General features: G+C 72.8%; 52 protein-coding genes and 2 pseudogenes (1 of these 54 cut by a window edge). 29 read left to right on the top strand and 25 right to left on the bottom strand.

Annotation, left to right across the window (positions count from 1 at the left end):
* The 9 genes in view from ACWC94_RS19700 to ACWC94_RS19660 are tightly spaced (at most 36 nt apart) and all read left to right on the top strand, a layout consistent with a single transcriptional unit that may run on beyond the window.
* Positions 1 to 550, top strand: partial view of a sugar ABC transporter substrate-binding protein gene (locus ACWC94_RS19700; protein WP_450798005.1) — the 3' portion only. 515 nt of this gene lie to the left of the window's left edge; only the last 550 of its 1,065 coding nucleotides appear in the window; its start codon lies off the left edge, out of view; the stop codon is at positions 548 to 550.
* Complete coding sequence (locus ACWC94_RS19695) at positions 547 to 2,037, top strand: sugar ABC transporter ATP-binding protein (protein ID WP_450798003.1); 1,491 nt, start codon at positions 547 to 549, stop codon at positions 2,035 to 2,037. The genes ACWC94_RS19700 and ACWC94_RS19695 overlap by 4 nt, the downstream gene beginning before the upstream one ends.
* Entirely contained in the window at positions 2,030 to 3,058 is a 1,029-nt protein-coding gene (locus tag ACWC94_RS19690; protein WP_450798001.1) for an ABC transporter permease, read from the top strand. The genes ACWC94_RS19695 and ACWC94_RS19690 overlap by 8 nt, the downstream gene beginning before the upstream one ends.
* A 36-nt stretch (positions 3,059 to 3,094) precedes the next feature.
* Positions 3,095 to 4,435 carry an L-fuconate dehydratase gene (locus tag ACWC94_RS19685; protein ID WP_450797999.1) on the top strand — a complete coding sequence of 447 codons (1,341 nt, stop codon included), beginning with the start codon at positions 3,095 to 3,097 and terminating at the stop codon, positions 4,433 to 4,435.
* Positions 4,432 to 5,187: an SDR family NAD(P)-dependent oxidoreductase gene (locus tag ACWC94_RS19680; protein WP_450797997.1), complete on the top strand. Its 756-nt coding sequence runs from the start codon at positions 4,432 to 4,434 to the stop codon at positions 5,185 to 5,187. The genes ACWC94_RS19685 and ACWC94_RS19680 overlap by 4 nt, the downstream gene beginning before the upstream one ends.
* On the top strand, positions 5,184 to 6,155 hold the full coding sequence (locus ACWC94_RS19675; protein ID WP_450797995.1) for an aldo/keto reductase: 972 nt from the start codon (positions 5,184 to 5,186) through the stop codon (positions 6,153 to 6,155). Before ACWC94_RS19680 ends, ACWC94_RS19675 begins: the two co-directional genes overlap by 4 nt.
* Positions 6,152 to 6,466, top strand: coding sequence for an L-rhamnose mutarotase (locus tag ACWC94_RS19670; RefSeq protein ID WP_450797993.1), 315 nt, complete (start codon positions 6,152 to 6,154; stop codon positions 6,464 to 6,466). The genes ACWC94_RS19675 and ACWC94_RS19670 overlap by 4 nt, the downstream gene beginning before the upstream one ends.
* Positions 6,463 to 7,296, top strand: a complete 834-nt coding sequence (locus ACWC94_RS19665) for an amidohydrolase family protein (RefSeq protein WP_450797991.1) — start codon at positions 6,463 to 6,465, stop codon at positions 7,294 to 7,296. Before ACWC94_RS19670 ends, ACWC94_RS19665 begins: the two co-directional genes overlap by 4 nt.
* Before the next feature lie 15 nt (positions 7,297 to 7,311).
* Positions 7,312 to 7,782, top strand: a complete 471-nt coding sequence (locus ACWC94_RS19660; RefSeq protein ID WP_450797989.1) for a cupin domain-containing protein — start codon at positions 7,312 to 7,314, stop codon at positions 7,780 to 7,782.
* 3 nt (positions 7,783 to 7,785) lie between these two features.
* Here the strand turns inward: ACWC94_RS19660 and ACWC94_RS19655 are convergent, their stop codons facing one another.
* On the bottom strand, positions 7,786 to 9,207 hold the full coding sequence (locus ACWC94_RS19655) for a lipase maturation factor family protein (RefSeq protein ID WP_450797987.1): 1,422 nt from the start codon (positions 9,205 to 9,207) through the stop codon (positions 7,786 to 7,788).
* A gap of 199 nt (positions 9,208 to 9,406) precedes the next feature.
* On the opposite strand from ACWC94_RS19655, the gene ACWC94_RS19650 reads away from it, so the two are divergent.
* Positions 9,407 to 11,488, top strand: a complete 2,082-nt coding sequence (locus ACWC94_RS19650) for a SpoIIE family protein phosphatase (protein ID WP_450797985.1) — start codon at positions 9,407 to 9,409, stop codon at positions 11,486 to 11,488.
* Positions 11,489 to 11,523: 35 nt separating this feature from the next.
* Positions 11,524 to 12,387, top strand: a complete 864-nt coding sequence (locus tag ACWC94_RS19645) for an Fpg/Nei family DNA glycosylase (RefSeq protein ID WP_450797983.1) — start codon at positions 11,524 to 11,526, stop codon at positions 12,385 to 12,387.
* Positions 12,388 to 12,396: 9 nt separating this feature from the next.
* On the opposite strand, the gene ACWC94_RS19640 is transcribed toward ACWC94_RS19645, so the two are convergent.
* From ACWC94_RS19640 to ACWC94_RS19630, 3 genes are all read right to left on the bottom strand, one after another.
* Positions 12,397 to 13,053 (bottom strand): zf-HC2 domain-containing protein, encoded by a 657-nt coding sequence (locus ACWC94_RS19640; protein WP_450797981.1) that lies wholly within the window; start codon positions 13,051 to 13,053, stop codon positions 12,397 to 12,399.
* A gap of 185 nt (positions 13,054 to 13,238) precedes the next feature.
* On the bottom strand, positions 13,239 to 13,754 hold the full coding sequence (locus ACWC94_RS19635) for a hypothetical protein (RefSeq protein WP_450797979.1): 516 nt from the start codon (positions 13,752 to 13,754) through the stop codon (positions 13,239 to 13,241).
* A gap of 148 nt (positions 13,755 to 13,902) precedes the next feature.
* Complete coding sequence (locus ACWC94_RS19630; protein ID WP_450797977.1) at positions 13,903 to 14,472, bottom strand: sigma-70 family RNA polymerase sigma factor; 570 nt, start codon at positions 14,470 to 14,472, stop codon at positions 13,903 to 13,905.
* A 217-nt stretch (positions 14,473 to 14,689) separates the two neighbouring features.
* Between ACWC94_RS19630 and ACWC94_RS19625 the strand changes: the two genes are divergently transcribed.
* Positions 14,690 to 15,835: a CapA family protein gene (locus tag ACWC94_RS19625; RefSeq protein ID WP_450797975.1), complete on the top strand. Its 1,146-nt coding sequence runs from the start codon at positions 14,690 to 14,692 to the stop codon at positions 15,833 to 15,835.
* A gap of 11 nt (positions 15,836 to 15,846) precedes the next feature.
* Here ACWC94_RS19625 and ACWC94_RS19620 read toward each other — a convergent pair whose 3' ends face one another.
* Positions 15,847 to 17,271, bottom strand: coding sequence for an amino acid permease (locus ACWC94_RS19620; RefSeq protein WP_450797973.1), 1,425 nt, complete (start codon positions 17,269 to 17,271; stop codon positions 15,847 to 15,849).
* A gap of 346 nt (positions 17,272 to 17,617) precedes the next feature.
* The gene (locus ACWC94_RS19615) at positions 17,618 to 18,094 is read right to left on the bottom strand and encodes a universal stress protein (protein ID WP_450797971.1); all 477 of its coding nucleotides are present in this window, start codon (positions 18,092 to 18,094) and stop codon (positions 17,618 to 17,620) included.
* A 211-nt stretch (positions 18,095 to 18,305) separates the two neighbouring features.
* Between ACWC94_RS19615 and lysX the strand changes: the two genes are divergently transcribed.
* Positions 18,306 to 21,584, top strand: a complete 3,279-nt coding sequence (lysX, locus tag ACWC94_RS19610) for a bifunctional lysylphosphatidylglycerol synthetase/lysine--tRNA ligase LysX (protein ID WP_450797969.1) — start codon at positions 18,306 to 18,308, stop codon at positions 21,582 to 21,584.
* On the opposite strand, the gene ACWC94_RS19605 is transcribed toward lysX, so the two are convergent.
* Positions 21,538 to 21,870 carry a hypothetical protein gene (locus ACWC94_RS19605; protein ID WP_450797967.1) on the bottom strand — a complete coding sequence of 111 codons (333 nt, stop codon included), beginning with the start codon at positions 21,868 to 21,870 and terminating at the stop codon, positions 21,538 to 21,540. The genes lysX and ACWC94_RS19605 overlap by 47 nt on opposite strands.
* A gap of 28 nt (positions 21,871 to 21,898) precedes the next feature.
* The gene (locus ACWC94_RS19600) at positions 21,899 to 22,351 is read right to left on the bottom strand and encodes a hypothetical protein (RefSeq protein ID WP_450797965.1); all 453 of its coding nucleotides are present in this window, start codon (positions 22,349 to 22,351) and stop codon (positions 21,899 to 21,901) included.
* Positions 22,352 to 22,732: 381 nt separating this feature from the next.
* Between ACWC94_RS19600 and ACWC94_RS19595 the strand changes: the two genes are divergently transcribed.
* Positions 22,733 to 23,569, top strand: coding sequence for a polysaccharide deacetylase family protein (locus tag ACWC94_RS19595; protein ID WP_450797963.1), 837 nt, complete (start codon positions 22,733 to 22,735; stop codon positions 23,567 to 23,569).
* Between the two features lie 31 nt (positions 23,570 to 23,600).
* Here the strand turns inward: ACWC94_RS19595 and ACWC94_RS19590 are convergent, their stop codons facing one another.
* A complete protein-coding gene (locus ACWC94_RS19590; RefSeq protein WP_450797961.1) occupies positions 23,601 to 24,272 on the bottom strand; it encodes a class F sortase in 672 nt (223 codons plus the stop codon).
* A gap of 662 nt (positions 24,273 to 24,934) precedes the next feature.
* Between ACWC94_RS19590 and ACWC94_RS19585 the strand changes: the two are divergent.
* Positions 24,935 to 25,434 (top strand): annotated as a pseudogene (locus ACWC94_RS19585) (hypothetical protein).
* A gap of 137 nt (positions 25,435 to 25,571) precedes the next feature.
* On the opposite strand, the gene ACWC94_RS19580 reads toward ACWC94_RS19585, so the two are convergent.
* Together ACWC94_RS19580 and ACWC94_RS19575 are read right to left on the bottom strand one after the other, a co-directional pair.
* Complete coding sequence (locus tag ACWC94_RS19580; RefSeq protein WP_450797959.1) at positions 25,572 to 26,336, bottom strand: bestrophin-like domain; 765 nt, start codon at positions 26,334 to 26,336, stop codon at positions 25,572 to 25,574.
* Positions 26,337 to 26,367: 31 nt separating this feature from the next.
* Complete coding sequence (locus ACWC94_RS19575) at positions 26,368 to 26,955, bottom strand: hypothetical protein (protein WP_450797957.1); 588 nt, start codon at positions 26,953 to 26,955, stop codon at positions 26,368 to 26,370.
* 298 nt (positions 26,956 to 27,253) lie between these two features.
* On the opposite strand from ACWC94_RS19575, the gene ACWC94_RS19570 reads away from it, so the two are divergent.
* The 3 genes from ACWC94_RS19570 to ACWC94_RS19560 all read left to right on the top strand — a co-directional run bounded on the left by ACWC94_RS19570 (position 27,254) and on the right by ACWC94_RS19560 (position 31,500).
* Positions 27,254 to 28,216, top strand: coding sequence for an SCO0930 family lipoprotein (locus tag ACWC94_RS19570; RefSeq protein ID WP_450797955.1), 963 nt, complete (start codon positions 27,254 to 27,256; stop codon positions 28,214 to 28,216).
* 330 nt (positions 28,217 to 28,546) lie between these two features.
* Complete coding sequence (locus tag ACWC94_RS19565; protein ID WP_450797953.1) at positions 28,547 to 29,359, top strand: SAM-dependent methyltransferase; 813 nt, start codon at positions 28,547 to 28,549, stop codon at positions 29,357 to 29,359.
* The gene (locus ACWC94_RS19560; protein ID WP_450797951.1) at positions 29,356 to 31,500 is read left to right on the top strand and encodes a putative bifunctional diguanylate cyclase/phosphodiesterase; all 2,145 of its coding nucleotides are present in this window, start codon (positions 29,356 to 29,358) and stop codon (positions 31,498 to 31,500) included. Before ACWC94_RS19565 ends, ACWC94_RS19560 begins: the two co-directional genes overlap by 4 nt.
* A gap of 118 nt (positions 31,501 to 31,618) precedes the next feature.
* Here the strand turns inward: ACWC94_RS19560 and ACWC94_RS19555 are convergent, their stop codons facing one another.
* On the bottom strand, positions 31,619 to 32,503 hold the full coding sequence (locus ACWC94_RS19555; protein ID WP_450797949.1) for a LysR family transcriptional regulator: 885 nt from the start codon (positions 32,501 to 32,503) through the stop codon (positions 31,619 to 31,621).
* Between the two features lie 120 nt (positions 32,504 to 32,623).
* On the opposite strand from ACWC94_RS19555, the gene ACWC94_RS19550 reads away from it, so the two are divergent.
* The 5 genes from ACWC94_RS19550 (at position 32,624) to ACWC94_RS19530 (ending at position 37,925) form a co-directional block, all read left to right on the top strand.
* On the top strand, positions 32,624 to 33,295 hold the full coding sequence (locus tag ACWC94_RS19550) for a succinate dehydrogenase (protein WP_450798146.1): 672 nt from the start codon (positions 32,624 to 32,626) through the stop codon (positions 33,293 to 33,295).
* A 1-nt stretch (position 33,296) separates the two neighbouring features.
* Positions 33,297 to 35,246 (top strand): fumarate reductase/succinate dehydrogenase flavoprotein subunit, encoded by a 1,950-nt coding sequence (locus tag ACWC94_RS19545; RefSeq protein WP_450797947.1) that lies wholly within the window; start codon positions 33,297 to 33,299, stop codon positions 35,244 to 35,246.
* Positions 35,243 to 35,992, top strand: coding sequence for a succinate dehydrogenase/fumarate reductase iron-sulfur subunit (locus ACWC94_RS19540; protein WP_450797945.1), 750 nt, complete (start codon positions 35,243 to 35,245; stop codon positions 35,990 to 35,992). The genes ACWC94_RS19545 and ACWC94_RS19540 overlap by 4 nt, the downstream gene beginning before the upstream one ends.
* Before the next feature lie 236 nt (positions 35,993 to 36,228).
* Positions 36,229 to 36,999, top strand: coding sequence for a GNAT family N-acetyltransferase (locus tag ACWC94_RS19535; protein WP_450797943.1), 771 nt, complete (start codon positions 36,229 to 36,231; stop codon positions 36,997 to 36,999).
* Positions 36,999 to 37,925, top strand: a complete 927-nt coding sequence (locus ACWC94_RS19530; RefSeq protein WP_450797941.1) for a lysophospholipid acyltransferase family protein — start codon at positions 36,999 to 37,001, stop codon at positions 37,923 to 37,925. Before ACWC94_RS19535 ends, ACWC94_RS19530 begins: the two co-directional genes overlap by 1 nt.
* Here ACWC94_RS19530 and ACWC94_RS19525 read toward each other — a convergent pair.
* From ACWC94_RS19525 to ACWC94_RS19515, 3 genes are all read right to left on the bottom strand, one after another.
* A complete protein-coding gene (locus ACWC94_RS19525) occupies positions 37,901 to 40,252 on the bottom strand; it encodes an ATP-binding cassette domain-containing protein (RefSeq protein ID WP_450797939.1) in 2,352 nt (783 codons plus the stop codon). The genes ACWC94_RS19530 and ACWC94_RS19525 overlap by 25 nt on opposite strands.
* A 26-nt stretch (positions 40,253 to 40,278) precedes the next feature.
* Positions 40,279 to 40,473, bottom strand: coding sequence for an antitoxin (locus ACWC94_RS19520; protein ID WP_450797937.1), 195 nt, complete (start codon positions 40,471 to 40,473; stop codon positions 40,279 to 40,281).
* Positions 40,474 to 40,554: 81 nt separating this feature from the next.
* A complete protein-coding gene (locus ACWC94_RS19515) occupies positions 40,555 to 41,562 on the bottom strand; it encodes an LLM class flavin-dependent oxidoreductase (protein ID WP_450797935.1) in 1,008 nt (335 codons plus the stop codon).
* Between the two features lie 79 nt (positions 41,563 to 41,641).
* On the opposite strand from ACWC94_RS19515, the gene ACWC94_RS19510 reads away from it, so the two are divergent.
* Positions 41,642 to 42,133, top strand: coding sequence for a phosphatase domain-containing protein (locus tag ACWC94_RS19510; RefSeq protein WP_450797933.1), 492 nt, complete (start codon positions 41,642 to 41,644; stop codon positions 42,131 to 42,133).
* Positions 42,134 to 42,150: 17 nt separating this feature from the next.
* Here the strand turns inward: ACWC94_RS19510 and ACWC94_RS19505 are convergent, their stop codons facing one another.
* On the bottom strand, positions 42,151 to 42,366 hold the full coding sequence (locus tag ACWC94_RS19505) for a dodecin (protein WP_184966812.1): 216 nt from the start codon (positions 42,364 to 42,366) through the stop codon (positions 42,151 to 42,153).
* Between the two features lie 214 nt (positions 42,367 to 42,580).
* Here ACWC94_RS19505 and ACWC94_RS19500 point away from each other — a divergent pair, with 214 nt between their 5' ends.
* Entirely contained in the window at positions 42,581 to 43,834 is a 1,254-nt protein-coding gene (locus ACWC94_RS19500; RefSeq protein ID WP_450797931.1) for an extracellular solute-binding protein, read from the top strand.
* Position 43,835: 1 nt separating this feature from the next.
* On the opposite strand, the gene egtD is transcribed toward ACWC94_RS19500, so the two are convergent.
* Genes egtD through egtA form a run of 4 tightly spaced genes read right to left on the bottom strand, consistent with a single transcriptional unit; the run spans position 43,836 to position 48,308 of the window.
* Complete coding sequence (gene egtD, locus ACWC94_RS19495; protein WP_450797929.1) at positions 43,836 to 44,795, bottom strand: L-histidine N(alpha)-methyltransferase; 960 nt, start codon at positions 44,793 to 44,795, stop codon at positions 43,836 to 43,838.
* Positions 44,792 to 45,607, bottom strand: a complete 816-nt coding sequence (gene egtC, locus ACWC94_RS19490; RefSeq protein ID WP_450797927.1) for an ergothioneine biosynthesis protein EgtC — start codon at positions 45,605 to 45,607, stop codon at positions 44,792 to 44,794. Before egtC ends, egtD begins: the two co-directional genes overlap by 4 nt.
* On the bottom strand, positions 45,607 to 46,962 hold the full coding sequence (egtB, locus tag ACWC94_RS19485; RefSeq protein WP_450797925.1) for an ergothioneine biosynthesis protein EgtB: 1,356 nt from the start codon (positions 46,960 to 46,962) through the stop codon (positions 45,607 to 45,609). The genes egtC and egtB overlap by 1 nt, the downstream gene beginning before the upstream one ends.
* A complete protein-coding gene (egtA, locus tag ACWC94_RS19480) occupies positions 46,959 to 48,308 on the bottom strand; it encodes an ergothioneine biosynthesis glutamate--cysteine ligase EgtA (protein WP_450797923.1) in 1,350 nt (449 codons plus the stop codon). The genes egtB and egtA overlap by 4 nt, the downstream gene beginning before the upstream one ends.
* 277 nt (positions 48,309 to 48,585) lie before the next feature.
* Here egtA and ACWC94_RS19475 point away from each other — a divergent pair, with 277 nt between their 5' ends.
* Entirely contained in the window at positions 48,586 to 49,425 is an 840-nt protein-coding gene (locus tag ACWC94_RS19475; RefSeq protein WP_450797921.1) for a TIGR02452 family protein, read from the top strand.
* 27 nt (positions 49,426 to 49,452) lie between these two features.
* Here ACWC94_RS19475 and ACWC94_RS19470 read toward each other — a convergent pair whose 3' ends face one another.
* On the bottom strand, positions 49,453 to 49,899 hold the full coding sequence (locus tag ACWC94_RS19470; RefSeq protein WP_450797919.1) for a type II toxin-antitoxin system PemK/MazF family toxin: 447 nt from the start codon (positions 49,897 to 49,899) through the stop codon (positions 49,453 to 49,455).
* 222 nt (positions 49,900 to 50,121) lie between these two features.
* Positions 50,122 to 50,535 (bottom strand): cupin domain-containing protein, encoded by a 414-nt coding sequence (locus tag ACWC94_RS19465; RefSeq protein ID WP_450797917.1) that lies wholly within the window; start codon positions 50,533 to 50,535, stop codon positions 50,122 to 50,124.
* 150 nt (positions 50,536 to 50,685) lie between these two features.
* Between ACWC94_RS19465 and ACWC94_RS19460 the strand changes: the two genes are divergently transcribed.
* The 3 genes and pseudogenes from ACWC94_RS19460 to ACWC94_RS19450 all read left to right on the top strand — a co-directional run.
* The gene (locus ACWC94_RS19460) at positions 50,686 to 51,477 is read left to right on the top strand and encodes a helix-turn-helix transcriptional regulator (protein ID WP_450797915.1); all 792 of its coding nucleotides are present in this window, start codon (positions 50,686 to 50,688) and stop codon (positions 51,475 to 51,477) included.
* Positions 51,474 to 51,902, top strand: a complete 429-nt coding sequence (locus ACWC94_RS19455; protein WP_450797913.1) for a hypothetical protein — start codon at positions 51,474 to 51,476, stop codon at positions 51,900 to 51,902. The genes ACWC94_RS19460 and ACWC94_RS19455 overlap by 4 nt, the downstream gene beginning before the upstream one ends.
* Positions 51,903 to 51,937: 35 nt before the next feature.
* Positions 51,938 to 52,113, top strand: a pseudogene (locus tag ACWC94_RS19450) (MFS transporter); the annotation flags it as partial.
* 186 nt (positions 52,114 to 52,299) lie between these two features.
* Here the strand turns inward: ACWC94_RS19450 and ACWC94_RS19445 are convergent.
* The 3 genes from ACWC94_RS19445 to ACWC94_RS19435 all read right to left on the bottom strand — a co-directional run bounded on the left by ACWC94_RS19445 (position 52,300) and on the right by ACWC94_RS19435 (position 55,881).
* The gene (locus ACWC94_RS19445; RefSeq protein WP_450797911.1) at positions 52,300 to 53,724 is read right to left on the bottom strand and encodes an amidase; all 1,425 of its coding nucleotides are present in this window, start codon (positions 53,722 to 53,724) and stop codon (positions 52,300 to 52,302) included.
* A 127-nt stretch (positions 53,725 to 53,851) separates the two neighbouring features.
* On the bottom strand, positions 53,852 to 54,826 hold the full coding sequence (locus ACWC94_RS19440; RefSeq protein WP_450797909.1) for an alpha/beta hydrolase: 975 nt from the start codon (positions 54,824 to 54,826) through the stop codon (positions 53,852 to 53,854).
* Between the two features lie 164 nt (positions 54,827 to 54,990).
* Positions 54,991 to 55,881, bottom strand: coding sequence for an MFS transporter (locus ACWC94_RS19435; RefSeq protein WP_450797907.1), 891 nt, complete (start codon positions 55,879 to 55,881; stop codon positions 54,991 to 54,993).
* Between the last annotated feature and the right edge of the window lie 73 nt (positions 55,882 to 55,954).

Here is a 55,954-nt window from a genome sequence, read left to right as displayed (position 1 = left end):
GATCATGGGCGACCTGGCCTCGGTCAACGGCCGCGACCGCTCCGAGGCCTTCCGCTCCTGCGTGAAGAAGAAGTACCCGGAGCTGAAGGTGCTGGAGATCCCCGCCAAGTGGGAGTCCGACACCGCCGCCGCCAGGCTGGACACACTCCTCAACGCCAACCCCGACATCAAGGGCATCTACCTGCAGGCCGGCGGCGTCTATCTCGCCCCCACCCTGCAGACCCTGAAATCCAAGCACCTGCTGAAACCGGCCGGACACCAGGGACACATCGCCATCGTCTCCAACGACGGCATCCCGCAGGAGTTCGACGCCATCCGCAAGGGCCAGATCGACGCCACGGTCTCCCAGCCCGCCGACGCCTACGCCAAGTACGGCCTGTACTACATCAAGGCGGCGATGGCCGGGAAGACGTTCGAGCCCGGCCCGACCGACCACGGCTCCACGATCGTCAGGCTGCCCGGCGGGATCCTGGAGGACCAGTTGCCCGCGCCGCTGGTCACCCGGGCCAACGTCGACGACCCCGAGCTGTGGGGCAACACGGTCAAATGAGCACACCGCTTGTGGAAGCCGAGGGCATCGTCAAACGGTACGGCCCCACCCTCGCCCTCGCCGACGGCCGGCTCACCGTCCGGCCCGGCGAGTCGCACGCCCTGGTCGGCCGCAACGGCGCCGGCAAGTCCACCCTGGTCCACGTGCTCACCGGGCTCCAGGCCCCGGACGCGGGCACCGTCCGCTTCGACGGCGAGCCCGCGCCGCCGCTCGCCGACCGGAACGCCTGGCGCCGCAAGGTCGCCTGCGTGTACCAGAAACCGACCGTCGTGCCGGAGCTGACGGTCGCCGAGAACCTGTTCCTCAACCGGCAGCCGACCGGCCGTGGCGTCATCAGCTGGCGCCGGCTGCGCCGCGAGGCCGCCGAACTCCTCGGCACCTGGGACGTGCGCGTCGAACCCGAGGCGCGCACGGCCGACCTCAGGGTCGAGGACCGGCACATGGTGGAGATCGCACGGGCGTTGAGCTTCGGCGCCCGGTTCATCGTGCTGGACGAACCCACCGCCCAGCTCGACAACCGGGAGATCGAGCGGCTGTTCACCCGCATGCGTTCCCTGCAGGACTCCGGGGTCACCTTCCTCTTCATCTCCCACCATCTCCAGGAGGTGTACGAGGTCTGCCAGACGGTCACCGTGCTGCGCGACGCCCGCTGGATCACCACGGCCCCCGTCGCCGACCTGCCGAAGGCGGCGCTGGTGGAGGCCATGGCAGGGGAGTCCGTCGCCGAGCAGGCCGCACACGGCAGGGGAACCGACACCGGTGCGCCCCTGCTCCTGGAGGCGCACGGGCTCACCTCACCGGCGTACGAGAACGTCGACCTCACCGTCCGCCGCGGCGAGGTCGTCGGCCTCGCCGGTTCCAGCGGCAGCGGCAAGACCGAACTGGCCGAGTCCTTCGCCGGACTGCACACCCCGACCGCGGGCACCGCCCGACTGGACGGAGTACGGCTGCCGTTCGGTGACGTACGGGCCGCCCTGCGGGCCGGGGTCGGCTGTGTGCCGCGCGACCGGCACCAGCAGGGACTGGTGGCCGGCATGAGCATCGGCGACAACGCCACGCTGAGCGTGCTGGACCGGCTCGGCCGGGCCGGTTTCGTCGCCACCGGGACACGGCGCCGCTTCGCCGCCGAACTGATCGACCGCCTCGGCATCCACGCCGAGGGCCCCGACCAGCCCGTGTCCGACCTGTCCGGCGGCAACGCCCAGAAGGTGGTCATGGCCCGCGCCCTCGCCGCCGGCCCCCGCCTGCTGGTGCTGATCAACCCCACCGCCGGCGTCGACGTGAAGTCCAAGGAGTCACTGCTCGCGCGCATGGACAGCGCCCGCGACGACGGCACCGCCGTCCTCGTCGTCTCCGACGAACTCGACGACCTGCGCCGCTGCGACCGCGTCCTCGTCCTCTTCCACGGCCGTGTCGTCGCCGAGCACCCGGCCGGCTGGCGCGACCACGAGCTGATCGCCTCCATCGAAGGAGTTGACCATGGCTGACACCCGGGCCGCCCCTCCGCTCGCACCCGCGAAGACCCCGGACGCCCGCTCGCCCCGGACCGTCCTGCTCCGCCGCGCCCGTGAACTCGCCCTGGTCCCCGCCCTGTTGCTGCTCATGGTGCTCGGCGCGGCGGTCAACGACTCGTTCCTCACGGAGCGGAACCTGATCTCGATCCTCGGCGCCTCCGCCGCGCTCGCGATGGTCGTGCTCGCCGAGTCCCTCGTGCTGATCACCGGCAGGTTCGACCTGTCCCTGGAGTCGGTGGTCGGCATCGCACCCGCCATCGGCGCCCTGCTGGTGCTGCCCGCGAGCCAGTCCGGGTGGGGCACCGGCTTCCCGGCCGCGCTCGCCCTGCTCGTGATCCCCGTGGCCGGCGCGGTCATCGGCGCCTTCAACGGCGTCCTCGTCGTGAAGTTCCGGCTCAACGCCTTCATCGTCACGCTCGCGATGCTCATCGTGCTGCGCGGCCTGCTGGTCGGCGCCACCAAGGGCAAGACGCTGTTCGGCATGCCCGACAGCTTCTACTCCCTGGCCACCACCACCTTCCTGAACGTCCCCCTGTCGGTGTGGCTCGCCGCGGTCGCCTTCGCGGTCGCCGGATTCGTGCTGAAGTACCACCGCACCGGCCGCGCCCTGTACGCGATCGGCGGCAACGCGGACGCCGCCCGCGCGGCCGGGGTCCGCGTGGACCGGGTCATGCTCGGCGTGTACGTCGTCGCGGGCGTGCTCGCCTCCGTCGGCGGCCTGCTGCAGACCGGCTACGTCGGCGCGATCAGCGCCAACCAGGGCCAGAACATGATCTTCACCGTCTTCGCGGCCGCGGTGATCGGCGGCATCGGCCTGGACGGCGGCAAGGGCACCATGTCCGGCGCCCTGACCGGCGTCGTCCTCCTGGGCGTCGTACAGAACCTGCTCACCCTCGCCCAGGTCCCCTCGTTCTGGATCCAGGCCATCTACGGCGGGATCATCCTCGTCGCCCTCGTGATCGCCCGCGTGACGACGGGCCGGGCCCAGGACTGACGCGCCATCACATTACAGCCGACGGAAAGGACTTCCGTGTCCCAGGCCCCCGCCCGCGTCACCGCGGTCGACACCCACGACATCCGTTTCCCCACCTCGCGCGAGCTGGACGGCTCCGACGCGATGAACCCGGACCCCGACTACTCGGCGGCCTACGTCGTGCTGCGCACCGACGCCGCCGACGGGCACGCGGGACACGGGTTCGTCTTCACCATCGGGCGGGGCAACGACGTCCAGGTCGCGGCGATCGACGCGCTCAGGGACCATGTGCTCGGCCGGGACGTGGCCGAGCTGTGCGCGGACCCGGGCTCCCTCTTCCGGGACCTGATCGGCGACAGCCAGCTGCGCTGGCTCGGCCCCGAGAAGGGCGTGATGCACATGGCGGTCGGGGCCGTCGTCAACGCCGTCTGGGACCTCGCCGCCCGACGGGCCGGCAAACCGCTGTGGCACCTGCTCGCCGACGCCGAGCCCGAGTGGCTGGTCGGGCAGATCGACTTCCGGTACATCACGGACGCGCTCACCCCGCAGGAGGCCCTGGACCTGCTGCGGCGGGGCAGAGCAGGCGCCGGGGAGCGGCGGGCGCGGCTGCGGGAGCGCGGCTACCCCGCCTACACCACCTCCCCGGGCTGGCTCGGCTACGACGACGACAAGCTCGGCCGGCTCGCCGCACAGGCCGTCGCCGACGGCTTCACACAGATCAAGCTGAAGGTCGGCGCCGACCTCGCCGACGACATCCGGCGCTGCCGGGTCGCCCGAGCCGTCATCGGTCCGGACATCCGGCTCGCCGTCGACGCCAACCAGCGCTGGAACGTGGACGAGGCGATCCGCTGGACCCGGGCCCTCACCGAGTTCGGCCCGTACTGGATCGAGGAGCCCACCAGCCCCGACGACGTCCTCGGCCACGCCGTGATCCGCCGCGCCGTGGCCCCGGTGAAGGTCGCCACCGGCGAACACGTGCACAACCGGATCGTCTTCAAGCAGCTGCTCCAGGCGGGTGCCCTCGACATCGTCCAGATCGACGCCGTCCGCGTCGCCGGCGTCAACGAGAACCTCGCCATCCTGCTGCTCGCCGCGAAGTTCGGCGTCCCGGTCTGCCCGCACGCGGGCGGGGTCGGCCTGTGCGAACTCGTCCAGCACCTGTCGATGTTCGACTACCTGGCGGTCTCCGGCACCACCGAGGACCGGGTCATCGAGTACGTCGACCACCTCCACGAGCACTTCGTCACCCCGGTCGTCGTCCGTGACGGCCACTACACCGCGCCCACCGCACCCGGCTTCTCCGCCGCCCTGCGCCCGGAGTCCCTCGCGCGGTACACCTTCCCCGGCGGCACCTACTGGGCCGCCGCCCCCGCCACCCAGAAGGGACAGGCCGCATGAGCGACTTCGAGGGCCTCAAGGCCCTGGTCACCGGCGGCGCGTCCGGCATCGGCCGGGCCACCGCCGAGCTCCTCGCCGCCCGCGGCGCCCGGGTCGCCGTCCTCGACCGGGACACGACGGGCGTCGACAAGCCGTTCGTCGCCCACCGCGCCGACGTCACCGACGACGCCTCGGTCCGCGCGGCCGTCGAGCGGGCCGCCGAGGACCTCGGCGGCCTGGACATCCTGGTCAACAACGCCGGGATCGGTGCCCAGGGCACGGTCGAGGACAACGACGACGCCGAGTGGCAACGCGTCTTCGACGTCAACGTCCTCGGCATGGTCCGCACCGCCCGCGCGGCCCTCCCGCACCTGCGCCGCTCCTCGCACGCGGCGATCGTCAACACCTGCTCCGTCGCCGCCACCGCCGGACTGCCCCGGCGCGCCCTCTACAGCGCCACCAAGGGCGCCGTGTACTCCCTGACCCTCGCCATGGCCGCCGACCACGTCCGCGAGGGCATCCGCGTCAACTGCGTGAACCCCGGCACGGTGGACACCCCGTGGATCGGCCGGCTGCTGGACGCGGCCCCCGACCCGGCCGCCGAACGCGCCGCCCTCTCGGCCCGCCAGCCCACCGGACGCCTGGTCTCCGCCGCCGAAGTGGCGGGCGCCATCGCCTACTTGGCCGGCCCCCGGTCCGGCGCCACCACCGGCACCGCCCTCGCCGTCGACGGCGGCATGCAGGGTCTGCGGCTCAGGCCGGCGGGCCAGTGAGGAGGCTCGGCCGCAGCGGCGTCGAGGTCACCCCGCTCGGCTTCGGCGCCGCCGCGCTCGGCAACCTCTACACCCCGCTGGACGACGAACAGGCCCACGACGCCGTGAGCGCCGCCTGGCAGCGGGGCATCCGGTACTTCGACACGGCCCCGCACTACGGCCTCGGCCTGTCCGAACGCCGGCTCGGCGCGGCCCTGCGGGCGTGCGACCGCGCCCACTACACCCTCTCCACCAAGGTCGGCCGCCGCCTCGACCCGGCCGACGGCACGGGCGACGACCTCGCCCACGGTTTCGCCGTACCGGCCACCCACCGCCGCGTCTGGGACTTCACCGCCGACGGAGTCCGCCGCACCCTGGAGGCGAGCCTCACCCGCCTCGGCCTGGACCGGGTCGACGTCGTGTACCTCCACGATCCCGACGACCACGCCGAGCAGGCGTTCCGCGAGGGCTACCCGGCCCTGGAGAAGCTGCGCGCCGAAGGCGTCGTCGGCGCGATCGGCGCGGGCATGAACCAGACCGGGATGCTCACCCGGTTCGTCCGCGACACCGACGTGGACGTGGTCCTGTGCGCGGGTCGGCACACCCTGCTCGACCAGAGCGCCGGGACCGAACTGCTGCCCACGGCCGCCGAGCACGGGGTGTCGGTGGTCCTCGGCGGTGTCTTCAACTCGGGCCTGCTGGCGGACCCGAGCCCCGAGGCGACGTACGACTACACCCGGGCGCCGCAGGAGGTGCTGGACCGCGCCCTGCGCATGAAGGCGGTCGCCGAACGGCACGGCACCACCCTGCGCGCCGCCGCACTGGCCTTCTGTGCCGCCCACCCGGCCGTGGCCTGCGTCCTGCCCGGACCCCGTTGCGCCGACGAAGTCCACGACTGCGCCGACCAGTTCGCGGCCCCGGTCCCGCCGGACTTCTGGCAGGAGCTGCGGGAGTTCGGACTGCTGCCCCGAGCGGAGGGCCCCGCATGAGAATCGCCCTGCACACCAAGGTCCGCACCGACCGGATCACCGCGTACGAGGCGGCCCACCGCGAGGTCCCGAAGGAGCTGACCGACGCCATCCGCGCCGCCGGCGCCACCTCCTGGACCATCTGGCGCAGCCGCACCGATCTGTTCCACCTGCTGGAGTGCGAGGACTACGCCCGCCTGCTCGCCGAGCTGGAGAAGCTGCCGGTCAACGTGGCCTGGCAGGCCCGCATGGCCGAACTGCTCGACGTGGTGCACGACTACTCCGAAGGCGGCGCGGACGCCGGGCTGCCCGTCGTCTGGGAGCTGCCGTGACCGTCGACGCCCACCACCACGTCTGGGACCTCTCGGTACGGGACCAGGACTGGATCCCCGCCCACAGCCCGCTCAGGCGCGACTTCACCCTCGAAGACCTCGCACCGGAGGCCCGCGCGGCCGGAGTGGACCGTACGGTCCTCGTCCAGACGGTCACCGTCCCGCAGGAGACGCCGGAGTTCCTGGCCCTGGCGGCCAGGCACGACCTGGTCGCGGGCGTCGTGGGCTGGACCGACCTCACCCGCCCGGACGTGGCCGACGAACTGGCCCGGCTGTGCGAACTCCCCGGCGGATCCCTCCTGAAGGGCATCCGGCACCAGGTCCAGGGCGAGCCGGACCCGAAGTGGCTGCTGCGCGAGGACGTACGGCGAGGGCTCGCGGCCGTGGCGGCGGCGGGACTGGTGTACGACCTGGTCGTCCTGCCCCACCAGCTCCCGGCCTGCACCGAGGCCGCCGCAGGCCTGCCCCAACTGACGTTCGTGCTGGACCACTTGGGAAAGCCGCCGATCGCCTCGCGGGCACACGAACCCTGGGCGTCCGCCCTGCGGGCACTCGCCGCCCTCCCCAACACCGTCGCCAAACTCTCCGGCCTGGTCACCGAGGCCGGCCCCGCCCCCTGGACCCCCGCCGACCTGCGGCCGTACACGGACACGGCCCTGGAGGCCTTCGGCCCCGACCGCCTGATGTACGGCTCCGACTGGCCGGTGTGCACCCTGGCGGCCACCTACACCGAAGTGCACGAAGCCGCGGCCGAGCTGACCGCCGGCCTCGGCGGGTCGGAACGCCGGGCCCTCTTCGAGGGCACCGCCACCGCCGTCTATCGTCTGTGAGGCCACAATGGCCACATGACCGATCATCAGGCCCACACGTCCGCCCGCCCGCTGCTGCGCGGTCCCGAGGACGGGGAACTCATCGACGTCGCCGGTGTCGCGCACTTCTTCCGGCTCACCGGCGAACACACGGGCGGGCACTTCGCCTTCGAGGAGTTCAGCCTCGCCCCCGGCACCGTCGGTGCCAGGCCCCACGTGCACGACGGACACGACGAGTACTTCTACGTCCTCGAGGGCGAGTTGACGCTCCACACCGGGGACGGCGAGGTGACGGCCGGCCCCGGGCACCTGCTCGCCGCCACCCGCGGCACCCCGCACGGCTTCCGCAACGCCGGCCCGGTCCCGGCGCGCGCACTGTGCCTCTACACCCCGGCCGGCTACGAGAACTACTTCCGCGACGTGCACGCCGCCGTGAGTGCCGGGGCCGAGGCGACCGACGAACTGCTGGCCGAGTTCCGCAGCCGCTACCGCACCCGGTCGCACTGACGCTCACGACCGCCGAGCCACCGCCGCCAGCCGCGTCGGTGGCAGGTACTCGCGGACATACGTCCGCTCCCAGCACGCGCCCGACTCCCGCAGCTCGCGCCAGGTGGTGTAGCGGTAGCGGAAGAGCCGGGCCCGGACGTAGCGGGGCGGGGTGTCCGGCGGGAAGGGGGAGCGGCGCAGCAGGCGCAGGGTGTCGCGGTCGTTCTCCAGCAGGCGTTCCACCAGAGCGCCGAACCAGTCGCCGGCATAGCCCGGGGACAGCGCCGCGAACCACATCAGCCAGTCCAGGCGCAGATGGTACGGGGCGAACTGGCGCGGCCAGTGCCGGGTGTCCCCGGGCTTGCCCCGGAACTCGTACTCCCGCCAGTCCGAGTCCTCACGCGGTTCGGCGTCCAGAGTGCCCTCGACCACCACCTCGTAGCGGAACCGGCTGACACTGCCGAACGCGCCGTAGGTGTTCACCAGGTGCAGCGGGTCGAAGGAGCGGTTCATGACCTGGCGGCGGGAGATCATGTTGACCACCGGGTGATAGCTCAGGAAGAGCAGCAGCGCGGCGACCGTGAGTACCAGGACCTCGTACCACAGTGGTGCCGGGGGCACGGACGGCGCGGATCCGGGAATCCGGAGCGCGGACAGGGCCAGCACGATGGTGATCCAGTTCAGCCAGGAGAAGTTGCCGGACAGCACCAGCCACAGCTGGGTGACGATCATCAGGGCGGCGGCGGCCGAGGCGATCGGCTGGGGCGTGAACAGCAGGACCGGTACGACCAGTTGGGTGACGTGGTTGGCGGCCACCTCCACGCGGTGCAGCGGCTTCGGCAGATGGTGGAAGAACCAGCTCAGCGGGCCCGGCATGGGCTGGGTCTCGTGGTGGTAGTCCAGGCAGGTCAGCTTCCGCCAGCACGCGTCGCCCCGCATCTTGATCAGCCCGGCGCCGAACTCCACCCGGAACAGGATCCAGCGCAGCAGGAACAGCACCACGATCGGGGGCGCCACCTCGTCGTTACCGAGGAACACGGCCAGGAACCCCGTCTCCAGCAGCAGTGACTCCCAGCCGAACGCGTACCAGGTCTGGCCCACGTTGACGATCGACAGATACAGCGCCCACGGCACCAGCCACAGCAGGATCCCGGCCCAGAGCGGCAGCAGCGAGTCCGCGCCGGCGAGCAGGGCCGCCGAGACCGCGGCGCCGGTCCAGGCGCAGCCCGCGAAGAATCCGTCGGAGTAGTGCAGGTGGAACAGGCTCGGGGCCCGTTTGAAGGGGATCCGGGCCACGAAGCGGGGGATCGGCAGCATGCCGCGTTCGCCCAGCAGGGCCCGGAACTGCAGCGCGGCGGTCAGGAACGCGACCAGGTACACGGCGGCCAGGGCCCGCTGGAAGACCAGCCGGCTCAGCCAGTAGTCGTCAGCGGTGAACCAGTTCACGACCGTGCACACCCTTCGTCGCGGCTACACCGCCGGTGTCGTCCACATCATGACCTTCCCCGAGTTGCCAGCCAGACGGGCACGATGCACACAATGAGGCGAAGTCACTCAAAGTGATGTTAAGTGTGCGGTGAGGATATGTGTCAGGTTCCGGAACGAGCAGGTCGAAGATTCGCACGAATCCTGGCAAGGTGGCCCCATGGCAGAGCGGGGAGCGAGTGCCGTGTCACTGTCCGAGGACTGGCCCGCCCACCCGGATCCGATCCTGGCGCTCAACCGCATGGGCACGTTCGACTGGGACCTGGTCACGGGTCTGTTCCACATGGACGCCCAGGCGTATCAGGTGTTCGACCTGCTGCCCGAGGAGTACGACGGGCGCCCCGAGTCGCTGGCCGTCCGGGTGCCGCCGTCCGAGGCGGCCCGGCTGGACGCGGCGGTGGCGCGGGCCATCAAGGACGGCAGCGAGAACTACGGCGCCTACTTCCGCATCCGCCGCCGTGACGGCACCCCGCGCTGGACCCACACCCAGGGCTACATCCGCCGCGACGACACCGGCCGCCCGCGCCGGGTCGTCGGCATCGTCCGCGACGCCACCGAGGAGCTCGCCGAGAGCGCGGAACGCAGCCTGCGGGCCGCCCAGGACGAGGCGTTCCGCCAGCAGACGAACGTCGTCCAGGCCGTCTCCGCCGCCCTCGCCCACGCCCGCAGCGTCCACGACGTCATCGACGCCCTCCAGAACACCCACGGCATCCGCCACCTCGGCGCGGCCAGCCTGGTGATGGGGCTGGTGGAGGCCGGCCGGATCCGGCTCGTCGCCGAGGGACCCGCCGGTGCCTCCGTCCCCGGCACCCAGATCACCCGGATCGACGAGCCGTACCCGATGAGCGAGGTCGTCCGCACACTCGTGCCGCGGTTCATCGAGTCCCCGGAGGAGTTCGCCCGGGGCTACCCGATCCTGTGGCCGCACCTCACCGACCTGCACATCACCTCGGCGGCCTATCTGCCGCTGATCGCCCAGGCCCGCCCGATCGGGGCGATGGGGCTGCTCTACAGCGACCGGCGCGGCTTCTCCACCGAGGAACGCGCCGTCCTGGTCGCGCTCGGCTCCAGCATCGCGCAGAGCCTGCAGCGGGCCATGCTCTACGAGCAGGAGAAGGACGTCGCCGAGGGCCTCCAGCAGGCCATGCTGCCCCGCACCATCCCCAGCGTCCGCGGCGCCGACATAGCCGTGCGCTACCGCGCGGGCGCCGCCGCGGGCACCCTCGGCCGGGACATCGGCGGCGACTGGTACGACCTGATCCCGCTGCCCGGCGGCCGGGTGGGCGCCGTCATCGGCGACGTCCAGGGCCACGACACGCACGCCGCTGCCGTCATGGGCCAGCTGCGGATCGTGCTGCGGGCCTACGCCGCCGAGGGACACCCGCCGGCCACCGTGATGGCCCGCGCCTCGGTGTTCCTCCACGAACTCGACACCGACCGCTTCGCCACCTGTCTGTACGCCGAGGCCGACCTGTCGACCGGCGTCGTACAGGCGGTCCGCGCCGGACACATCGACCCACTGATCCGGCACGGCGACGGCACCTGCCGCCGGGTCCAGGTCGAGGGCGGGCTCCCACTCGGCCTGTCCGCCGAGTTCGGCCGCCTGGAGTACCCGGTCTCCACCCTCGAACTCGACCCCGGCCACACCCTGCTGCTGTGCACCGACGGGCTCGTCGAACAGCCCGGCGCCGACCTCGACGACGGCATGCGCCGCCTGACGGCACTCGTCACGGACGGCCCCGAGGACGTGCGGGCGCTGGCCGACCTGCTGATCCAGCTGGCCGAGGAGCGCGGCGGCGACGACGACGTGGCGCTGCTCCTGCTGCGTCGGCGCGTTCCGGAGGCCCCGAGGGCCGGCGGCCGGCTCCAGCAGCACGTGGCCCCCGGCGACCCGGAGGCCCTCACCCAGGCCCGGCACCTGATCCGGGCCGCGGTCCGGTCCTGGGGCTACCGCGACCACGCCGACGAGATCGAGCTGGTCGCCGACGAGCTGATCACCAACGCGCTCATGCACACCGAGGGCTCCGCGATCGTGACCCTGCGAGCCCTCGGCGACGGCGACGGCAGGCTGCGGATCGAGGTCGAGGACTCCTCCAGCGCCCTGCCACGGCGCCGTGAGGCGGGGGAGGACGGTGTCTCCGGCCGGGGCCTGCTGCTCGTGGACATGCTCGCCGAAGCCTGGGGCGTGGAGGCGCGCGGCGGCGGCAAGGCGGTGTGGTGCGAGTTCCGGCGCAGTGCCTGAGGGGCGTTGTCCGTACCGGATGGCACTCTGGACGTATGCCGGAACTGCCCGAGGTAGAAGCGCTCAAGGACTTCCTCACCGAGCACCTGGTCGGCCGCCGGGTGGTGCGCGTGCTGCCGGTCGCGGTCAGCGTCCTGAAGACGTACGACCCTCCGGTCACCGCCTTCGAGGGCGGCGAGGTGACGGCCGTGCGCCGGTACGGCAAGTTCCTGGACCTGGCGGCGGACAGCGGGCTGCACCTGGTGACCCATCTGGCCCGGGCCGGCTGGCTGCAGTGGAAGGACCGGCTGCCCGACGGCCCGCCCAAGCCGGGCAAGGGACCGCTCGCGCTGCGCGTGGCGCTGGAGACCGGCGAGGGCTTCGACCTCACCGAGGCCGGCACCCAGAAACGCCTCGCGGTGTACGTCGTCCGTGATCCGCGGCAGGTCGAGGGCATCGCCCGGCTCGGCCCCGACCCGCTGGCCGCGGACTTCGACGAGGACCGCTTCGCCGCTCTGCTGGCGGACGAGAGACGTCAGCTGAAGGGCGCCCTGCGCGACCAGTCCCTGATCGCCGGCGTCGGCAACGCCTACAGCGACGAGATCCTGCACGCCGCGAGGATGTCCCCGTTCAAGCTGGCCGCCTCCCTCACCCCGGAGGAGACCCGCCGGCTCTACGAGGCGCTGCGCGGCACGCTCACCGAGGCGGTCGAGCGCTCCCGGGGTATGGCCGCCGGACGGCTGAAGGCCGAGAAGAAGAGCGGACTGCGCGTGCACGGCCGCACCGGCGAGGCGTGCCCGGTGTGCGGTGACACCATCCGTGAGGTCTCCTTCAGCGACTCCTCGCTGCAGTACTGCCCCACCTGCCAGACGGGCGGCAAGCCCCTGGCGGACCGCCGGCTGTCCCGGCTGCTGAAATGAGGCCCTTCGTCACTGCGGCGCCCGGACGGACACCAGGGGCTGTCCGTCCTCGGTGCGCACGTCGTAGCGGGCGATCTGGTCGGGGTGCATCGTGGAGGCCCCGAGTGCGGTGAAGGTGCCGCTGTCGTGGCCGGGCTCCATCCAGGTGCCGGCGACCTGCTCGGTGCCGTCGCGGCCCACGACGACGAGCCGACAGGCATGGGGGCCGGTGCCGTCCTTCACCCGCAGCAGCAGTCTGCTGCCCGTGTCCCCGTCGTCGGCCGTGACCTCGGCCCACACCCCGGTTCTCGGGTCGGTGGCGGCGGTGACGTGAGCGGCCGGCGCCTCATGCCCGGCGAAGGCCACGATCCCCGGACCGGCCACCGCCAGCACCACGGAGGCGGCCAGGCCGTACAGAAAACGCCGGCGGTGCGCACGCCGCCGGTGGGCGACCTCGCCGAGCAGCCGGTCGAGCAGCCGGGGACCGGGCTGTGCCATGGGGTGCACAAAGCGCGGCGTGGCCCGGCGGTAGAGCATCAACTGCCGTGTGGCCGGACCGAATTCGGTCACCTGTGCCGCGCACTGAGGGCACTCCATGAGGTGGTCCTCGAAGCGGAACGCCTCCGCCTCGTTCAGCACGCCGAGCGCGTACGCGCCGACGTCGCGATGCCTTTCCAGGGACCTCATGCCGAATCCTCGTGCCGATGGGTGGGGGTGGGGTTACTCCGTGCACCCATCCGTACGCAGCCGACAGCCGAATCACTCAAGCCACCCACAGAATCCCGGACAAGAGATTCGGAGCCGCGCGGCCCGCGGATTGGTCGGATCGGGGAAAACTTCCCGGCGGCTCGGACCGGTGATCGGGAAGGCGGTCAGAACAGATGGATCGCGAGGTGCCCGAGAGGCAGCCCGAGCCGCCAGGCCGGTGTCCACACCTTCGGCCCGTCGTCCTCGTCGGCCACCGTCCCCCCGCCCGGCACCGCGTCCAGGTCCGGCGCGAGCAGCTCGGTCTCCTCCAGCCAGCGCCAGGCGTCCGCCGCGAGGGCCAGGTCGGGCGACCGGGTGCCGGCCCGCTCGGCCCGCCCGGTCAGCTCGGCCATGCGCTCGCGCACCCAGTCCTGCCACGGCTGGTCGTAGGCGGTCAGCGAGAGCCAGTGCTCCAGCTGGGAGATCACCCGGATGCCGGACAGCTCCCCGTCGGTGTCGGACAGGAAGACGGTGAGCGCCAGCGCGTCCCGGCCGGCCCGGAACTCGAAGGACGTCGGCGGCATCAGATCGCCGGTGCGCAGCAGCTCGTCGGCGATGTACTCGGCGTACAACCAGGCCATGGGGACGGCCAGTTCACCGCCGTCGGTGCCGTCCGTGCTCTCGTGCCCTCTGTGCAGCATCCCTTCCTGCCCTTCCTCCGGTGCGTGCGCGTCGCCCGAGACCGTCGGGTCGTGGTCCCGCCGCCCGGAAACGCGGATGAGGACAGCCCATTGCCCGAACGGGGCCCACAGCAAGGCGCTTTACGAGAGCTTTGCCCTGTTGCCGGTTTCAGTGCAGGTCGGCCGTATAACCCGGAAGGACCCGGCGCAGCGCGCGCAGCGCGTAGTACGCGCGGGACTTCACGGTACCGGGTGGCACGCCCAGGGTCCGCGCCGCTTCCGCCACACTGGCCCCGAGGAAGTACACGAGTACCAGAACGTCACGGTGTTCCGGCGTGAGTGTCTTCACAGCCCGGCGGACATCGATCACCGCGGCGGCCCGCTCGGCGTGATCAGCGGTCACCCGCGCGTTCTCCGGGGCCTCGGCGCCGGTCTCCGGGGGGCGGGCCCGCCGGGCCCGCCGGGCGTCGATCGCGAGCCGCCGGGCGACCGTCAGCAGCCAGGGCCGTACGGAGTCGAAGCCCGCGGCGTGCAGCGCCTCCGGGTGCTGCCAGGCGCGCACCAGGGTCTCCTGGAGGAGATCCTCGGCCCGCTGCCGGTCGCCGTCGCAGAGCCTGAGCAGCAGGGCGAACAGCGGGCCGCCGTGCTCGCGCCGGAGCGCGGCCAGTTCGCGCTCGGCGGTCGTCGCCCGGCGGGTCGGTGCCGCCGTCCCGTGGGTGAGTGGGGTTCCGGCCGTCATGGCCGTATGGCAGCGCACGGCACGGCCGGGGGACAGGGCGGGCGCACGGCTCTGCGGCGGACGGTCGATCGCGTCGGCGAACGGTCGGACGAACGGTCCGGCAACAGCACCGAACGGGCTAATGACAGCACTCGGACCGTTTATTCGGCAAGCCAGATTCGTACCCATATGCCCGACGCAGCATTGTCGGTAAATACGACATTCCAGGGGTGAGCTGATGTTCGGACGCAGACAACAGGTGGCCCTGGCGATCACCGCCGTCCTGACGGTCGCGGCCGCCTGCCAGAACCATGACCGGCAGGAGGCCGCGGGCGCGGGCCCGTCCGGGGCCGCCGCCGGCTTCACCCTCGTCGCCTCCGGTGACGTCCTGCCGCACACGTCCGTCCTCGACCGGGCGGCCCACGACGCCGGCGACGACGGCTTCGACTTCCGGCCCATGTTCTCCGGCGTCGAACCGGTCGTCTCCCGGGCCGATCTGGCACTGTGTCACATGGAGACCGTCTACGGCGCCGAGGGCGAGTACTCCGGCTACCCCGCCTTCAGGACACCGCCGCAGATCGCCCAGGGCCTCGCCGCGACCGGCTACGACGGCTGCTCCACCGCCTCCAACCACTCCCTGGACGACGGCGCCGACGGTATCCGCCGCACCCTGGACGCCATGGACGAGGCCGGCCTCCGGCACGCCGGCACCGCCCGCTCCGAGGACGAGGCCCGCTCGGTCACGCTCCTGAAGGCAGGCCCGGCCAAGGTCGCCCACCTGGCGTACACCTTCGGCACCAACGGCATCCCGCTGCCCGCCGGCCGGTCCTGGGCCGTGAACCTCATCGACGAGCGGCGGATGATCGCCGACGCCCGCGCCGCCCGGCGGGCCGGCGCCGACGTGGTCGTCCTCTCCGTGCACTGGGGCACCGAATGGCAGGACGCACCGGACCGGCTGCAGCTCACCCTCGCCCGCCGGCTCACCGCCTCCACCACCGGCGGACGCCCGGACATCGACCTGATCCTCGGCACCCACGCCCACGTACCGCAGGCGTACGAGAAGGTCAACGGCACCTGGGTGATCTACGGCATGGGCCATCAGATCGCCGGCGAGATGTACAACGGCAAGGGTGCCCGGGACCCGCGCGGCAACGAGTCCACGATCGGCCGGTTCACCTTCGCCCCGCCCGCCCGGGCGGGCGCCCGCTGGCAGGTCACCAAGGCCGAGTTCATCCCGCAGCTGTACGACCTCGCCACCGGCCGCGTACTGGACCTCGACCGGGCCGTCGCCGACGGCACCGAGCCGGCCGGGGTGCGCGACCGCATCCGGGACGTGGTGCTCAGCCGCGGAGCCGCCAAGGACGGCCTGGTCATGGGGGAGTGATCAGCCGGTGCTCACTCGGCGGGCCGCCGCGTGGCCAGCGCCGAGCGCCGGTAGGAGTAGCCGAAGTAGATCACGCAGCCGATCACGAACCACAGTGCGAACCGCACCCAGGTCTGCCACTGCAGGAACGTGATCAGCCAGATCGAGAACACCGCACCCAGCGCGGGCACCACCGGCATCCCCGGCGTACGGAAGGTCCGCGGCAGCTCCGGCTGCCGGTAGCGCAGCACGATCACCGCCGTGCACACCACCACGAACGCCAGCAGGATGCCGATGTTGGTCAGCTCGGCGGCCTCCGCGATCGGCGTGAACCCGGCGATGAGGGCCGACGCCACCCCGACGATCCACGTCACGCGTGTCGGCACGTGCCGCGTGGGGTGCGTCTTCGCGAACCACCGCGGCAGCAGCCCGTCGCGGGACATCGAGAACCACACCCGGGTCACGCCGAGCATGAAGGTGAACATCACGGTGAGGATGCCGATGATCGCGCCGACCGCGATCACGTCCGCCAGCGAGTCCAGGCCCACCGACTTGAACGCGGTCGAGAAGCCGCTCCTCCTGTCGATGTCCTTGTAGTTCTGCATGCCGGTCAGCACCAGACAGGCCAGCACGTACAGCACCATGGAGATGGCCAGCGAGTAGATGATCGCCTTGGGCATGTGGCGCTGGGCGTCCTTGGACTCCTCAGCCGCCGTCGACATGGCGTCGTAGCCGAAGACCGCGAAGAACACGGTGGCCGCACCGGTGAACGCCCCGCCGATCCCGTAGGGGAAGAACGGGTGGTAGTTCGCGGTGGTGATGTGGAAGAAGCCGACCGCGATCACCACCAGCACGACCAGGACCTTGAGCACCACCACGACGGTGTCGAAGCGGGCCGCGTTGCGGATGCCCAGATTGAGCAGCCACGCGATGAAAAGGCACAGCACGGCCGCGAACAGATCGAACCGGTGCCCCGCGCCGGTCCCGGGCGCGCCCAGCATCCACGCCGGCAGCCGGGCGCCCATGTCACTGATGAGGAAGCTGAAGTAGCCGGAGATGCCGATCGCCACCACCGCCACGATGGCGGTGTACTCCAGCAGCAGGTCCCAGCCGATGAACCAGCCCGCGAACTCGCCGAGCACGGCGTAGCCGTAGGTGTACGCCGACCCCGCCTTCGGGATCAGCCCCGCGAACTCGGCGTACGACAGCGCCGCACAGGCGCTCGCCACACCGGCGATCAGGAACGACACCAGCACCGCGGGCCCGGCCGTGCCGTTGGCGACCGTGCCGGCCAGTGTGAAGATGCCGGCGCCGATGATGCCGCCCACCCCGATCGCGGTGAGCTGCCACAGCCCGAGCGAACGGTCCAGTCGGGCGCCCTCGCCGACTTCGGTCTCCTCGATGTGCTCGATGGGTTTGCGGCGGAGAATCCCCTCACCCGCGCGGAGCCTGGCCATGTGCCTCACCTCTTCGCCGACGGCAACGGCTGACGGCGGATCATGATGGCTCAGGGGCGCCCCACAGGGAAGACGCCACGCACGGCCCGGGGAGGGGCCGGGCCCGGCCGCCGGGCGGCGAGACGGGCGCACAGGGCCGTGATCCCCGGTGTGCGGAACGCTCCGGACCGGGGAGCGGGAGGAGACCGGCGTCGGGTCGAGGAGCGGGATGCGCCGCGGATCGTGCCCGGCCGCACCAGCCGCCACCCGCCGCCAGGTCACCCCGAGCGACCGGCTCCCCCCGCAGGCCCGCGCACCGCGGTCGCCGGGCCGGAGCACTGCCGCCGCCCCCCGCTGCCGCGGCTCCCTACGGCACGACCGTCACCGGCCAGCGCCCCGCCTTCACCAGCCGCACCGCCACCGAGCCGATGATCCGGTGGCCGGCCTGCTCCGAGGCGCCCACGACCACCGCGTCCGCCCTCAGCTCGTCGGCCGCCTTCACCAGCCCGCCGTAGGGATCGCCGCGGAAGGTGTGGAACTCCCAGCGCACCTCGAATATCCCCCTGACCCGCTCGGCCGCCTCCCGGATCTGCTGGATCAGGTCCTCCGCGATCTCGTCCGTCGTCTCCGCCACCGGCGCCCCGAGCGCCGCCCCGGCCGTGAGCACCGGCTGCACGTACACCACGGCCAGCAGCGCGTGCTGCCGCCGGGCGAGCCCGCCCGCGTACGCCGCCGCGCGCAGCGAGGAATCGGAGCCGTCCACCCCGACCACGATGACCTTCGGCCCGTCCGTGCCCCGCTCGAACCGGTGCGAGGGTGTGTGCTGCCCGTGCTGTTCCGTCACGCCGCGAGGCTATCGGAACGACCGGTTCCCGCTGAGCGACGGGCCTGCCGCGGGAGCTGTACCGTGCCGGAGCCGCGCGGTGCCGGCCCGGGGCCCACGCGCCGTGGGCGGCCCCCGCGGCACGTGGGGGCCCCGTCGCGACGCCCGCGGTGCCGGACCCCGGATCCGTCTCGACGGGCGAGCCGCGCGCCCCCTTCCTACAGTCGGAACCATGACCGCCAGCGCGGAGCCCCCCGCACGGAGGGACCCCACGGCCCCGATCCGCCCACCCGCCGGCGGGCGCCTCGGCTGGGTGCCCGAGGCCTTCGGGACGCTCTTCGCCGCGCTCGGTCTGCTGTGCGCCGTGCTCGCGCTCGTCGAGCCGCTGCGCCGGCTGCTCCGCCCCGTCGCCCACGCCCTCGACCTGCTGCTGGTGCCCATCAGCGCCAACCTGGCCTACGCCGTCTTCCTCTTCCTGCTGGCCGCCGCCACCGCCGCCCGCAAGAAGGTCGCCTGGTGGCTGGTCGTCGTCTATCTCGGCCTGCTCGTCCTCACCGACGTGCTCGGTGTGGCCCTCGGCGCGTACGCCGCATCGCTGCCTTCGCTGGTCCTGTGCACCCTGCTGCTGCTCCTGCTCGTCATGGCCCGCGGGGAGTTCTACGCCGCCTCGCGCCGCGCCGCCCTGTGGCGGGCCCTCGGCGTGCTGCTGGCCGGGCTCGCCGTGGCGATCCTCCTCGGCTGGGGCCTGGTCCTGCTGTTCCCCGGCTCGCTGCCGGCGAACCAGCACCTGGCCTGGGCCGCCGACCGGGTGTGCGGCGGACTGGTCTCCAACAGCTCCTTCGCCGGCCACCCGCCCCGCGCGGTCACCTTCGTCCTCGGCCTGCTCGGCGCCCTCGCCCTGCTGAACGCCGCCGCCACCCTGTTCCGCTCCCAACGCCTGGAAGCCGCCCTGCACGACGACGAGGAGGCCCGCATCCGGGCACTGCTCAGGGCCTACGGCGACCGGGACTCCCTCGGCTACTTCGCCACCCGCCGCGACAAGGCCGTCGTCTTCTCGCCCAGCGGCAAGGCCGCCGTCACCTACCGCGTCGAGGCCGGCGTCTGCCTCGCCAGCGGCGACCCGGTCGGCGACCCCGAGGCCTGGCCGCACGCCATCGCCGCCTGGCTGGACGTGGCCCGCCGCTACGCCTGGGCGCCCGCCGTGATGGGCGCCTCCGAGGACGGCGCGCGTGCCTACGCCCGCGCCGGACTCGGCGCTCTCCAACTCGGCGACGAGGCGATCGTGCACGTGGCCGCCTTCGATCTGAACGGCCGCGACATGCGGGTCACCCGGCAGGCCGTGCACCGGGTCCGCCGCACCGGCGCCACCTGCCGCATCCGCCGCCACGCCGCCCTCACCGAACGGGAGATGGAGGAGATCGTCGACAAGGCCGACGCCTGGCGCGACACCGAGACCGAACGCGGCTTCTCGATGGCCCTGGACCGGCTCGGCGACCCCGCCGACGGCGCCTGCCTGCTCGTGGAGGCCCTCGGTGACGACGGCCGGCTCCTCGCCCTGCTCTCCTTCGTCCCCTGGGGCCGCGACGGCATGTCCCTGGACCTGATGCGCCGTGACCGCGCCGCGCCCAACGGAGTCATGGAGTTCATGGTCGCCGAACTGTGCGCCGCCGCCCCCAAGCTGGGCGTGCGCCGGATCTCGCTGAACTTCGCCGTCTTCCGGTCCGTCTTCGAGGAGGGCGCCCGCATCGGCGCCGGGCCCGTCCTCAGGCTCTGGCGCCGCCTGCTGCTGTTCTTCTCCCGCTGGTGGCAGCTGGAGGCCCTGTACCGCTCCAACGCCAAATACCACCCCGAGTGGTATCCGCGGTTCATCTGCTACGGCGACACCGGCTCCCTCGCCCGCATCGGCGTCGCGTCCGGCATCGCCGAAGGCTTCGTCTCCGTACCGTCGTTGCGCAAACTCTGGGGAAAGGGGCACCCGAAGACCGGGCAGCGTCCCGCCACCACCCACGGGCTGCCGCCCCTGACGGCGCTCGGCCTCGACGGAGGGGACCAGGCCGGGTCCGCCGCCCCGGACGCGGGCCTGCCCGACCAGGTCCGCGTCCGCCACCACAAGGCCGACCGGCTGCGCGCGGCCGGCACCGACCCCTACCCGGTGGGCGTCCCCGCCCCCACCCACGCCCTCGCCGACGTGCCCCCCGGCGAGGACGTCACCGTGGCCGGACGGCTCATGCTGGTCCGGGACTTCGGCGGCATCGTGTTCGCCGTGCTGCGGGACTGGTCCGGCGACCACCAGATCGCTCTCACCCGCAGTGCCTGCGGCCCCGCCCTCGACAGCTTCACCGCCGGCACCGACATCGGCGACCACATCACCGCCACCGGCCGCGCCGGCCTCAGTGACCAGGGCGAGCCCACCGTCTTCGCCACCTCCTGGCAGCTCACCGGCAAATGCCTGCGCCCACTGCCCGACAAGCGCCGCGGCCTCACCGATCCCGAGGCCCGGGTCCGCCGCCGCTACCTCGACCTCGCGACCAACCCGGCCGCCCGCACCGTGATCCGGGCCCGCTCCGCCGCCGTGCAGGCGCTGCGCCAGGGCCTGCTGGACCGCGGCTACGTGGAGGTCGAGACCCCGATGCTCCAGCAGATCCACGGCGGCGCCAACGCCCGCCCCTTCACCACCCACATCAACGCCTACGACCTCGACCTGTACCTGCGCATCGCCCCCGAGCTGTATCTCAAGCGGCTGTGCGTCGGCGGCCTGGAGAGGGTCTTCGAACTGGGCCGCACCTTCCGCAACGAGGGCGTCTCCTACAAGCACAACCCCGAGTTCACGATGCTGGAGGCCTACCAGGCCTACGCCGACTACGACGTGATGCTGGACCTCACCCGCGAGCTGATCCAGGGCGCGGCGACCGCCGCCTTCGGCTCCCCGGTGGCCCGCAAGGACGGGCAGGAGTACGACATCTCCGGGCAGTGGCCGGTCAAGACCGTGTACGGCGCGCTCTCCGAGGTACTGGGGGAGGAGATCGGCCCCGGCACCGAACTGCTGCGGCTGCACCGGCTGTGCGACCGGGCCGGGGTGCCGTACACCGCCGACGACGGGCCCGGGGACATCGTCCTGGAGATGTACGAGCGGCTCGTCGAGGAGCGCACCCGACTGCCCACGTTCTACAAGGACTTCCCGACCGCCGTCTCCCCGCTGACCCGGCAGCACCGCACCGACCCGCGGCTCGCCGAGCGCTGGGACCTGGTCGCCTTCGGCACGGAACTCGGCACCGCCTACAGCGAGTTGACCGACCCCGTCGAACAACGCCGGCGGCTCACCCGGCAGTCGCTGCTGGCCGCCGGCGGTGACCCGGAGGCCATGGAGCTGGATGAGGACTTCCTGCAGGCCCTCGAGTACGCCATGCCCCCGACCGGCGGCCTCGGTATCGGCGTGGACCGGCTGGTGATGTTCCTGACCGGCCTCACGATCCGGGAGACCCTGCCGTTCCCGCTGGTGCGCCGCCGCTGACGCCCGGGGCCGGGGCGGTCGTCCGGTCGGCGCCCCGGGGCAGGGTGAGCAGCGCGACCGCCGCGGCGGTCGGACAGGGCGCCGCAGCGGGTGCGAAGCAGTCGCGGGCCCCGCCTGCGAGGAGCGCCCGGTACTGTCCGATCCCGCTCAGCGCCACGGTCGTCGTGCCCCGCTCGGCGACCGTCACGATGCTGACGAACGGCGACGGTCCGAGCCCGGCGCCGAGCCGGCGGGACGCGATCGCCCCCTGGGGCAGCGCCCGGCTCCCGGACCGTACGAAGCCCACCGGCAGCGCACACCGCAGCGGAAGACGATCAGCAGCAGCGTCGGCAGCACACCCGCGACGTTCCCCCCCGCCCGGACGGCTGAGCCGGGGGCCCGACGGCTGCCACGCGCAGGCCCCCCGCCACCGCGGCGCCGAGACCGACGCGGGCGGCGAGGCCGGACAGCACCAGGCAGCCCGGCACGACCCCGGAGACGGCGTGCAGCAGGGTCCAGCCCACCCGGACCGGGGAGAGACGCCCGAGGACCGCTGCCGGCAGCGCCACCACCGTGCATGGGCCGACCGCGGCCCGCTCCGGTACGGACGCCGCCGGCTCCCGGTACGCCCTCGCCCGGCCGAACCATCCCGGCACGGACGGCACCGGCGCACCGGCCACGGCGATGACGACGACCGGGGCGGCGGACACGCTCCGGTCCCCGAGCCACTCGGCGAACCAGGCCGGGAAGCCCAGCGGCACGACCGCCGGCGCGGCTGCCCCCGGCAAGACGAGCGTCCTCTCCGTCTCCGAGGCGTCCAGCAGCAGGGTGGTGCGTTCAGCGCCCGGCCCCGGTCCCGGCCCTCCGCGTGCAGGGCATCGACCGAGGCCGGGGCACCGGCCGTGATCGCCGCCGCGACGCCCTGCACCGCCCGCTAGGCCGTCGGCCCGGCGACGGTCAGCCCCCGGTCCCGAGGGTTCAGCGGCCGGCTCACGGCGCAGGCCGTTCGACCCCCGTGTCTTTCCCGGCAGTTGCTGCGGAGTCAGGGACCGCCGGATGCGCGCGCGGCGGACCCCCACCGCCCCCGCGGTCCGCCGTCCGGGTGCATTCCCGCCGCCGCACCGGTGCCGTTGCGGTGCGCCGGAGTCCGGCGGGGCGACTGATGAGTCATGCAGAATGATCAGTTCTTCACGCGGCGGCGGATGCTCCTCGCCGGTGCCGCCGCGCTGGGGGCCGCGGGTACTGCCGGAGCCTTCCTGGCGAGCGGCGCCGGGGAGAGCGACGGGACCGCCGCCGCGCCCGTCGCCGGCCCGCAGGCCCGCCAGGCGCTCAAGTCGTCCGCCTTCCGGCTCCAGCCGCTCACCGGCGACGGACCGCCACGAGCCGCCCCGCGCAAGCTGAAGACCCGTAAGGAGCCCATCCTGCGCATCTCCGGGAGCGGCCGGCACATGATGCTGACCTTCGACGACGGCCCCAACCCGCAGTACACCCCGCACATCCTGGACACCCTCGCCAAGTACGACGTGCGGGCGATGTTCTTCGTGTGCGGCGAATGCGTCGTCCAGTACAAGGAACTGGTAGCCCGGATGGCCGAGGAAGGCCATGTCGTCGGCAACCACACCTGGACCCACCCGCTGCTGACGACGCTCAGGCGCAAGGAGATCCGCTCCGAGATGGAGCGCACGAGCGACATCATCGAGGCCACCTACGGCGAGCGCCCGCAGTGGTTCCGCGCCCCCTACGGCGCCTGGAACCGGGCCGCGTTCCAGCTGGGCGCGGAGATGGGCATGGAGCCGATGGCCTGGACGGTCGACACCACCGACTGGGAGACGCCCGGTACCGACGTCATCATCGACCGGGTGGAGAAAGGCGCCGCCCCCGGCGTCGTCGTGCTCTCCCACGACGCCGGGGGCGATCGCTCGCAGACCGTCCACGCGATCCGTGAATGGCTGCCCCGTCTCCTCGACTCCGGATACCACCTCACGGTGCCGCGCAGACGCGTGTGACACGGCCATCGGCCCGCCCGGCCGCGGTGGTTCAGTTCACCGCGACCAGGCGGGCGAAGACGACGACGTTTCCGTCGTAACCGTTCTGCTTGGAAAAACCGCCGCCGCAGGTGATGACCCGCAATTCCGGTGTGCCCTTCGCGCCGTACACCCGGTCACCGGGAAAACTGGCCTTCGCGAAGACCTCGACCCCATACGTCTCGAACACCGCGGTCTTTCCGTCCTTGCGCAGGATCTCGATGCGGTTTCCCTTTTTCAGGGCCCCGAGACCGTAGAACACGGCGGGACCCTGTTTGTTGTCGACGTGCCCGACGACGACGGCGGTGCCGTTCTCGCCGGGGGAGACCGCCCCCGTGAACCAGCCCGCCAGGTTGGGGTCGTCCGGCGGCGGCGCCGCGACCCAGCCGTTCGCGTCCAGGCCGACGGGCGTGACCGGCGCGTCCACCTGGATCGCGGGGATCCGGACCCGGTCGACGGCGGAGAACGCGAGCGGCGCCGGACCCGCGGTGAAGGTGCCCTGGCCGGTCCGGCTGTCCGGGGCCGCCGCCGAAGCGGGCTGCGGCGGACCGACGTCGAACTCCCCCGAACCGTTCCGGATGAGGGCGAGGCCGGTCAGCAGAAGAAGCGCTATCACGCCCCACGGGGCGCGCCTCTTCCGCCGCTCCTCCGCTTCGGCAAGCTCGGCCAGCTCGGACGCAGACATTCGCCATCCCCTCTCGACGCGGTCGTCGCCACGTCCCGCACGCTTGGGAAAACGCTAAATCCCGCGCAGGCGCCGGGCGACGGGGCAAGTGGCGAACGGGTGGCCCGAGGGGCCTTGTGGTGCGCCATCCGAGTTGCCGTTCCCAGGAATTTTCTGACGGTCCGTGACCTGCAGGAATATCAGATTGTGTGCTTTTGCTTCGGCGTGTCGTCTCACCAGGACGGACGATTCTCGACATGCGGGCGTGTTCCACGCGCTTGAGGGTCATTCCGGGAGGTGTTTTCTCGCCGATCCACCGGGGCCGGGACCCGGGGCGCCTCCCGCGGAGGATCACATGCGAAACCAACGTGCCCTGGCGGCGGCATGCACCGCGGTCGCCGTGCTCGGGCTCGCCGCCCCTGTGGCCGTCGCGGACGGCATGGGCAACGGCGGCGGCCCGTCCACCCCCGGCGTGGGAGTGAACCCAGGTGTGGGGGTGGCGCCCGGTGTGGGCGTGGCGCCCGGTGTGGGGGTGGCACCCGGTGTGGGGGTGGCGCCCGGCGGGGGCTTCGACCCGGACAGCGGCTTCAGCGGAAACTTCAACATCAACGGTCACTTCAACAACGGCAACCGCCGCGACCGAGACCGGGACCGGGACCGGGACCGAGACCGGGACCGGGACCGTGACCGGGACCGGGGCCGCGGGGAAGAGTTCGGCCGCGGGGACGAGTTCGGCCGGGGGGACGACTTCGGCGGCCTCGGCCACGGCGGCCCGGGTGACGACTTCCGAGGCCCGCGGAACATCATCGTCATGCCCGGCCTGGTCGCGGCCGGCGGCAGGCTCACCATCACCGTGGACGGCTGCCGCGGCGGCACCGCCTCCTCCCGCGCCTTCCCCACCACGGAGCTCAACCCGTTCCGCGACGACACCGCGCGCGGCACCGCCAGGATCGACGAGGACGCCCGTCCCGGCCGGTACGACATCACCGTCCGCTGCGACGGCAGGACCCTGACCCGTCAGCACGCGTTCACCGTGATCGGCGGCGTCCAGGGCGGTTTCGGCGGCAGCATCACCAGTGGTGCCACGCCGACCGACATGGCCATCGGCGGCGGACTCGTGGCCTCCGCGGTCATCGGCGGCGGCGCGTTCTGGTTCCGCCGGCGGCACGAGAAGCGGATCTGAGGCCCCGCCGTCCGGCCCACGGCTCGCCCCCGCACACGGGGCACGTCGGACTGCGCCCATCGGCACGGCAATCGCCCCGGTCCCCTCACGGGAGCCGGGGCGAGGACGTCCCCGGGGACGCGGCCGCGGTCGGGGGACTAGCCGGTGATGTGCGGGAACAGGTTCACGAACGGCTCCGCGGTCACCGCGATGCCCCGGCTGAAGGGGGCGTCGAAGTCCCAGATCAGGAACAGCATGAACGCGATGGTCGCGGAGAACAGCCCGGCCAGCACCAACTCGCGTTTCGTGCGCCTGATCTGCAGCGCGAAGACCATGCCGATGGTGACCAGCGCCCCGGTGAGCAGCCCCCACCACACCACCGACGGCATGGTGGCCCCGGTGGAGTCGGCGCGGGCGTTGCGCGCCTGGTCGGCGGCGGTGATCTGGTCCAGCAGCGGCTGGTAGGCCTGCGCCTCGAAGTCGTTCTTCGGCTGGTAGTCGGTGACGTCCTGGCGGACCCTCTGCAGCAGTTCGGCGCCGTGGTCGCTGACGCGCTCGTCGTGGGCCATCGTCTTCCACTCGTGGTGCACGACATAGCCGACATAGGTGTTGACATCATCCCGGATCCGGTCACGGACCTCCGGCGGATAGACCCGGACCCGCTCCGAGATCTCATGCAGGGCCTGGGCCTCGGACTGCACATAGCCCTGGGCCGAGCTGCGGGCCTCCCACACACCCGCGATGGCCAGCCCGAGGACGATGGCGTACACGACGCCGATCCACATCGTCATGTACTCGATGACGTCCGGCGTCTCATTGGGGTCCTCGTCCTCAGGAGCCCGCTTGTGGCGTACGACGGTGACGACGATCACCACGGCACAGGCCGCCAGCATCGCGAGGACGAGAACAAGCCAATCCGACAACAGGTGCCTCCAGAAGTGAGCGGCCGGCGCGTCAGCGCGGGCGCAGGGCCGCGACGGCGACGATCGCCGGAACGGTGATGAGCAGGACGTAGGTGACCGGCGAGGTGTGGCCGGGCGCGGTGTGCGCGGTGGGGTGCGGGTGGTAGGCCGGATAGTTCGGGTGCGTCGCCAGCGGCCGCGGAGTGGGCCTCGGCCTCGGCCTCGGCCTGGGCTCGGGCGTCGGGGTGGGGGCGGGCGTCGGTGCCGGCGCCGGCCGTGGTGCCGGGGGAACCGGGGCGGGCTTCGCCGGCGGCTTCGGTTTCGGGCTGGGTTTCGGCACCGGTCGTGGAGCCGGCTTCGGCGGGGGCGGCTTGGGCGGCGGGGGCGGCGTCGGTGTGGGGGTGGGAGTCGGGGTCGGCGTTGGCGTCGGCGGGGTGGGTTCGGGGCAGGGCGGCGGTGCGGGCCAGTGGGGGCCGCCGGCGTAGGCCGTCGCCACGGTGCCGTCCGGGCCCGTGGAGGCGTACGCGCAGGCGTCGGCCGACGCGCTGCCGACCGGGCAGCCCACCAGGGTCCAGGTCAGCGTCACCAGGGCCAACACCCGTGCGGCGGGCGCGCGTCGGGTCGCTTCGGGTCCATGCACGACGAAGATCATGGGGTGGCGAACCGGGTCGTATGCCGTAGTGCGCCGGTATTGCTCCGAAGGAGGGACATGAGGCGATCAATGGTTTGAATCAGCCAAGTGAGCGGTTGGTGCTCTATGTACGCCTGTACGAGCCTCACGTGGTGGCACGCGGCACGGGATCCGGCGGGAGCCGGAAAGAAATTCCCGAAGAACTTCCCCTCCCCGTTGAACGCTCCGGCCCCCGCGGTGCGTACCCATGGCCGTGCGGCGGCGCGGCAGAGCGCTGCAACATCCAGGCGATTATGGGGAGTTGGACATGAAGACCTCCTGGCGGACCGCCTCACTGGTGGCCACAGCCGCCTCGGTGCTGGCGCTGACGACGGCGTGCGGTCAGGACAACAGCACCACTCCGGCGTCGGCGGCCCAGAACGTCGGGGCCACCGCGCCGGCGGGCAGCCCGACCACCGGCGCCGGTGCCGGCACCGGAACGGGCAACGGCTACGGTGCCGACGGCAACCAGGCCTCCGGTTCCCCGACCCAGGCCGCCCCCGCGGGCAAGCTGACCGTGGCCACCAACCCCGACCTGGGCAACGTACTGACCGACGGCTCCGGCCTCACCCTGTACCGGTTCGACAAGGACACCGCCAACCCGCCCAAGTCGAACTGCGCCGGCGACTGTGCCGCCACCTGGCCGCCGGTGCCCGCCGACGACGCCACCGCCGGTGCGGGCATCGACAAGGCGCTGCTCGGTGAGGTCACCCGTGCCGACGGCAGCAAGCAGCTCACCATCGGCGGCTGGCCCGCCTACCGCTACGCCAAGGACGTCAACGCCGGTGACGTCAACGGTCAAGGCGTCGGCGGCAAGTGGTTCGCGCTCGCCCCCAACGGCAAGAAGGCCTCCCTGTCCTCCCTGCCGGGGCTGTCCGTGCGCAAGGACCCCAAGCTCGGCGACATCGTCGTGGACAAGAACGGCAGGACGGTCTACCGCTTCCTGAAGGACAAGGCCTGGCCGAAGTCCGTCTCGAACTGCACCGGGGCCTGCCTGGAGAAGTGGCCGGCCGTCGGCATCGTCAAGCCCGAGGACACCCAGGGCGTCAAGAAGAAGGGCCTGATGGGCTTCACCCGTCCCGACGGAGTGAAGCAGATGACCGTCAACTGCTGGCCGATCTACACCTTCTCCGGCGACAAGGCCCCCGGGGACACCAACGGTCAGGGCGTGGGCGGCACCTGGTACGCCGTCTCGCCCGACGGCAAGCCGGTCGGCGCGCCGGGCAACTAGATCACCTCCCCAGGGTCGATCGCCCCGCCCGGCCCGGAGCGCCACCGCCGGTCCGCCCCCTCCGCACCGCACGGAGGGGGCGGACCTTTTCGCGTGCCCGCAGGGGGCGGGCCCTGCCGGCACGGGGCTCGCCGCGCGGGTCCGGCCGGCCCTGTGCACCCCGCGTTCGCAAGACGGGCAAACCCCGGCACACGCGACAGCGATTTCGCAGGCAGTGACCGGGAACGGACGGTCAATTTCCGGTTCGGGTCGCTCCTTTCGCGGGCGATCAGTAGCCTCTGCTCGAACACCGGATCGCCTGTCCCTGTCGCCTACTCCTTGGAGTGATACATGGAGCGCCCCGCCTGGGCCCCCCGGAGCATCGACATCTCGGTGCCGAGCGTCTCGCGGATCTACGACTACTACCTGGGCGGTTCGCACAACTTCGAGGTGGACCGGGAAGCGGCCCGCAAGGCGATGGAGTTCATGCCGGGCCTGCCGAAGATCATGCAGGCCAACCGGGCGTTCATGCGCCGCGCCGTACGGTTCGCGGCCGGCGAGGGCATCACCCAGTACCTCGACATCGGATCCGGCATCCCGACCTTCGGCAACGTCCACGAGGTGGCCCGGGCGGCCACACCGGGCGCCCGCGTCGTCTACGTCGACCACGACCCGGTCGCCGTCGCACACAGCCAGGCGGTCCTGGCGGGCGACGACGCCGCGGACGTCGTCGCCGCCGACCTGCGCAAGCCGCAGGAGATCCTGTCCAGCCCCGAGGTGGAGCGGCTGATCGACCTGAACCGCCCAGTCGCGCTCCTCCTCGTTGCCATACTGCACTTCGTGGAAGACGCGGACGACCCCTACGGTGCGGTGGCCGAGCTGCGCGACGCGCTCGCGCCCGGCAGCCTGCTGATCCTCACCCATGCCTCGTACGAGGGAATCCCGCTGCCCGCCGAGCGGGCCGAGGGCGCGGTGGACGTATACAAGGACATTCGCAACCCGCTGATCATGCGCTCGCGCGACCGGATCGCGCGGTTCTTCGAGGGGTACGACATGGTGGAACCGGGACTGGTGCCGATGCCGCACTGGCGGCCGGAGTCGGCGCCGCAGGACGAGGATCCGTTCGCCTTCTCCGGATTCGCCGGCGTGGGGCGTACGGCGTGAGCGCCGAGCCGGACGGGCCGGAGGACAGACTGCGCCGTTTCACCACGATCTGGAGCCGGGCCGTCTACCCGGTGACCTCCACATCGCTGACCCGCGCCGAGTTCGAGGAACAACTCCTTCCGCTCGCACGCCGCTTGAGCGAGTTGCTGCGCGCGCACGGCTTCGACGCGAACGGAGCGAAGGCGGTCGGCGCCGCGCTGGTCGGCGCGCACTGCACCGACCCCGAGGCGCTCGCCCGCACCCTGGACTGCGTCGACGCCTATCTGGTGCTGTACTGCGCCGGCGACGGCCCCCAGGACGAACCCCGCCTGCGTTCCTCGCGGTTGCAGCACGCGATGGCCGCCGGGTACGCCGAGGCACTGCGCGAGCGCACCCTCGCCGAGCAGGAGTCCATCGCCCAGGCCGCCCTGCAGGCCCAGGGCGTGGTCGCGCAGGCGCTGCACGCCAGCGAGGCCCGCTTCCGCGCGGTCTTCGAGGGCGCGGCCATAGGGATCGGCATCGCCGACCTCGACGGCAACGTCCTGCAGGTCAACCAGGCGCTGCTGCGCATGTTCGGGCTCTCCGAGCAGACCCTGCGCGGGCGCCGCGTCCAGGACTGGGTGCACCCCGAGGACGCGCCGCAGACCTGGAGGCTCTACGACGAACTCGTCCGCGGCGAGCGCGAGCACTACCACCTCGAAAAGGCCTTCAACCGGCCCGACGGCACGGTCCTGTGGACCAACCTGACGGTCTCCCTGCTGCGCGACGCCGACGGCAGGCCGCAGTACCAGCTCGCCCTCATGGAGGACACCACCGAACGCCGGCTGCTCAACCTCCGGCTGCGCTACGAGGCGACGCACGACGCGCTCACCGGCCTGCCCAACCGCACGCTGTTCTTCGAACGCCTGGAGAAGGTGCTGAACGCGGGCGACGGGCAGCGCTTCGGGCTGTGCTACCTCGACCTGGACGGCTTCAAGACCGTCAACGACAGCCTCGGGCACGCGGCCGGCGACCGCCTGCTGGTGGAGGTCGCCGACCGGCTGCAGTCCTGCGCGACCGCGCCCGGCGAGATGGTCGCCCGGCTCGGCGGCGACGAGTTCGTGGCGCTGACCACCGGCCCCGGCACCGCGCGCAAGGTGGACGAGCTGGCCGAGCGCATCATGAGCGCGCTGGTCACCCCGATCAGCATCGACGGCCGCGACCTGATGGTGCGCGGCAGCCTCGGCATCGTCGAGGGCCCGGCCGGCGAGCGCACCGCCGCCGAGGTGCTGCGCAGCGCGGACATCACCATGTACCGGGCCAAGTCGGCGGGCGGCAACCGCTCCGAACTCGCCGACCCCGAGGCCGACGCCCGCGCCATCACCCGCCACGGCCTGACCACGGCCCTCCCGACGGCCCTGGAGCGCGGCGAGTTCTTCATCGAGTACCAGCCGCTCGTCCACCTCGGCGACGGCAGCGTGCGCGGCGCCGAGGCCCTCGTCCGCTGGCTGCACCCGCAACACGGCGTGCTCGGACCCGACCGTTTCATCCCGCTCGCCGAGCACACCGGCCTGATCGTGCCGCTCGGCCGCTGGGTCCTGGAGGAGTCCATCCGCCAGGCCCGCGCCTGGCGAGAACGCCACGGCGAGGACCAGGCCGCCGGTCCCCTGCGCATCAACGTCAACCTCTCGCCCTGCCAGCTCAGTCACCCGCGCCTGGTCCAGGACACCGTCGACATCCTGGAGCGGGCGGGGGTGGCCCCGGAAGCCCTGTGCCTGGAGGTCACCGAGTCCGCGCTCATCGGCGCCGACGACGACCTGCTCAAACCCCTGCACCGGCTCGCCGAGATGGGTGTCGACATCGCCCTGGACGACTTCGGCACCGGCTACTCCAACCTCGCCAACCTGCGCCGGCTGCCGGTGCGCGTCCTCAAGCTGGACCGCTCCTTCACCCGGGGCATGCAGCAGTTCCCCGCCGACCCGGTCGACCTGAAGATCGTCGAGGGAATCGTCTCCCTCGCGCACAGCCTCGACCTCGCCGTGACGGTCGAGGGTGTGGAAACCGGTGCCCAGGCCGAACAGTTGCGGATACTGGGCTGCGACACGGCCCAGGGCTGGTACTACGCGAGGCCGGGCCCGCCGGAGCGGCTGCACGACCTGGCGTTGGTGGACGCCACGGGCTGAGCCTTTCCACGAGGGGTGGCGCGGTTCCCTGAGGGGCGCGGGGAACTGCGCGACCAGCCACCTCACCCGCACTCCGAAACGGCCTTCTCCAGGCAGACGAATCCGGGCGAAACCAGTCTCACCGCTCGAGAAGCATCCGCTGAAGTTCCCTCGCGGCCCGAGGCGGAGCCACGTCACTCCGGTGCGCCAGCGCGATCGTCCGCTGCAACCCGGGACGGGCGAGCGGAGTCACCCTGAGCCCCTGCCCGGACCGGGTGGCCACCATCCGCGGCACCACGGCGATCCCCAGCCCGGCGCGCACAAACCCCAGCACCGCGTCCATCTCGCCCCCTTCCACAGCGAACTCCGGCTCGAACCCCGCGGAGCGGCACGCCGCCACGGTCAGCTCCCGCAGGTCGTACCCGTGCCGGAACATCACCAGCCGCTCACCCTCCAGGTCGGCGATGCGCACGGCCCGTCCACCCCGGCCGGGAGCCGGTGCCTCGGGTGCGGACACCACGACCAGTTCCTCCCGGAGCAGCGCCACCGTCGACAGCGCGGGTGCCGGCGTGGGCAGCGGCAGGACGATCAGGGCCAGGTCGAGGGCGCCGCGCGCCAGCTCCCGCACCAGGTCGTGGGAGCCGCTCTCCTCGATCAGCAGCCGAATGCCGGGATACCGGTCGTGGAAGGCACGCAGGACATCCGGCAGCAGGCCCGTGCACAGGCTCGGCGTCGCTCCCAGCCGTACCCGGCCCCGCCGCAGCTGCACCAGCTCCTGCACCTCGTACCGCGCCGTGTCCGCGTCGGCGAGGATCCGCCGGGCAAGCGGCAGCAGCGCCTCGCCCGCGTCGGTGAGCGTGATGTTGCCCCGGGCGCGCAGGAACAGATCCGCGCCCAGCTCCCGCTCCAGCGCCTTGATCTGCTGCGACAGTGACGGCTGGGCCACATGGACCAGCTCGGCGGCGCGGGTGAAGTGCCGGGTCTCGGCGACGGCGACGAAGTACTGGAGCTGCTGGAACTGCATACAGCGATAATAGTTCCCGCCTATGGAAACAAGCTGGACCATGTCTTGGACCGATCGGGTTCCTCGCCCCTAGCGTGCTGTTCCATGGCTCTGGCAACGCGGACGGACCGACGGCCGTCCATGGCACGCGCGATGTGGGACTCCTCCGTCGGCAAGAAGACCGTGATGGCCGTCAGCGGCCTGATCATGCTGCTGTACCTGGTCGCGCACATGATCGGTAACCTGAAGATCTACTTCGGGGCGGGCGAGTTCAACCACTACGCCCACTGGCTGCGCACCGTCGGCGAACCCTTCATGCACTACGAGTGGACGCTCTGGCTCATCCGGATCGTCCTCGTCGTCGCCGTGGCCGCCCACGCCACGTCCGCGTACCAGCTCAGCCGCCGGGACATCAAGGCACGGCCCAGCAAGTACGTACACAGCAGGGCGCGGGCGAGCTACGCCACCCGCACCATGCGCTGGGGCGGCGTCATCCTCGGCCTGTTCATCGTCTGGCACGTCCTGGACCTGACCACCGGCACCGTGCACTCCGGCGGCTTCCAGGAGGGCCACCCGTACCAGAACGTGGTCGACACCTTCTCCACCTGGTACGGCGACGTCGTCTACATCGTCGCGATGCTCGCGCTCGGCCTGCACATCCGGCACGGCTTCTGGAGCGCCGCACAGACCCTCGGCGTCGGCAGCCGCGCCCGCGACCGCGCCCTGAAGACCGTCGCCAACGTCCTCGCGCTGCTGCTCACGGCCGGCTTCATCGCCGTACCCGTGGGCGTCATGACCGGAGTGGTGAGCTGAGATGACCGACTACGTGAACTACCCGACCGGTGCCCCGGTCACCGACACCAAAGCACCCTCCGGCCCGATCCACGAGCGCTGGGACAAGCGCCGCTTCGAGGCCAAGCTCGTCAACCCCGCCAACCGGCGCAAGCACACGGTCATCGTGGTCGGCACCGGCCTCGCCGGCGGTTCCGCGGGTGCCACCCTCGCCGAACAGGGCTACCACGTCGTCCAGTTCTGCTACCAGGACTCTCCGCGCCGCGCCCACTCCATCGCCGCGCAGGGCGGCATCAACGCGGCGAAGAACTACCGCAACGACGGCGACTCGATCCACCGGCTGTTCTACGACACCGTCAAGGGCGGCGACTTCCGCGCCCGCGAGTCCAACGTCCACCGGCTCGCCCAGATCTCCGTCGAGATCATCGACCAGTGCGTGGCCCAGGGCGTGCCGTTCGCCCGTGAGTACGGCGGTCTGCTCGACACCCGCTCCTTCGGCGGCGTCCAGGTCTCCCGCACCTTCTACGCCCGCGGCCAGACGGGTCAGCAGCTGCTCCTGGGTGCCTACCAGGCGCTGTCCCGGCAGATCGCCGCCGGGAACGTGGAGATGCACCCGCGCACCGAGATGCTGGACCTGATCGTCGTGGACGGGCGCGCCCGCGGCATCGTGGCCCGGGACCTGGTCACCGGGAAGATCGACACCTACTTCGCGGACGCCGTCGTACTCGCCAGCGGCGGGTACGGAAACGTGTTCTACCTGTCGACCAACGCCATGAACTCCAACGCGACCGCGATCTGGCGGGCGCACCGGCGCGGCGCGTACTTCGCCAACCCGTGCTTCACCCAGATCCACCCGACCTGCATCCCGCGCACCGGCGACCACCAGTCCAAGCTGACGCTGATGAGCGAGTCGCTGCGCAACGACGGCCGGATCTGGGTGCCCAGGGCCAAGGGCGACACCCGCCCGCCGAACCAGATCCCCGAGGACGAACGCGACTACTACCTGGAGCGCATCTACCCGTCCTTCGGCAACCTCGTCCCGCGCGACATCGCCTCCCGCGCCGCGAAGAACGTCTGCGACGAGGGCAGGGGAGTGGGCCCCGGCGGCCAGGGCGTCTACCTGGACTTCGCCGACGCGATCAAGCGCATGGGCCGGGGGGCGGTCGAGGCCAAGTACGGCAACCTCTTCGACATGTACCAGCGGATCACCGACGAGGATCCGTACGAGGTGCCGATGCGGATCTACCCGGCCGTGCACTACACCATGGGCGGCCTGTGGGTCGACTACGACCTGCAGACCACCGTCCCGGGCCTGTTCGCGATCGGCGAGGCCAACTTCTCCGACCACGGAGCCAACCGGCTCGGCGCCTCCGCGCTGATGCAGGGCCTGGCCGACGGCTACTTCGTGCTCCCGGCCACCATCAACGACTACCTGGCCCGCAACCCGCACCAGGACCCGGTGACCCCCGAACACCCCGCGGTCCAGGAGGTGCTGGCGGAGACCGAGGACCGGCTGAACCTGCTCCTGTCCGTCGACGGCGACCGCACCCCCGACTCCTTCCACCGCGAAGTCGGCGAACTCATGTGGGAGTTCTGCGGCATGGCCCGCACCGAAGCCGGACTGCGCAAGGCCCTGGAGCGGATCCCGCAGATCCGCGAGGAGTTCTGGCGGCGCGTCAAGGTCCCCGGCGACGGCGCGGAGTTCAACCAGTCGCTGGAGAAGGCCAACCGGATCGTCGACTACCTGGAACTCGCCGAGCTGATGTGCCTCGACGCACTGCACCGCGCCGAGTCCTGCGGCGGCCACTTCCGCGAGGAGTCCCAGACCCCGGACGGCGAGGCCGAGCGCAGGGACGACGCGTTCGGCTACGCGGCGGCCTGGGAGTTCACCGGCACCGGTGAGGCACCCGTCCTGCACAAGGAAGACCTGGTCTTCGAGTACGTCCATCCCACCCAGCGGAGCTACGCATGAAGCTCACCCTGCGCGTCTGGCGGCAGAAGAACGCCGGCGCCGACGGAGCGATGTCCACATACGAGGTGGACGGCATCTCGTCCGACATGTCCTTCCTGGAGATGCTGGACGTCCTCAACGAACAGCTCATCCTCTCGGGCGAGGAACCGGTCGCCTTCGACCACGACTGCCGCGAGGGCATCTGCGGCGCGTGCTCGCTCGTGATCAACGGCGAGGCGCACGGGCCGGAACGCACCACCACCTGCCAGCTGCACATGCGGTCCTTCCGGGACGGCGACACGATCGACATCGAGCCCTGGCGGGCCTCCGCCTTCCCCGTGATCAAGGACCTGGTGGTGGACCGCTCCGCGTTCGACCGGATCATCCAGGCCGGCGGCTACGTCACCGCACCGACCGGGTCCGCGCCGGAGGCGCACGCCACGCCGGTACCGAAGGCCGACGCCGACTTCGCCTTCGAGCACGCGGAGTGCATCGGGTGCGGGGCGTGCGTGGCCGCGTGCCCCAACGGTGCGGCGATGCTGTTCACCTCCGCCAAGATCAACCACCTGAACGTGCTGCCGCAGGGGGCGCCCGAGCGGGAGACGCGGGTGCTGGACATGGTCGCGCAGATGGACGAGGAGGGGTTCGGCGGGTGCACGCTGACCGGTGAGTGCGCGACCGCGTGTCCCAAGGGCATTCCGCTGGTGTCGATCACCAGCATGAACAGGGAGTGGCTGCGGGCTGCCCGGAAGGCGGGTAAGCGGTAGCGCCGCACTGAGCGGGAAACGTTCGCCGCACAGGCGAACGGGCGGGGCCGGGAGTGGTGCTCACCGGCCCCGTCTGGCTTTCCGGTGATCGCGGGACCCCGGCGTTCAACATCCCCACATCCTCTCTCCTGGTACAGGTCACGCGCACGCCAACCGGCGTCGGAAGAACAGGAGCGGCGGGCCGGTACACACCGCCCGCCGCCCTCGCCGAACCGGCCCATGACCAGGAGAGAGCCATGACCGGCGTTTCCACCCTCGATCGCCCCCCACAGCCCGCGGCCCCGACCCGCTACACCGTCACCCTCGCCCGCGACGAGGACGACGTGCGGGCCGCGCAGCGGCTGCGGCACGACGTCTTCGCCGGTGAGATGGGGGCCCTGCTGGCCACGCCGCAGCCGGGACTCGACGTCGACGCCTTCGACGCCTACTGCGACCACCTGCTCGTCCGGGACACGCTCACCGGACAGGTCGTCGGCACCTACCGGCTCCTCCCGCCGGAGCGGGCCGCGGTCGCCGGCCGGCTCTACTCGGAGGGGGAGTTCGAGCTGACCGCACTCGACCCGATCCGGCCCGGACTGGTCGAGGTCGGCCGCTCCTGTGTGCACCCCGACCACCGTGACGGCGCCGTCATCGGCCTGATCTGGGCCGGGATAGCCCGTTACATGGTCGACCGCGGGCACGAGTGGCTGGCGGGCTGCTGCTCGGTGCCGCTCGCCGACGGCGGGGCCCTCGCGACGGCCACCTGGGCACGGGTGCGCGCCAAGCACCTGGCACCCGAGCAGTTCCGGGTACGGCCGCTGCTGCCGTGGACGCCGGACGCCGAGCCCCCGGCCGGGCACAGCGAGCTGCCCGCCCTGCTGCGCGGCTACCTCCGCCTCGGTGCCTGGGTGTGCGGCGAGCCCGCGCACGACCCGGACTTCGGGGTCGCCGACCTGTACGTGCTGCTGTCGATGCGCCGGGTCAACGCGCGCTATCTGCGGCACTTCCTCTCCCTCGTGCCGGCCTGATGAGCGTCTGGTTGCCCAGCGCGCCCTGCACCCCGGGCGCCTGTGTGGAGCCGGCCCCGGCCGCGGCGGCCGTACCCCGGGCCGTGCTGCGGCTGGCCGCGGTCGTGGTCCTGCTGCTGGCCGGGATCGCGCTGTCCCCACTCGGCGGGAGGATCCCCGCCGAGTGGGTCAGGCGGTGGTGCCGGGGGATCGTACGGGCCATCGGGGTCCGGGTCCGCCTCACCGGCGCCACCGCACCGGCCGGCGGGCTGCTGCTGGTCGCCAACCACGTCTCGTGGCTGGACATCCCGCTGCTGACCGCCGTGAGGCCGGCCCGGATGCTCGCCAAGACCGAGATCCGGCAGTGGCCGGTGGCGGGCGCGCTGGCCGCGCGCGGCGGCGCCCTGTTCATCGAGCGGGACCGGTTGCGCGCCCTGCCCGAGACGGTCGCCCGGATCGCCGAGGCCCTGCGGGCGGGCGCGGCCGTGGCCGCGTTCCCCGAGGGCAGCACCTGGTGCGGACGGGCCCACGGCCACTTCCACCGGGCGGTCTTCCAGGCGGCGCTGGACGCGGGCGTACCGGTGCAGCCGGTGCGGCTGCGCTACACCCAGCAGGGCGGTACGGCCAGCACGGCCGCCGCGTTCGTCGGCGAGGACACCCTGCTGGCGTCCCTGTGGCGGGTGGCCCGTACCCGGGGTCTGATCGCCGAAGTGGAGCTACGACCGCTGATCGCGCCGGGCGCCCACCCCGACCGCCGTGCCCTTGCCCGCGCCGCCCAGCCGGTGACACCCGAGCCCGCCTGGACCCATGCGGCCTTGGTCGCCGACATCGGGCAGCAGCGCCCCGCCGGGGGCGCGGGCAACCGCGCGACCGGCCACGGCGGCGCCGCGGAAGACCGACGGCAGAGCGCGGCACTGTCCGTTCAGGGCATCACCCGAGCCAGATAAGGCGCCGTGGCGTTACCCGCCACCCGCGCCACCTGCTCCGGCGGGCCGGAGGCCACGATACGGCCGCCCCGCTCACCCCCGCCGGGGCCCAGGTCGATCACCCAGTCCGCGCCCGCGACCACCGTCATGTCGTGCTCGACCACCACGACGGTGTGCCCGGCGTCGACCAGCCCGTGCAGGCGGTCCGTCAGCACCTCCACGTCGGCCGGGTGCAGCCCGGTCGTCGGCTCGTCCAGCAGATAGAGGGTGTGACCGCGCCGCCCCCGCTGCAGTTCGCTCGCCAGCTTGATCCGCTGTGCCTCGCCGCCGGACAGCTCGGTCGCCGGCTGCCCGAGCCGCAGGTAGCCGAGGCCCACGTCGAGCAGCGTGTCCAGGCTGCGGGCGGCGGCCGGGACGTCGGCGAAGAACTCCGCCGCGGCCTCCACCGTCAGGTCCAGCACCTCGGCGATGCTCCGCCCCCGGTACGACACCTCGAGTGTCCCGGGGTTGTAGCGGGCGCCGCCGCAGTCCGGGCAGGGCGCGTAGGTGCTCGGCAGGAACAGCAGCTCGACGCTGACGAACCCCTCGCCCTGACAGGTCTCGCAGCGCCCTCCGGCCACGTTGAAGGAGAAGCGGCCGGCGCCGTACCCGCGTGTGCGCGCCTCCTCCGTCTCGGCGAACACCTTGCGTACGACGTCGAACAGCCCGGTGTAGGTGGCCAGGTTGGACCGCGGGGTGCGCCCGATCGGCTTCTGGTCGACCCGGACCAGCCGGTCCACCCCCTCCAGTTCCTCCGTCAACTCACCGATCAGGGTGGACTTTCCGGAGCCGGAGACCCCGGTGACGGCGGTGAAGGAGCCGAGCGGGAACTCGGCCGTCACCGCGCGCAGGTTGTGCCGGGTCACCGGACCCACCTTCAACCAGCCGCGCGGTTCGCGGACTTCACGCGCCGGCCCGGGTGACTCGTCGAACAGGAACGCGGCCGTCGCCGACTCCTCGACCGACGCCAGCTCGGCCGGCGGCCCGCTGTACAGCACGCGTCCGCCGTGCTCGCCCGCGCCGGGCCCCACGTCGACCAGCCAGTCGGCGCCGCGCACCACCTCCAGGTGGTGCTCCACCACGAACACCGAGTTGCCCGCGGCCTTCAGCCGGTCCAGCACGGTCAGCAGCGCCTCGGTGTCCGCCGGGTGCAGGCCCGCGGACGGCTCGTCCAGCACGTACACCACTCCGAACAGTCCGGAGCGCAGCTGCGTGGCCAGCCGCAGCCGTTGCAGCTCGCCGGCCGACAGGGTGGGGGCGGAGCGGTCCAGGCTCAGATAGCCGAGACCCAGCTCCACCACCGGCGCGATCCGGGAGGTGAGGTCCTCGGTGAGGACCCGGGCGGTCTCGGTGCCGCTCTGGCCGACGTCGTCGAGCAGGGCGGCCAGGTCGGTCAGCGGCAGCGCGGCCAGGTCGGCGACGGTCCGGCCGCCGACGGTCACCGCGAGTGCCTCGGGCCGCAGCCGGCTGCCCCCGCACTCCGGGCAGGGCGCGCTGGTCAGGAACCGCTCCGCCTTCGCCCGCAGCGACGCGGACTTGGTGTCCGAGAAGGTCTTCAGCACATACCGGCGGGCGCTCATGTACGTGCCCTGGTAGGGCCGCTGGATGCGGTCGGCGTCCCGGACCGGGTGCACGGTGACGACCGGCTGCTCGTCCGTGAACAGGATCCAGTCGCGCTCCCGCGCGGGCAGTTCGCGCCAGGGCACGTCCACGTCGTGGCCGAGTGCGTCGAGGATGTCGCGCAGGTTCTTGCCCTGCCAGGCACCGGGCCAGGCGGCGATGGCGCCCTCGCGGACGGACAGCGAGGGGTCCGGCACCAGCAACTCCTCGGTGGTGCGGTGCACTTGGCCCAGGCCGTGGCACTCCGGACAGGCCCCGGCCGCCGTGTTCGGCGAGAACGCGTCCGAATCGAGCCGCCCCGAGCCCGCCGGGTACTCCCCGGCGCGCGAGAACAGCATGCGCAGGGAGTTGGAGAGGTGCGTGACCGTGCCCACCGAGGAGCGGGAGGAGGGGGCCGAGCGGCGCTGCTGCAGCGAGACCGCGGGCGGCAGCCCGGTGATCTCCCCGACCTTGGGGGCCCCGACCTGGTGGATCAGCCTGCGCGCGTACGGCGCGACCGACTCGAAGTACCGCCGCTGCGCCTCGGCGTAGATCGTGCCGAACGCCAGGGACGACTTCCCCGAGCCGGACACGCCGGTGAACACGGCCAGTACGTCCCGTGGGATGTCCACGTCGACGCCCTTGAGGTTGTGCTCACGGGCGCCGCGTACGCGGACGCAGGGATCGTGCGGGTCGTGGGGGCTGTGCATGGGGAAACCCTAGCCGCCCCCGTACGCTACGACTGCGGCGGGTTGTCCCGGTTCGGCCGGGTGCCGAACTCGTCCCGCAGCTTGTCCTGCGCGGCGTCGACCTGTGACTTGTACGTGTCACCGGTGCGCTTGTCGACGTAGTCGCCGCCCTTGTCGATGCCCTTGTCGGCCGTGTCCTCATGGCCCTTGAGCATGCCCTTGATCTTGTCCATGAAGGACATGGCAGCCCTCCTCGTCGCTGTGCGGCTTGCCCTCCCAGGGTCACCGGCCCCGGGAGGGTTCGCATCTCGGGGCCGTGGGCCTCAGCGGCCCGGCGCGAAGAGGCCGGCGAGCCGCCGATGGGAATCCAGCAGGGCCGTACGGTCGTACGTACTCGTGGTGACCAGGACCTCGTCCGCCCCCGTCTCCTTCAGCACCGTCTCCAGCTCATGGGCGACCTGCTCGGCGGTGCCGGCGATGTGGCCGGCGAGAGAGGCCTCGTACAAGCCGCGCTCCTTCGCGGTCATCGTGCGGGCCTCGGTCTCCCCGGCCGGGGCGAGGGGCGGGAAGGTGCCGTGGGTGCGCGAGTACGCCGTCGACCAGGCCTCCGGGACCAGCAGCCGCCGTGCTTCCTCCTCGGTCCCCGCGACCGCGACCGTGCCGGAGACCACGACATACGGCTCGGACGCCCACGGGGAGGGGCGGAACAGGGAGCGGTACTGGTCGATGCCCCGCAGCAGCTTCTCGCGGCCACGCAGATCGCCGATCACCACCGGCAGCCCGGCGCGCGCCGCGATCCGCGCGCCCTCGCCCATGGCCAGCACGAACGGCGGTACCCGCAGCCCTTCCGCGGGCCGGGCCCGCACCCCGGTCGGCGACCCGCCCTCGAACCAGCCCAGCAGCTCGTCGAGTTGTGCCGCGAAGTCCCCGGCGTCCTCCTTGTCCCGGCCGAGCGCCCTGCGCACCCCGTCGGTGAAGCCGACGGAACGCCCGAGCCCCATGTCGATCCGGCCGGGGAACAGGGACTCCAGGACGCCGAACTGCTCGGCGACGACGAGGGGCCGGTGGTTGGGCAGCATCACGCCGCCGGTGCCGACCCGGATCGTACGGGTCGCGGAGGCGACCGCGGCGGCGAGCACGGTCGGCGCGGAGCCGGCGACGCCGGGCACGCCGTGGTGCTCGGACACCCAGAAGCGGTGATAGCCGAGCGCCTCCGCCTCCCGTGCCAGCGCGACGGTGTCCCGCAGGGCCTCGGCGGGCGGGTGCCCGGCGCGGGTGCGGGAACGGTCGAGGACGGAGAACCGGGTCCGGGCGATCACTGTGCTGCTCACGAAGGGTTCAACGTCCCGACGGCCCGGGGATTCCCGAGGCGGTCCGTGTCGGTACGGCGGGTCTGGCTAGGGTGTCCCCGTGACCGACAGCAACGGGCGTCCGCTCGCCGTGTTCGACCTCGACAACACCCTGGCCGACACCGCTCACCGGCAGCACTTCCTGGAGAGCCGGCCGCGGGACTGGGGCGCGTTCTTCGCCGCCGCGCCCGCGGACCCGCCGCTCGAGGAGGGGGTGGCGCTGGCGCTGGGGAGCGCCGGGGAGTGCGAGGTCGTCTATCTCACGGGCCGACCCGAGCGGTACCGCCGGGACACCGTGCAGTGGCTCGCGCGGCACGGGCTGCCCGAGGGGCGGGTGCACATGCGCGGCAACGCCGACCGCAGGCCGGCCCGGTTCACCAAGCTGGAGATCCTGCGCCGGCTCGCGCGCGACCGGGAGGTGCGGTTCGTCGTGGACGACGACGAGCTGGTCTGCGACGACGCCGAACGAGCCGGGTTCACCGTGGTGCGGGCCCGCTGGGCGGCCAAGTCCGCCGCCCTGGAAGAGGCGCAGGAGCGCGAAGGGCGTACCTGACGGTCCGGTGGCCGTGCTCAGTCGCCGTCCTCGATGCGGAATCCCACCTTCAGGCCCACCTGGTAGTGCTCGATCCGCCCGTTCTCGATCTGGCCGCGGACCTGGGTCACCTCGAACCAGTCCAGGTTGCGCAGGGTCTGGTCGGCGCGGGCGATGCCGTTGCGGATGGCCTGGTCGATGCCCTCGTGCGAGGTGCCGACGATCTCGGTGACCCGGTAGGTGTGGTTCGACATGCGGGTGCTCCTCTCGTGTCACGCCGTACTCCACGGTGCCGCATCCGCGCCCGGACCGCACGGCGGTCGCACACGTACCGTGCGTAGCCCCCTTGACCCCGCGCATTGGTCCATACCAAAATCCAGCACACCCGTACGAGCCGTGCCTCTCGTCCCCCCACGTCGGGCCCCCACCCCTGTCCGCACCGCCCTGCCAGACAGAAACAGGACCCTCGTGAGACGTCGCCTGCTCGCCCTCGTGTGTGTCACCGGTTCCCTCGTCAGCGCCTGCGGGATGCTCCCCGGAGAGCACGACCGCGAGACGGTCACCGTGTGGCTGATGAAGGACAGCGCCTCCGAGGAGTTCCTCCGGCGCTTCACCGCCGACTTCGAACGCACCCACAAGGACCTGCGCCTGAGCATCCGCATCCAGGACTGGACCGGCATCGTCGGCAAGGTCCGCACGGCGCTCCAGGACGACTCCGGCCGCGGACCCGATGTCATCGAGGTCGGCAACACCCAGGTGCCGCTGTACGCCGACGGCGGCCGGCTCGCCGACCTCACACTGGAGTCGATGCGCGACTGGGGCAAGGACACGTGGCTGCCCGGCCTCGCCGAGCCCGGCAAGGACGGCAACAAGCAGTACGGCATCCCCTGGTACGCGGCCAACCGCGTCGTCGTCTACCGCAAGGACCTGTTCCGGGCGGCCGGCATCACCCGCCCGCCGAAGACCCGCGAGGAGTGGCTCGCCGACACCGAGAAGCTCAACTCCGGCGGCAACCAGGGCATCTACCTCGCCGGACAGGACTGGTACACCCTCTCGGGGTTCATCTGGGACGAGGGCGGCGACCTCGCCGAGGAACACGACTACAAGTGGCGGGGCGCCCTCGGCACACCGGCCGCGCTGCGCGGCATGGACTTCTACCGCCGGCTGCAGGCGCTGGGCCGGGGCCCGGTGGACGCGGACGAGGAACACCCGCCCCAGGCCGGCGTGTTCGCCGGCGGCAAGGTGGCGCAGATCGTCGCCGTACCCGGGCTCGCCCGGGCGGTCGTGCGGCAGAACCCGGGGCTGAAGGACAGGCTGGGGTTCTTCCCGGTGCCCGGGAAGACCGCCGCGCGCCCGGGGACCGTCTTCACCGGCGGCTCCGACCTGGTCGTCCCGGACCGTACCAAGGACCAGTTCGCGGCGACGGCCGTCGTCGGCGCGCTCACCGGCGCCAAGTGGGACACCGAACTCGCCCGCACCATGAACTACGTGCCCAACAAGACCACGCTGGCGAGCGCGGTCACGGGCGAGGAGGGGGTCGCCGCCATGGCCGCGGGCGCGGCACACGGCCGGGCGACCCCCGGCACCCCTCAGTGGGCCGACGTCGAGGCCGACAACCCGGTCAAGGAGTACATGACCCGGGTGATCGAGGGTGCGGACCCGGCGACGGAGGCCCGCCGGGCCTCCGCCAGGATCACCAAGGAACTCACCCCGGACCTCTGACTCACCGCACCACGCTCAGCGACAGCGCGAAGCGGCCCTGCTCGTCCGTCCACCAGTGAGTCAACTCCAGTCCGGCTGCCGCGAGTTCGGCGGTGACGCCCTCCTTGCGGAACTTGGCCGACACCTCGGTGCGCAGCTCCTCGCCCGCCGCGAAGTCCACGGCGAGGTCCAGTGCCGGCACCTTCACGGTCTGCGCGGTACGCGAGCGCAGCCGCATCTCGATCCACTCCCGCTCGGCGTCCCACAGCGCCACATGGTCGAAGGCGTCCGGGTCGAAGTCGGCGCCCAGTTCGCGGTCGACGACGGCCAGCACGTTCTTGTTGAACGCGGCCGTCACCCCGGCGGCGTCGTCGTACGCCCGGACCAGCACCCGTTCGTCCTTGACCAGGTCCGTGCCGAGCAGCAGCCCGTCGCCCGGCGCGAGCAGCGCGCGCACGGAGGCCAGGAACTTCTGGCGCTCGTCGGGCAGCAGATTGCCGATCGTGCCCCCGAGGAAGGCCACCAGCCGGGGCCCGGGCGTGGCGGGCAGGGCCAGCGGAGCGGTGAAGTCGGCGATCAGCGCGTGGACGGCGAGGTCCGGGTGGTCCGCGACCAGCGCCTCGCCGGCCTGGGTGAGGGCGCTCTCGCTGACGTCGACCGGGACGTACGCCGCCGGTGCGAGCGCCTCGAGGAGGTAGCGGGTCTTCTCCGAGGAGCCCGAGCCGAGTTCGACCAGCGTACGGGCCCCGCTGGCGGCGGCGATCTCGCCGGACCGGGTGGCGAGGATCTCCCGCTCGGCACGGGTGGGGTAGTACTCGGGCAGCTCGGTGATCTGCTCGAACAGCTCGCTGCCGCGGGCGTCGTAGAACCACTTGGGCGGCAGCCACTTGGGCTGGACGGTCAGGCCGCTCAGGACGTCCGCGCGCAGCGCGGCGTCCGTCGCGTCCTCGGGGAGGGTGCGGGTGACGTGCAGGGGGCTCACGTACAGGGCTCCTTCGTTGATGGGGGTCCCCCCGCTCGAGCGCAGTCGGGAGTGGGGGAGGACGCCGGATCCTCCAGCGGTGCGAGCAGCACGCCGGCGCGGCTCGCGGTGAGCACGGTGCGGTCGGGGACCTCCTGCCAGAGCGGATCGTCGTCGTACGGTTCGGAGGCGACGACCGTGCTCCGGCCCGGGTCCGTGCGGTACCAGAGGCTGTCGCCCCAGGCGGTCGCGGTGATCGTCGCGCCGTCCGTCAACAGCAGGTTGAGCCGGGACGCGGGGGCCGCCCCGGCCAGCCGGCGGACCGTCTCGCCGAGGGCCTGGTCCGGCTCGTCACCGCACCGCAGCCGGTGCAGGACGAGCGCCCACGCGAACGCCGAGTCGGTACGGGCCTGCAGCGACAGCAGTTCGACCGGAGGCAGCGCGGACGCCAGCGGGGCCGCGGAGTCGGGCCAGCCCGGGACGGCGCCGTTGTGGCTGAACAGCCACCGGCCCGAGGCGAAGGGCGCCGCGGCGGCCTCGGCGTCCGCGCCCGCGAGCGTCGCGTCCCGTACGGCGGCCAGGAAGGCGCCGGAGCGCACCACCCGCGCCAGGTCGGCGAAGGACAGGTCCGCCCAGATGGGCCCCGCACGCCGGTAGCGCGCCGGCACCGGATCGTCCGGGGTGTACCACCCCACCCCGAAACCATCGGCGTTGACCGTGCCGTAGCGCTGCCGCCGGGGCGCCCACGACTGGCGCAGCAGGCTGTGCCCGGGCTCCACGAGGATCCGGCCGAGCGGCACCTCGGGCCCCACATAGGCCAGGTGCCGGCACATCAGACCGTCTCCGAGCGGGCGGTGCGGAACCCGCAGAAGATCTGCCGCCGGACCGGATAGTCCCAGTTGCGGAACGTGCCCCGGCAGGCCACCGGGTCCACCGCGAACGAACCGCCGCGCAGCACCTTGTGGTCGGAGCCGAAGAACACCTCCGAGTACTCCTTGTACGGGAAGGCCGTAAAACCCGGGTACGGCAGGAAGTCGCTCGCCGTCCATTCCCACACGTCACCGATCAACTGCCGTACGCCGAGCGGGGACTCACCGGCCGGGTAGCTGCCGGCGGGGGCGGGCCTGAGGTGCCGCTGGCCCAGGTTGGCGTGTTCCGGCGCCGGGTCCGCGTCGCCCCACGGGTAGCGCGTCGAGCGGCCGGTGGCCGGGTCGTGCCGGGCGGCCTTCTCCCACTCCGCCTCGGTGGGCAGCCGGCGCCCGGCCCAGCGGGCGTAGGCGTCGGCCTCGTACCAGCACACGTGCAGGACCGGCTCGTCCGGCGGGACCGCCTCGGTCACCCCGAAACGGCGCCGCAGCCAGTGGTCGCCGTCCCGGCGCCAGAACAGCGGGGCCGTGATGGCGTGCTGCCGGATGTGCGTCCAGCCCTCCGGCGTCCACCAGCGCTCGGTGTCGTAGCCGCCGTCGTCGATGAACGCCTGGTACGCCGCGTTCGTCACCGGGGTGGTGTCGATCCAGAACGGCGCCACCTCACGGGCGTGCGCCGGGCGTTCGTTGTCCAGTGCCCACGGCTCGGTCGAGGTGCCCATGGTGAACGGGCCCCCGGGGACCAGGACTTCGGCGGGACCGGTGAACAGCGGGGCCGGCTCCGGGTCGGGGGCGGTCAGCGCCCGCGGGCCCTTCCTGAGCTGATGGGTGATCAGCATGGTCTCGTCGTGCTGCTGTTCGTGCTGGGCGATCATGCCGAAGGCGAATCCGGCCTCCGTCAGCCGGGTGCCGTGGAAGTCCGCCTTCTCCAACAGGTCCATGACCCGGCCGCGCACCTCGGCCGCGTACCGGCGGGCCTCGGCGGGCGCCAGCAGCGGCAGCGCGGGCCGTTCGGCGCGCGGGTGCTCGAAGGCGTCGTAGAGGCTGTCGATCTCGGGCCGCATGGCGTCCCGGCCGCCGACCGCCCGCAGCAGCCACAGCTCCTCCTGGTTGCCGATGTGCGCGAGGTCCCACACCAGCGGAGACATCAGCGGTGAGTGCTGGGCGGTGAGGTCCGGGTCCTCGACACAGCCGGTCAGCAGCGTGGTGCGGGCACGGGCGGTGGTCAGCGCGGCCAGCGCGCGCTCCCGCAGCGCCTCGCTGTCCCCCTCCGTCGTCTCTGGCGTCTCCGTCGTCACGGTGGCGGTCTCGGGGGCGGTCATATGCGGATGTCCTTCCTCCCGTGGGTGGTGGGGGTGCCCCCGGTACGGCCGGACCGGGCCGGGGGCGGATCGCCGCCGTCCAGCCGGTCGAGCAGGTCATGGGCCGGACAGCGGCCCCGGGCGACATGGCGGTCCCGGTACGCGGCCACCGCCGCCGTCACCCCGGCGGTGGCGCCGAGCCGGGGCAGGGCCTCCAGCGCCGCCGCGAAACACAGGTCCGCGGCCTCGCGCAGTTCCGGATCGCCGAGCCCGCGCCGGGCCGCGTCGGTCCACAGCGGGTTGTGCGGGGCGGGCAGGTTCAGGGCCCGCTCCGCGAGGGGTTTCACGCTCCGGTACGCCGTCTCGGCGGCCTCCGGATCGTCGAACAGCGCCGCCGTCACCGCGAGCGGCACGATCCAGCCGTCGTCGCCGGGCTGCGCGTCGATCATCCGCAGCTCCAGATGGCCGCGCGGCCGGACCGGCGGGAACAGCGTGGTCAGGTGATAGTCGAGATCCGCCCGGGTGGGCGGCCGGGGCGACCGGGAACGGGTCCACTCCCGGAAGGTGAGCCCCTCGGGCACCTCCCATGGCCCGCTGTCCCGGCGCACACACATCACCGGCGCGTCCAGCACATGCCGGGCCCAGGCGGCCCGTGGGTCGCCGCCCAGCGGGGGAGCGCCCGCGCGGCCGGCGCCGATCTCCGTCCACAGCAGCTGGCGGGTGGACAGCCAGCCCGTGGGCTCACGGCCGAGCAGCGGGGAGTTGGCGAACGCGGCCACCAGGACCGCCCCCAGCGTATGGGCCAGCCACCAGCGCCGCTGGTGCCCGAGCGGGCCGGGCTCCTCATGCCCGGCGTCCAAGCAGACCTGCACGGAGGCGGAGGTGCACATCATGTGGCGGCCCGCCGGGCCGGTGCGGTCCAGGCAGGTCTCCATCGCGTCGTAGCGCGGCTCGTGCAGGAACCTGCGGGGGGTGTGCCAGGGGTCGTGGCCGATGCCGACCAGACCGAGACCGTGCTCGGCGAGGACGCCGCGGACGGTGTCCAGGTCGGCGGAGACGGTGCCGACGCACTCCATCAGGGAGGCGGCGGGCGGCGAGCTCAGCTCCAGCTGGCCGCCGGGTTCCACGGTGAGCGGCGACCGCAGGGGCACGGCCCGCAGCGCGGCGTACGCCGCTTTCAGACGTTCGGGGGTCACGGGGAGCTGCGGCATCCGCAGCTCGTGGACGAGCCACTCCAGCTCCACACCCAGGGTGCGGGGTGGCCCGGTCTTGAAGCAGATGCCCCGGACCAGGGCCTCCACCTCGGCTTCGGTGACGGCGGTGCGGTGGTCCGTACAGTCGCCACCGTCACTTTTTGAATCGGACATGTCGGGATCCTCCTGAGATTCCACCATGCCACCGGCCCGGTTGAGGCGCCGGGCCGGGCAGGCACGGGTCCCACCCAAGACCCTCGGGCCGATTCGCACAAGGGTGCCCCAGCGGACGTTCCGGATCGGTCATCTCCGTTTCCGTATGCGTTTCCGGGCTGTTCCGGGGGCGGGAAACTCCGTTGCACCGCATCACCAGCATCACCCAGGATGCGTGCATGAGCACGACGGGGGAGACCGCGCAGGCCGCGGTCGCGGCGCCCACGGGGGTGGCGCCGTGAGCGCGCGCCTGCGCGGGATCGCCGCGGAGACGGAACAGATCGTGGCGGCGGGACGGTACCGCGCGCCGGACGGCCGGGAGGTGTCCCTCGCGGCGGAGATCGAGGCCGCGCGGCGTGGTACGCGGATGTCCGGCCCGGAACCGGTTCCGGTACGGGAGACGGACACGGCCCGCGCCGACACCGGCGCGGCACGCGAGGGCGACACCGTTGTCGAGGTCACCGGGGAGAGCAGTCTGGAGGCCGCCCGCCGGCTGGCCGACGCTCCGGTCGCCGTGCTGAACTTCGCGTCCGCCCGCAATCCGGGCGGCGGTTACCTCAACGGCGCGCAGGCCCAGGAGGAGGCCCTGTGCCGTGCCTCCGCGCTGTACACCTGCCTGCTGACGGCCCGCTCCTTCTACGACCACCACCGCGCCCACCGCGACCCGTTCTACACGGACCGGGTGATCCACTCACCGGCCGTCCCGGTCTTCCGCGACGACCGGGGCCGGCTGCTGGCCGAGCCGTACCGCGCCGGCTTCCTGACCGCGGCCGCCCCCAACGCGGGCGTCGTACGGCGTACGGAACCGGAGCGCGCCGCCGAACTGCCGGGCGCCCTGGCGGTACGGGCCGAGCGGGTGCTCGAGACGGCCGCCGCCCACGGCTATCGCCGCCTGGTGCTCGGCGCCTGGGGCTGCGGCGTGTTCCAGAACGACCCGGCGCAGGTCGCGGGAGCGTTCCGGGCGCTGCTCGGCCCCGGCGGCCGGTTCGCCAGGACCTTCGAGCACGTGGTGTTCGGGGTACTGGACCGGACGCCGGGGGCGGTGGTGCGGGAGGCGTTCACCCGGGCGTTTTCCTGAGGACCGGGCCCACGCGTCCTGTCCCGGTCAGGTCCAGCCGTAGCGCTCGTGCAGCCGCTGCCGGACGAGGTTGAACCGCATCCGGTCCAGGGCGCACGCCTCACGGCGCATACCCTCCTCGTGCAGCCGCAGCACGCGGTCCACGTCCACCCATGAGTCCCGGCCGGTCCGGTCCCACGGCCCGCTGCCGATCGCGACCCACTCCCGGTCGCCGTCGTGCCGCTTGCTGGACAGCTGCACGGCGAGGAACGTGCCGGCCGCCTCCCGGGCGACGACCAGCACCGGCCGGTCCTTGCCCCGGCCGTCGTTCTCCTCGAACGGCACCCAGGTCCACACGATCTCACCGGGGTCCGGGTCGCCGTCGTGGGCCGGGGAGTACTCGGTGCGCACCCGGCCGACCTCGCGCGGGGCGGCCTCGGTGGTGGCGTGGCGGCCGTACCGGCCGGGGACGTTCTCATCGGTAAACGTGGTCACGCAGGCACCCTAGTGGGCCGCACCGGGAGCGCAAGGGGCGCCCGCCGTTCGCGCGTTGTACCGACGGGGCCGGGCACTGCTCGCTCGCGGGAGGTGCCTGTGCCGAAGGGTTGCCCCGGCGCCCACCCGTGCCGCCTGGACGACACTCGGCGAGGCGCGAACCGCCCGCGGCCGGGGCAGTCAAGGCGCCGGGTGCGGCGAGGGCGTGGCCGGTGCGGGCGGTCAGGTGTCCGGGCGCGTGTCGATCCGCATACCCGGGCGGCGCTGATGCACGGTCACATACGTCAGGCCCGCCTCACCGGCGGTGATGCTGCGCGGCGCGCCGTGCGGCAGCCAGACCAGGGCACCCTCGGCGAGCGGCTCGGGTGCGCCGGCGGGGCCCGAGCCGAGCACGCCGTCCCCGGCCACGACCAGAACCATCACATCCAGCTGCTGTTCGGTGTGGGCTGTGATCCGGCCGCCCGGCGCGAGCCGGACCACGTTGGCGTCGAGCTGCCGTCCGCTCTCGGCCAGCTTCCAGAGCACTCCGCCCGGCACCGGCGGAGCCTCGGCCAGCGCCCGGGTGTCGCACAGCACGCGCGCGTCCGCCGCGGTGCGGCCGGCCGGCCCCGTGTCGATCGCGGACCGCGACGTCATCTGGTGATCCTCTCGGCTCTTCCGTATCCCGGGAAGTCCTGTCCCCGGACGTCCCCGGATACCGCTACCGACTGCTTGCTCGTGCCCATCCTACAATTTATCCATGCAGGGTTCGTAAAAAATACGCGCAGGTGGGAGAGGGGGTCGGGGATGACCCCGCGGAAGAGCCCGCGCCGCCGGGAGGTGCTGGACGTACTGCGCACGGCACCCTCACCGCTCGGCGTCGCGGAGACGGCCGAGCGGATCGGCGTCCACCCCAACACGGTGCGCTTCCACCTGGACGTCCTGGCGGCCGAGGGCCTGGTCGAGCGCCGGGCCGAGGCGTCCCCCGGACCCGGCCGGCCCCGCACCGTCTACACCGCGCGCCCGGGTATGGACCGCGGCGGCACGCGTGACTACCGGCTCCTCGCCCGCATCCTGCTCAGCCGGTGGGCGTCCGCCGACCCGGCGACGGCGCGGACGGACGCGATGGAGACGGGCCGGGCGTGGGGTAGTTCCCTCGTCGAGCCGACACCACCGTCCGAGGAGCCGACCGCCGGGCGTTCGGTGGCCGCGCTCCTCGCGCTGCTGGGCGAGTTGGGCTTCGCGCCGCAGCCGGAAGGGGCCGACCGGGCCGGTGGGCCGCCCCGGCGGATCCGGCTGCGGCACTGCCCCTTCCTGGAACTCGCCGAGGAACACGGGCAGGTGGTGTGCCCGCTCCATCTGGGCCTGATGCAGGGCGCGTTGGCCCGGCTGGGCGCCCCGCTGACGGCAACCGGCCTGGAACCCTTCGCGGACCCCGACTCCTGCGTGGCCCACCTGGCCGAGACCACCGCCGCCCAGCCCCCACCGGGTCGGCAGACGCGCCCGGGCCGCCGTACCGCCGATCCGTCCCGCGCTCAGGGAACCCCTCTCGCCGAACTCCACCCGCCGGCCCCGGCGGAGAAAGGCCCCCAGCGATGAACGCCACCTCCGCCGCCACCGCGAGCGCGGTCACCTTCGTCTGGCTCGGCATGGTGCTGGCGATCTCCTTCCTGGAGGCCCCGCTGAAGTTCCGTGCACCGGGCGTGACCATCCCCGTCGGCCTGGGGATAGGCCGGCTGGTCTTCCGCGCGCTGAACGCCGTGGAGGCGGCGCTGGCCGTCGTCGTGATCACCGCGCTCGCCATGGGTGGTGCCCCGGCCGGGATCACGGCGGTGACCGCGGTCGTCGCGGTGCTGCTCCTCGCACAGCTGGCCGTGGTCCGGCCCTCCCTCAACCGCCGGTCCGACCGGATCCTCGCCGGGGAGGAACTGCCCCGCTCCCGCAGCCACTTCTGGTACGTGGGGCTGGAGATCCTCAAAGCCGTGGCCCTGACCGCCCTCGGGGTCGCCCTGCTCGCGGTGTGACGGCGTACGGGCGCCGACCGGCGCGTCGTCGCTCGGCCCACGCCCTGGGGCGCGCCCTCGCCCGCTTCGAGCTCTCCAGGGCCTCGGCCTCGCCGTCTCCCCTGCCCGCATCACCGCTGCCGCCCCCCACGGCCCGTCCGCCCTCTGGGGCGGCCTCGCCGCCGCGACGCTCCTGTCCGCCTCGGCCGTCGCCGCCGAGCAGGACCGGTAGCGCGGCTCACCGGTCGCCGTCGCCGGGCGCGAGCCGGCTCGTGGTCCCGGTCATCGCGTTCGGCGACGGTTTGCAGGCAGCGGCGGACGTTCTCCGGCATCCCGTGCCGGGGTGTCCGCATCACCGGGACGTGGGCAGGTCCGCTGCCGGTGGGCGAGAGCCGAGCGATCGCCCGTGGGACCGGCCTCAGGCGGCCCGTGATGCCGGGGCGGGCTCCGGTGGCCACCGCTCGTGCCAGCACAGCTCCGCCTCCAGCTGGGCGGCGACGGACACCAGGAGTGGTTCGCTGTGGGCGGGGCCCAGCAGCTGCGCGCCCACCGGCAGACCGTCACCGACGAAGCCGGCGGGTACGTTGACGCCGGGCCAGCCCAGTACGTTCCACGGCCAGGCGTACGGGCAGGCGGCGATCATCGCGCGGTCCGTGGCCAGCCCGCGCCGCAGCCGGTACAGGGCGCCGATCCGGGGCGGGGGTGCGGCCGTCGTCGGCGCGAGGATCACGTCGTAGCGCCCGAAGAACCCTCCGATACGGCGGTGCAGCACCGCCTCCGCGCGCCGGGCCGCCCGCAGCGGCGCTCCGCCGAGCAGCCGGCCGAGCCGGGCCGCGTCCCGGGTGCGCGGGTCGAGCAGCGCCGGGTCGGGGGCCTCGCGGACCCAGTCGGCGATACCGGCGGTGGCGCGCGGCACGAAGGTCAGCCCGATCTGCCCGTACGGCGGATCGGCCTCCTCGACGTCGTGTCCCAACGCCGCGAGCTTCTCCGCGAGTTCGACGACCCGTGCTCGGATCTCCGGGTGCAGCCGGGCCGGTACGGCGGTGAACGGCGGCTTGAGGGACAGGGCGACGCGCAGCCGGCCCGGGTCGCGGCCGACCGCCTCCGCCACGGTCAGCGCGGGCGGCCGGTGCGGGTCCCGGTCGTGGTTGCCGCTGGCCGCGTCCAGCAGCAGGGCCGCGTCGGCTACGGTCCGGGCGAGGGTGCCGTTGACCGTGATGCCGTGGAAGGACTCGCCGCGCGGCCAGGTCGAGATACGGCCGCGCTGCGGCTTGATGCCGATCAGGCCGGTCCACGAGGCCGGGATGCGCACCGAGCCCGCGCCGTCCGAGCCGAGCGCGGCGGGGACGAGTCCGGCGGCGACGGCGGCGGCCGAGCCCCCGGACGAACCCCCGGGCGTGTGGCCGGTGTGCCAGGGATTGCGGGTATCCCCGAACGCCGCTCCCTCGGTGAACGGCCACTGCCCCAGCTCGCACGTGTTCGTCTTGCCGACGATCACGGCACCGGCCGCGCGCAGCCGCCGTACCGCCTCCGCGTCCTCGGTGACCGGTGGGAACGCACCCCGGCAGCCGAACGCGGTCGGCTCCCCGGCCACGTCCATGTCGTCCTTCACCGCCACCGGCACCCCGAGCAGCGGACGCCGCGCCCCGGCGGCCAACTCCCGGTCGGCGGCGTCGGCCTCGGCCAGCGCGGCCCGGGCCCGCACGATCCGGAAGGCGTTCAGCGTCCCCTGCGTGGCCTCGATCCGGCTCAGCGCCCCTTCCACCAGCGCACGGGAGCTCACCTCTCCGTCGGCGAGCGCGCGCCGGGTCTCCACGAGACCGGCGCGGTGGTCGTGCGGCATGGCGACCTCCGGGATGCTCCGGGGAACGATGTCTACCGAACGGTAACGTCGGAAGGCGGCGTGCGTACGGTTTTCGCGCGGATGTCGTCGACCGCCTCGGCCGGCGCGCCGCGGACGGCGGCGCGTCTCACCGGGCCAACAGCCGCCGCAGCCAGGCCAGTCGGGCCGTCCGTGCCGCACGGGACAGGGCGGCCCGGGGGGCGAGCGTGTCGAAGCCGTGGAACGCGCCCGGCCAGATGTGGAGTTCGGCCTCGCCGCCGCACTGCCAGATGCGGGACGCGTAGGCGACCACCTCGTCCCGGAAGGTCTCCGCCGAACCCGCGTCGAGGTAGGCCGGAGGCAGGTCGGACAGGTCGCCGGCGCGGGCGGGAGCGGCGTACGGCGGGACGCCGGGGCCGCCGCGGCTCTCGCCGAGCAGTGCCGTCCAGCCGGTCTCGTTGGCGGTGCGGTCCCAGACGCCGACGCCGGCCATCTGGTGGCTGGAGACCGTGTCGTTGCGGTCGTCGAGCATCGGGGCCAGCAGCACCTGACCGAGCAGGCGCGGGCCCTGACGGTCCCGGCTGAGCAGGGCGAGCGCCGCGGCGAGGCCGCCGCCCGCGCTGGCGCCCACGGCGACGATCCGGTCCGGGTCGGCGCCGATCTCCCGCGCGTGCCCGGCGGTCCACAGCAGACCCGCGTAGACGTCCTCCACCGGCGCCGGGTGCGGATGTTCGGGCGCGAGCCGGTACTCCACCGAGACCACGACCGCGCCCAGTTCACGCGCCCACGCCAGGGGCTGGTCCACACCGGCCCGGTCGGTGCCGAGCACCATGCCGCCGCCGTGCACGTGGTAGAGCACCGGCAGCGGGGCCGTGGACTCGGTACGGACAGGGCGGCAGAGCAGGAGGGAGACGTCCGGGGCGCCCTCCGGGCCCGGCACCGCACGGTCCTCCACCTCGAAGGCACCGTCCAGGGTGAGGTCCAGCAGACCGAGCACCTCGCTGCCGGTGGCCCGGGCGGACGCCAGCTCGTCCAGGGTGAATCCGGGCGCGGTCGCGTCCCCGAGCAGGTCGAGCGCGGCGGCGAGTTCCGGGTCGAAGGGCGGCGGGACCAGTGGCGGCATGGGGTCTCCTGACGTGGTGTGGCGGGGTGCGGGCGGTGTGGGGTGTGGTCGTACGGGCGGTGTGGCGTGTCGCCGTAGGGGTGGTGCGGGGTGTTGCCGTCCCTGCTGCGTGGCCACGGCCGTCCGTGCGGCTTTGCGGGGCGCCGGGTGTGCCCGTCGGACGACTACCCCGTGGCGGGCCGGGACCGACCGGGCGTGGCAGCCGACCGGTGCCGGCCCGCCCGTGCGCCCAGGTGCCGTACCAGGCCCAGCCCGGTCAGCAGGGCGACCAGGCCGCACACCCCTGACCAGCCGTGCCAGGCGTACGCGCGGGCGCCGAGCCAGGAGCCGAGGCTGCCGCCCAGGTAGGCGCAGGTCATGTAGGCGGTGTTGAGGCGGCTGCGGACGTCCGCGGCGAGGGCGTAGACACGCACCTGGTTGGCGACCATGCCGGACTGCATGCCGACGTCCAGCAGCAGGGTGCCCGCCCCGAGGGACAGCAGGCCGGGGGTGCCGCCGAGGCAGCCGACGGCGAGCATCGCCGTGGCGGCGAGGACCAGCAGGAAACAGACCAGGTTCACCCGGTCGGGGCCCCGCCGGTCCACCAGCCGGCCCGCGAACGGCGTGACGAGCATGGTCACCGCGTTGACCAGCGCGAGCAGTCCGACCGCGGCCGCGCCGAGCCCGTACTCCGGCCCTGTCAGCAGCAGGGCCACCCCGGTCCACACGGCGGAGAAACCGGCGAACACCGTCGCCTGGTAGAAGGACGAGCGGCGCAGCTCGGGTTCGGCGAAGAGCAGGCGGACGGGCTCGGCGAGCAGGCGCGGGTAGCGCTGCCGGGACGGCGGGGCCGTGGCCGGGAGCGCACGGGCCAGGAGCAGCCCGACCGCCAGGGTCAGCAGGGCCGCCAGGACGTACGGCGCCCGCCAGCCCAGCCGCTCGCCGAGGGCACCGCCGGCCGTGCGGGAGAGCAGCATGCCGGCCAGGGCACCGCTCAGCAGCGTGCCGCCGACCACGCCCCGCCGCTCGGGCGGGACCAGCCCCGCCGCCAGCGGGCCGGCCAGCGGAGCGATCACCGTGGCCGCGCCGACCCTCGCACCTCACGAACGTCAAACACCGGGAGGTCGCCCGCTGTGTGGTGCAGTGGCC

The organism is Streptomyces sp. NPDC001135 (genome assembly GCF_053598395.1).
This window is presented reverse-complemented; position numbering and strand designations above follow the sequence as displayed.

Excerpts from the sequence above, each read along its gene's own strand:
- ACWC94_RS19695 (WP_450798003.1), top strand. The coding sequence starts at position 547 with ATGAGCACACCGCTTGTGGAAGCCGAGGGCATCGTCAAACGGTACGGC.
- ACWC94_RS19690 (WP_450798001.1), top strand. The coding sequence starts at position 2,030 with ATGGCTGACACCCGGGCCGCCCCTCCGCTCGCACCCGCGAAGACCCCG.
- ACWC94_RS19680 (WP_450797997.1), top strand. The coding sequence starts at position 4,432 with ATGAGCGACTTCGAGGGCCTCAAGGCCCTGGTCACCGGCGGCGCGTCC.
- ACWC94_RS19670 (WP_450797993.1), top strand. The coding sequence starts at position 6,152 with ATGAGAATCGCCCTGCACACCAAGGTCCGCACCGACCGGATCACCGCG.
- ACWC94_RS19660 (WP_450797989.1), top strand. The coding sequence starts at position 7,312 with ATGACCGATCATCAGGCCCACACGTCCGCCCGCCCGCTGCTGCGCGGT.
- ACWC94_RS19650 (WP_450797985.1), top strand. The coding sequence starts at position 9,407 with ATGGCAGAGCGGGGAGCGAGTGCCGTGTCACTGTCCGAGGACTGGCCC.
- ACWC94_RS19645 (WP_450797983.1), top strand. The coding sequence starts at position 11,524 with ATGCCGGAACTGCCCGAGGTAGAAGCGCTCAAGGACTTCCTCACCGAG.
- ACWC94_RS19640 (WP_450797981.1), bottom strand. The coding sequence starts at position 13,053 with ATGAGGTCCCTGGAAAGGCATCGCGACGTCGGCGCGTACGCGCTCGGC.
- ACWC94_RS19635 (WP_450797979.1), bottom strand. The coding sequence starts at position 13,754 with ATGCTGCACAGAGGGCACGAGAGCACGGACGGCACCGACGGCGGTGAA.
- ACWC94_RS19630 (WP_450797977.1), bottom strand. The coding sequence starts at position 14,472 with ATGACGGCCGGAACCCCACTCACCCACGGGACGGCGGCACCGACCCGC.
- ACWC94_RS19625 (WP_450797975.1), top strand. The coding sequence starts at position 14,690 with ATGTTCGGACGCAGACAACAGGTGGCCCTGGCGATCACCGCCGTCCTG.
- ACWC94_RS19620 (WP_450797973.1), bottom strand. The coding sequence starts at position 17,271 with ATGGCCAGGCTCCGCGCGGGTGAGGGGATTCTCCGCCGCAAACCCATC.
- lysX (WP_450797969.1), top strand. The coding sequence starts at position 18,306 with ATGACCGCCAGCGCGGAGCCCCCCGCACGGAGGGACCCCACGGCCCCG.
- ACWC94_RS19595 (WP_450797963.1), top strand. The coding sequence starts at position 22,733 with ATGCAGAATGATCAGTTCTTCACGCGGCGGCGGATGCTCCTCGCCGGT.
- ACWC94_RS19590 (WP_450797961.1), bottom strand. The coding sequence starts at position 24,272 with ATGTCTGCGTCCGAGCTGGCCGAGCTTGCCGAAGCGGAGGAGCGGCGG.
- ACWC94_RS19570 (WP_450797955.1), top strand. The coding sequence starts at position 27,254 with ATGAAGACCTCCTGGCGGACCGCCTCACTGGTGGCCACAGCCGCCTCG.
- ACWC94_RS19565 (WP_450797953.1), top strand. The coding sequence starts at position 28,547 with ATGGAGCGCCCCGCCTGGGCCCCCCGGAGCATCGACATCTCGGTGCCG.
- ACWC94_RS19555 (WP_450797949.1), bottom strand. The coding sequence starts at position 32,503 with ATGCAGTTCCAGCAGCTCCAGTACTTCGTCGCCGTCGCCGAGACCCGG.
- ACWC94_RS19550 (WP_450798146.1), top strand. The coding sequence starts at position 32,624 with ATGGCACGCGCGATGTGGGACTCCTCCGTCGGCAAGAAGACCGTGATG.
- ACWC94_RS19545 (WP_450797947.1), top strand. The coding sequence starts at position 33,297 with ATGACCGACTACGTGAACTACCCGACCGGTGCCCCGGTCACCGACACC.
- ACWC94_RS19540 (WP_450797945.1), top strand. The coding sequence starts at position 35,243 with ATGAAGCTCACCCTGCGCGTCTGGCGGCAGAAGAACGCCGGCGCCGAC.
- ACWC94_RS19535 (WP_450797943.1), top strand. The coding sequence starts at position 36,229 with ATGACCGGCGTTTCCACCCTCGATCGCCCCCCACAGCCCGCGGCCCCG.
- ACWC94_RS19530 (WP_450797941.1), top strand. The coding sequence starts at position 36,999 with ATGAGCGTCTGGTTGCCCAGCGCGCCCTGCACCCCGGGCGCCTGTGTG.
- ACWC94_RS19525 (WP_450797939.1), bottom strand. The coding sequence starts at position 40,252 with ATGCACAGCCCCCACGACCCGCACGATCCCTGCGTCCGCGTACGCGGC.
- ACWC94_RS19520 (WP_450797937.1), bottom strand. The coding sequence starts at position 40,473 with ATGTCCTTCATGGACAAGATCAAGGGCATGCTCAAGGGCCATGAGGAC.
- ACWC94_RS19505 (WP_184966812.1), bottom strand. The coding sequence starts at position 42,366 with ATGTCGAACCACACCTACCGGGTCACCGAGATCGTCGGCACCTCGCAC.
- egtC (WP_450797927.1), bottom strand. The coding sequence starts at position 45,607 with ATGTGCCGGCACCTGGCCTATGTGGGGCCCGAGGTGCCGCTCGGCCGG.
- egtB (WP_450797925.1), bottom strand. The coding sequence starts at position 46,962 with ATGACCGCCCCCGAGACCGCCACCGTGACGACGGAGACGCCAGAGACG.
- egtA (WP_450797923.1), bottom strand. The coding sequence starts at position 48,308 with ATGTCCGATTCAAAAAGTGACGGTGGCGACTGTACGGACCACCGCACC.
- ACWC94_RS19465 (WP_450797917.1), bottom strand. The coding sequence starts at position 50,535 with ATGACGTCGCGGTCCGCGATCGACACGGGGCCGGCCGGCCGCACCGCG.
- ACWC94_RS19460 (WP_450797915.1), top strand. The coding sequence starts at position 50,686 with ATGACCCCGCGGAAGAGCCCGCGCCGCCGGGAGGTGCTGGACGTACTG.
- ACWC94_RS19455 (WP_450797913.1), top strand. The coding sequence starts at position 51,474 with ATGAACGCCACCTCCGCCGCCACCGCGAGCGCGGTCACCTTCGTCTGG.
- ACWC94_RS19445 (WP_450797911.1), bottom strand. The coding sequence starts at position 53,724 with ATGCCGCACGACCACCGCGCCGGTCTCGTGGAGACCCGGCGCGCGCTC.
- ACWC94_RS19440 (WP_450797909.1), bottom strand. The coding sequence starts at position 54,826 with ATGCCGCCACTGGTCCCGCCGCCCTTCGACCCGGAACTCGCCGCCGCG.